General features: G+C 62.1%; 53 protein-coding genes and 2 pseudogenes (2 of these 55 running past the window's edge). 14 read left to right on the forward strand and 41 right to left on the reverse strand.

What is annotated here, in order from left to right; genetic code table 11:
- The 7 genes in view from MJ601_RS13345 to MJ601_RS13375 are tightly spaced (at most 49 nt apart) and all read right to left on the reverse strand, a layout consistent with a single transcriptional unit that may run on beyond the window.
- A protein-coding gene (locus MJ601_RS13345) for an SDR family NAD(P)-dependent oxidoreductase (protein WP_242127203.1) crosses the window boundary here: on the reverse strand, nt 1-671 show its 5' portion. Its footprint begins 127 nt before the window's first position; the window shows 671 of its 798 coding nt (coding positions 1-671); it begins with the start codon at nt 669-671; its stop codon lies off the left edge, out of view.
- Between the two features lie 19 nt (nt 672-690).
- A complete protein-coding gene (locus MJ601_RS13350) occupies nt 691-1,713 on the reverse strand; it encodes an NADP-dependent oxidoreductase (protein WP_242127205.1) in 1,023 nt (340 codons plus the stop codon).
- 49 nt (nt 1,714-1,762) lie between these two features.
- On the reverse strand, nt 1,763-3,319 hold the full coding sequence (locus MJ601_RS13355; RefSeq protein ID WP_242127207.1) for an AMP-binding protein: 1,557 nt from the start codon (nt 3,317-3,319) through the stop codon (nt 1,763-1,765).
- A 21-nt stretch (nt 3,320-3,340) separates the two neighbouring features.
- Nucleotides 3,341-4,186 carry an enoyl-CoA hydratase/isomerase family protein gene (locus tag MJ601_RS13360; RefSeq protein ID WP_242127209.1) on the reverse strand — a complete coding sequence of 282 codons (846 nt, stop codon included), beginning with the start codon at nt 4,184-4,186 and terminating at the stop codon, nt 3,341-3,343.
- A 32-nt stretch (nt 4,187-4,218) separates the two neighbouring features.
- A complete protein-coding gene (locus MJ601_RS13365) occupies nt 4,219-5,334 on the reverse strand; it encodes a saccharopine dehydrogenase family protein (protein ID WP_242127212.1) in 1,116 nt (371 codons plus the stop codon).
- A gap of 35 nt (nt 5,335-5,369) precedes the next feature.
- Complete coding sequence (locus MJ601_RS13370) at nt 5,370-6,647, reverse strand: acyl-CoA dehydrogenase family protein (RefSeq protein WP_242127215.1); 1,278 nt, start codon at nt 6,645-6,647, stop codon at nt 5,370-5,372.
- Nucleotides 6,648-6,658: 11 nt separating this feature from the next.
- Nucleotides 6,659-7,900, reverse strand: coding sequence for a thiolase family protein (locus MJ601_RS13375; protein ID WP_242127217.1), 1,242 nt, complete (start codon nt 7,898-7,900; stop codon nt 6,659-6,661).
- 210 nt (nt 7,901-8,110) lie between these two features.
- Between MJ601_RS13375 and MJ601_RS13380 the strand changes: the two genes are divergently transcribed.
- Nucleotides 8,111-10,753 (forward strand): helix-turn-helix transcriptional regulator, encoded by a 2,643-nt coding sequence (locus MJ601_RS13380; protein WP_242127219.1) that lies wholly within the window; start codon nt 8,111-8,113, stop codon nt 10,751-10,753.
- Nucleotides 10,754-10,841: 88 nt separating this feature from the next.
- Here the strand turns inward: MJ601_RS13380 and MJ601_RS13385 are convergent, their stop codons facing one another.
- From MJ601_RS13385 to MJ601_RS13395, 3 genes are all read right to left on the reverse strand, one after another.
- A complete protein-coding gene (locus tag MJ601_RS13385; protein ID WP_242127221.1) occupies nt 10,842-13,517 on the reverse strand; it encodes a TonB-dependent receptor in 2,676 nt (891 codons plus the stop codon).
- 20 nt (nt 13,518-13,537) lie between these two features.
- Entirely contained in the window at nt 13,538-14,404 is an 867-nt protein-coding gene (locus MJ601_RS13390; RefSeq protein WP_242127223.1) for an SDR family NAD(P)-dependent oxidoreductase, read from the reverse strand.
- A 147-nt stretch (nt 14,405-14,551) separates the two neighbouring features.
- Nucleotides 14,552-15,019 carry a MarR family winged helix-turn-helix transcriptional regulator gene (locus MJ601_RS13395; protein ID WP_242127225.1) on the reverse strand — a complete coding sequence of 156 codons (468 nt, stop codon included), beginning with the start codon at nt 15,017-15,019 and terminating at the stop codon, nt 14,552-14,554.
- A gap of 74 nt (nt 15,020-15,093) precedes the next feature.
- On the opposite strand from MJ601_RS13395, the gene MJ601_RS13400 reads away from it, so the two are divergent.
- The 3 genes and pseudogenes from MJ601_RS13400 to MJ601_RS22090 form a co-directional block, all read left to right on the forward strand.
- Nucleotides 15,094-16,545 carry an aldehyde dehydrogenase gene (locus MJ601_RS13400; protein WP_242127227.1) on the forward strand — a complete coding sequence of 484 codons (1,452 nt, stop codon included), beginning with the start codon at nt 15,094-15,096 and terminating at the stop codon, nt 16,543-16,545.
- 36 nt (nt 16,546-16,581) lie between these two features.
- Entirely contained in the window at nt 16,582-17,466 is an 885-nt protein-coding gene (locus tag MJ601_RS13405) for a p-hydroxycinnamoyl CoA hydratase/lyase (RefSeq protein WP_242127229.1), read from the forward strand.
- Nucleotides 17,467-18,216: 750 nt separating this feature from the next.
- Nucleotides 18,217-18,264: pseudogene (locus MJ601_RS22090) on the forward strand (hypothetical protein); the annotation flags it as partial.
- A gap of 38 nt (nt 18,265-18,302) precedes the next feature.
- Here MJ601_RS22090 and MJ601_RS13415 read toward each other — a convergent pair.
- Nucleotides 18,303-19,577, reverse strand: a complete 1,275-nt coding sequence (locus MJ601_RS13415) for a ShlB/FhaC/HecB family hemolysin secretion/activation protein (protein ID WP_242127231.1) — start codon at nt 19,575-19,577, stop codon at nt 18,303-18,305.
- A 365-nt stretch (nt 19,578-19,942) separates the two neighbouring features.
- Between MJ601_RS13415 and MJ601_RS13420 the strand changes: the two genes are divergently transcribed.
- The 3 genes from MJ601_RS13420 to MJ601_RS13430 all read left to right on the forward strand — a co-directional run bounded on the left by MJ601_RS13420 (nt 19,943) and on the right by MJ601_RS13430 (nt 23,770).
- Nucleotides 19,943-20,218, forward strand: a complete 276-nt coding sequence (locus MJ601_RS13420; RefSeq protein WP_192668656.1) for an HU family DNA-binding protein — start codon at nt 19,943-19,945, stop codon at nt 20,216-20,218.
- Nucleotides 20,219-20,688: 470 nt separating this feature from the next.
- The gene (locus MJ601_RS13425) at nt 20,689-21,657 is read left to right on the forward strand and encodes a Ros/MucR family transcriptional regulator (protein WP_242127233.1); all 969 of its coding nucleotides are present in this window, start codon (nt 20,689-20,691) and stop codon (nt 21,655-21,657) included.
- Between the two features lie 1,534 nt (nt 21,658-23,191).
- Entirely contained in the window at nt 23,192-23,770 is a 579-nt protein-coding gene (locus tag MJ601_RS13430; protein ID WP_242127235.1) for a hypothetical protein, read from the forward strand.
- A gap of 32 nt (nt 23,771-23,802) precedes the next feature.
- Here the strand turns inward: MJ601_RS13430 and MJ601_RS13435 are convergent, their stop codons facing one another.
- Nucleotides 23,803-24,354 (reverse strand): hypothetical protein, encoded by a 552-nt coding sequence (locus MJ601_RS13435; protein ID WP_242127237.1) that lies wholly within the window; start codon nt 24,352-24,354, stop codon nt 23,803-23,805.
- 171 nt (nt 24,355-24,525) lie between these two features.
- Here MJ601_RS13435 and MJ601_RS13440 point away from each other — a divergent pair, with 171 nt between their 5' ends.
- On the forward strand, nt 24,526-24,801 hold the full coding sequence (locus tag MJ601_RS13440; RefSeq protein ID WP_242127239.1) for an HU family DNA-binding protein: 276 nt from the start codon (nt 24,526-24,528) through the stop codon (nt 24,799-24,801).
- 118 nt (nt 24,802-24,919) lie between these two features.
- Here MJ601_RS13440 and mobF read toward each other — a convergent pair whose 3' ends face one another.
- The 5 genes from mobF to MJ601_RS13465 form a co-directional block, all read right to left on the reverse strand.
- Nucleotides 24,920-27,982 (reverse strand): MobF family relaxase, encoded by a 3,063-nt coding sequence (mobF, locus tag MJ601_RS13445; RefSeq protein ID WP_242127241.1) that lies wholly within the window; start codon nt 27,980-27,982, stop codon nt 24,920-24,922.
- A gap of 3 nt (nt 27,983-27,985) precedes the next feature.
- Entirely contained in the window at nt 27,986-30,301 is a 2,316-nt protein-coding gene (locus MJ601_RS13450) for a type IV secretion system DNA-binding domain-containing protein (RefSeq protein WP_242127243.1), read from the reverse strand.
- Entirely contained in the window at nt 30,291-30,581 is a 291-nt protein-coding gene (locus MJ601_RS13455; RefSeq protein ID WP_242127245.1) for a hypothetical protein, read from the reverse strand. Before MJ601_RS13455 ends, MJ601_RS13450 begins: the two co-directional genes overlap by 11 nt.
- A gap of 623 nt (nt 30,582-31,204) precedes the next feature.
- Nucleotides 31,205-31,375 carry a hypothetical protein gene (locus MJ601_RS13460; protein ID WP_242127307.1) on the reverse strand — a complete coding sequence of 57 codons (171 nt, stop codon included), beginning with the start codon at nt 31,373-31,375 and terminating at the stop codon, nt 31,205-31,207.
- A gap of 581 nt (nt 31,376-31,956) precedes the next feature.
- Nucleotides 31,957-32,481, reverse strand: coding sequence for a DUF5655 domain-containing protein (locus MJ601_RS13465; RefSeq protein WP_242127247.1), 525 nt, complete (start codon nt 32,479-32,481; stop codon nt 31,957-31,959).
- Between MJ601_RS13465 and MJ601_RS13470 the strand changes: the two are divergent.
- Nucleotides 32,426-32,842, forward strand: a pseudogene (locus MJ601_RS13470) (integrase core domain-containing protein); the annotation flags it as partial. The gene MJ601_RS13465 and the pseudogene MJ601_RS13470 overlap by 56 nt on opposite strands.
- A 67-nt stretch (nt 32,843-32,909) precedes the next feature.
- Here MJ601_RS13470 and MJ601_RS13475 read toward each other — a convergent pair.
- From MJ601_RS13475 to MJ601_RS13520, 11 genes are all read right to left on the reverse strand, one after another.
- Nucleotides 32,910-33,557 carry an HNH endonuclease gene (locus MJ601_RS13475; protein ID WP_242127249.1) on the reverse strand — a complete coding sequence of 216 codons (648 nt, stop codon included), beginning with the start codon at nt 33,555-33,557 and terminating at the stop codon, nt 32,910-32,912.
- 195 nt (nt 33,558-33,752) lie between these two features.
- Nucleotides 33,753-35,525 carry a response regulator receiver domain gene (locus tag MJ601_RS13480; protein WP_242127252.1) on the reverse strand — a complete coding sequence of 591 codons (1,773 nt, stop codon included), beginning with the start codon at nt 35,523-35,525 and terminating at the stop codon, nt 33,753-33,755.
- Nucleotides 35,515-38,502, reverse strand: coding sequence for an ATP-binding protein (locus tag MJ601_RS13485; RefSeq protein WP_242127254.1), 2,988 nt, complete (start codon nt 38,500-38,502; stop codon nt 35,515-35,517). The genes MJ601_RS13480 and MJ601_RS13485 overlap by 11 nt, the downstream gene beginning before the upstream one ends.
- The gene (locus tag MJ601_RS13490; protein WP_242127256.1) at nt 38,499-39,602 is read right to left on the reverse strand and encodes a DNA cytosine methyltransferase; all 1,104 of its coding nucleotides are present in this window, start codon (nt 39,600-39,602) and stop codon (nt 38,499-38,501) included. The genes MJ601_RS13485 and MJ601_RS13490 overlap by 4 nt, the downstream gene beginning before the upstream one ends.
- Before the next feature lie 141 nt (nt 39,603-39,743).
- Complete coding sequence (locus tag MJ601_RS13495; RefSeq protein WP_242127260.1) at nt 39,744-40,220, reverse strand: very short patch repair endonuclease; 477 nt, start codon at nt 40,218-40,220, stop codon at nt 39,744-39,746.
- 389 nt (nt 40,221-40,609) lie between these two features.
- The gene (locus tag MJ601_RS22095) at nt 40,610-40,888 is read right to left on the reverse strand and encodes a 7(1) septoil knot domain-containing protein (protein ID WP_491572919.1); all 279 of its coding nucleotides are present in this window, start codon (nt 40,886-40,888) and stop codon (nt 40,610-40,612) included.
- A 219-nt stretch (nt 40,889-41,107) separates the two neighbouring features.
- Nucleotides 41,108-42,004: a HEPN domain-containing protein gene (locus tag MJ601_RS13500; RefSeq protein WP_242127262.1), complete on the reverse strand. Its 897-nt coding sequence runs from the start codon at nt 42,002-42,004 to the stop codon at nt 41,108-41,110.
- 42 nt (nt 42,005-42,046) lie between these two features.
- Nucleotides 42,047-42,382 (reverse strand): HigA family addiction module antitoxin, encoded by a 336-nt coding sequence (locus MJ601_RS13505; protein WP_242127264.1) that lies wholly within the window; start codon nt 42,380-42,382, stop codon nt 42,047-42,049.
- Between the two features lie 9 nt (nt 42,383-42,391).
- The gene (locus MJ601_RS13510) at nt 42,392-42,682 is read right to left on the reverse strand and encodes a type II toxin-antitoxin system RelE/ParE family toxin (protein ID WP_242127267.1); all 291 of its coding nucleotides are present in this window, start codon (nt 42,680-42,682) and stop codon (nt 42,392-42,394) included.
- Between the two features lie 74 nt (nt 42,683-42,756).
- The gene (locus MJ601_RS13515) at nt 42,757-43,950 is read right to left on the reverse strand and encodes a tyrosine-type recombinase/integrase (protein ID WP_242127269.1); all 1,194 of its coding nucleotides are present in this window, start codon (nt 43,948-43,950) and stop codon (nt 42,757-42,759) included.
- The gene (locus tag MJ601_RS13520; RefSeq protein ID WP_242127272.1) at nt 43,947-45,134 is read right to left on the reverse strand and encodes a site-specific integrase; all 1,188 of its coding nucleotides are present in this window, start codon (nt 45,132-45,134) and stop codon (nt 43,947-43,949) included. Before MJ601_RS13520 ends, MJ601_RS13515 begins: the two co-directional genes overlap by 4 nt.
- A 559-nt stretch (nt 45,135-45,693) precedes the next feature.
- Between MJ601_RS13520 and MJ601_RS13525 the strand changes: the two genes are divergently transcribed.
- Nucleotides 45,694-46,362, forward strand: a complete 669-nt coding sequence (locus MJ601_RS13525; protein WP_242127274.1) for a hypothetical protein — start codon at nt 45,694-45,696, stop codon at nt 46,360-46,362.
- 75 nt (nt 46,363-46,437) lie between these two features.
- Here the strand turns inward: MJ601_RS13525 and MJ601_RS13530 are convergent, their stop codons facing one another.
- A complete protein-coding gene (locus MJ601_RS13530) occupies nt 46,438-46,758 on the reverse strand; it encodes a single-stranded DNA-binding protein (RefSeq protein WP_242127276.1) in 321 nt (106 codons plus the stop codon).
- Nucleotides 46,759-47,068: 310 nt separating this feature from the next.
- A complete protein-coding gene (locus tag MJ601_RS13535; RefSeq protein WP_242127278.1) occupies nt 47,069-48,289 on the reverse strand; it encodes an ATP-binding protein in 1,221 nt (406 codons plus the stop codon).
- A gap of 234 nt (nt 48,290-48,523) precedes the next feature.
- Here MJ601_RS13535 and MJ601_RS13540 point away from each other — a divergent pair, with 234 nt between their 5' ends.
- On the forward strand, nt 48,524-49,009 hold the full coding sequence (locus MJ601_RS13540) for a hypothetical protein (protein ID WP_242127309.1): 486 nt from the start codon (nt 48,524-48,526) through the stop codon (nt 49,007-49,009).
- A 33-nt stretch (nt 49,010-49,042) separates the two neighbouring features.
- Here MJ601_RS13540 and MJ601_RS13545 read toward each other — a convergent pair whose 3' ends face one another.
- From MJ601_RS13545 to MJ601_RS13570, 6 genes are all read right to left on the reverse strand, one after another.
- Nucleotides 49,043-49,942 carry a HEPN domain-containing protein gene (locus MJ601_RS13545; RefSeq protein ID WP_242127280.1) on the reverse strand — a complete coding sequence of 300 codons (900 nt, stop codon included), beginning with the start codon at nt 49,940-49,942 and terminating at the stop codon, nt 49,043-49,045.
- 42 nt (nt 49,943-49,984) lie between these two features.
- A complete protein-coding gene (locus MJ601_RS13550) occupies nt 49,985-50,320 on the reverse strand; it encodes a HigA family addiction module antitoxin (protein WP_242127264.1) in 336 nt (111 codons plus the stop codon).
- Nucleotides 50,321-50,329: 9 nt separating this feature from the next.
- Nucleotides 50,330-50,620: a type II toxin-antitoxin system RelE/ParE family toxin gene (locus tag MJ601_RS13555; protein WP_242127267.1), complete on the reverse strand. Its 291-nt coding sequence runs from the start codon at nt 50,618-50,620 to the stop codon at nt 50,330-50,332.
- Nucleotides 50,621-50,694: 74 nt separating this feature from the next.
- Nucleotides 50,695-50,988 (reverse strand): tyrosine-type recombinase/integrase, encoded by a 294-nt coding sequence (locus MJ601_RS13560; RefSeq protein WP_242127282.1) that lies wholly within the window; start codon nt 50,986-50,988, stop codon nt 50,695-50,697.
- 511 nt (nt 50,989-51,499) lie between these two features.
- Nucleotides 51,500-52,270 (reverse strand): Crp/Fnr family transcriptional regulator, encoded by a 771-nt coding sequence (locus tag MJ601_RS13565; protein ID WP_242127284.1) that lies wholly within the window; start codon nt 52,268-52,270, stop codon nt 51,500-51,502.
- A 113-nt stretch (nt 52,271-52,383) separates the two neighbouring features.
- Nucleotides 52,384-52,719 (reverse strand): hypothetical protein, encoded by a 336-nt coding sequence (locus MJ601_RS13570; RefSeq protein WP_242127286.1) that lies wholly within the window; start codon nt 52,717-52,719, stop codon nt 52,384-52,386.
- A gap of 155 nt (nt 52,720-52,874) precedes the next feature.
- On the opposite strand from MJ601_RS13570, the gene MJ601_RS13575 reads away from it, so the two are divergent.
- The gene (locus MJ601_RS13575; RefSeq protein ID WP_242127288.1) at nt 52,875-53,081 is read left to right on the forward strand and encodes a hypothetical protein; all 207 of its coding nucleotides are present in this window, start codon (nt 52,875-52,877) and stop codon (nt 53,079-53,081) included.
- 384 nt (nt 53,082-53,465) lie between these two features.
- Here the strand turns inward: MJ601_RS13575 and MJ601_RS13580 are convergent, their stop codons facing one another.
- The 5 genes from MJ601_RS13580 to MJ601_RS13600 all read right to left on the reverse strand — a co-directional run bounded on the left by MJ601_RS13580 (nt 53,466) and on the right by MJ601_RS13600 (nt 55,776).
- Nucleotides 53,466-53,909: a hypothetical protein gene (locus MJ601_RS13580; protein ID WP_242127290.1), complete on the reverse strand. Its 444-nt coding sequence runs from the start codon at nt 53,907-53,909 to the stop codon at nt 53,466-53,468.
- Nucleotides 53,910-54,049: 140 nt separating this feature from the next.
- Nucleotides 54,050-54,442, reverse strand: a complete 393-nt coding sequence (locus MJ601_RS13585; RefSeq protein ID WP_242127292.1) for a hypothetical protein — start codon at nt 54,440-54,442, stop codon at nt 54,050-54,052.
- Nucleotides 54,443-54,469: 27 nt separating this feature from the next.
- Nucleotides 54,470-55,108 carry a hypothetical protein gene (locus MJ601_RS13590; RefSeq protein ID WP_242127294.1) on the reverse strand — a complete coding sequence of 213 codons (639 nt, stop codon included), beginning with the start codon at nt 55,106-55,108 and terminating at the stop codon, nt 54,470-54,472.
- Nucleotides 55,109-55,213: 105 nt separating this feature from the next.
- On the reverse strand, nt 55,214-55,408 hold the full coding sequence (locus tag MJ601_RS13595) for a DUF6961 family protein (protein ID WP_348635582.1): 195 nt from the start codon (nt 55,406-55,408) through the stop codon (nt 55,214-55,216).
- On the reverse strand, nt 55,405-55,776 hold the full coding sequence (locus MJ601_RS13600; RefSeq protein ID WP_242127296.1) for a DUF2513 domain-containing protein: 372 nt from the start codon (nt 55,774-55,776) through the stop codon (nt 55,405-55,407). Before MJ601_RS13600 ends, MJ601_RS13595 begins: the two co-directional genes overlap by 4 nt.
- Before the next feature lie 414 nt (nt 55,777-56,190).
- Between MJ601_RS13600 and MJ601_RS13605 the strand changes: the two genes are divergently transcribed.
- Nucleotides 56,191-56,439 carry a ribbon-helix-helix domain-containing protein gene (locus MJ601_RS13605; RefSeq protein WP_242127298.1) on the forward strand — a complete coding sequence of 83 codons (249 nt, stop codon included), beginning with the start codon at nt 56,191-56,193 and terminating at the stop codon, nt 56,437-56,439.
- Between the two features lies 1 nt (nt 56,440).
- Nucleotides 56,441-56,706, forward strand: the 5' portion of a protein-coding gene (locus MJ601_RS13610) for a type II toxin-antitoxin system RelE/ParE family toxin (protein WP_242127300.1). Its footprint extends 49 nt past the window's final position; only the first 266 of its 315 coding nucleotides appear in the window; it begins with the start codon at nt 56,441-56,443; its stop codon lies off the right edge, out of view.

Consider the following 56,706-nt stretch of genomic DNA (forward strand, 5'->3'; position numbering starts at 1 on the left):
GGCTCCGCCATCCGGCCGAGCGGTGCCTTGCCCGCCAGTTGCGCGCCGAGCTGTTCGGGCGGAATGCCCATCATGGGACCGACATTCTCCAATATCCGTTCGGTCAGCTCGGTGCGGATCCAGCCGGGGCAGATCGCGTTGCAGCGGATATTCTCCCGCCCGAAATCGCGCGCGATGGAACGGGCCAGGCCCAGCATCCCGGCCTTTGCCGTGCTATAGGCCACATTGGCGGGCGCGCTGGCCAGCGCCGCGACCGAAGACACCAGCACGATCGCCCCGCCGCCCAGACGGCGCATGTCCGGCAGCACCGCGCGCGCCGCGAACAGGGCGCCGTCCAGATTCACCGCCAGGATCCTGTGCCAGTCTTCGGGTGCGATCCTCTCCGCCGATCCCAGCGATTCCGCCGCGGCATTGGCGACCAATATGCCGACCGGGCCGAAATGGCTGTTGGCCGCCGCGACCGCGCGGGCCAGATCGTCGGCATTGGTGGTGTCGCCCGGCACGGCCAGCCCGCCGCAGGAGTCAGCCACCGCCCTCAACGGCCCTTCGCGCCGCCCCAGCAGCACCGGATGCCCGCCCTCGGCGGCGATCCGGCGGGCGATGGCCGCGCCCAGCCCGGTTCCGGCGCCGGTGACCAAGGCAACTTTTCCGGCAAAACGTCCGTTCGTCATCGCAAGTCTCTCTTTTCGCCTAGACAGGATCGGCAATGTGCAGGACCAGCTTGCCCGGCGCCTTGCCGGAGAACAGGGTCGGGAGCAGTTCTGGCGCCTTCTCGAAGCCATGCTGTCGGTTTTCCTCGACATGGATCCTGCCTTCCGCGACCCACTGGCCAAGCTGCGCCGCGCCTTGCGGAATCTGGTCGGCATAGAAGAACAGCAATATTCCCTGCACCGTCAGCTGATGGGTGCAGATCCGCATGTAGTTGGCGGGGCCTTGCAGCTTCACGTCGGTATAGCCGGACGACATCGCGCCGCAGATCAGGATGCGGCCCCTGGGCGCCATGTGCAGGAACAGCTCGTCCAGCATGTCGCCGCCGACATTGTCGAAATAGGCGTTCACTCCCTCCGGCGCCAGTTCCTTGAGCTTTGCGCCCAGATCGTCGTTCCGGTAATCGATGGCCGCGTCATAGCCCGCCTGCTCGACGATCCACCGGCATTTTTCCGGACCGCCGGCAATGCCGATGACCTTCTTCGCGCCGCGCGCCCTGGCGATCTGTCCCGCCAGCGACCCCGTCGCCCCCGTGGCGGCGGACACCACCACCGTATCGCCCGGTCCCACCTTCAGCCCATCGGCGACGCCGAAATAGGCGGTCAGGCCGCCCACGCCGAAGACGCCCAGATTCCACGAAATCGGATAGTCCGCCTGCGGCAGGTGGCGCAGCGGCATCGGCCCGTCGGCGCGCACCAGGCAATAATCCTGCCAGCTCATGAAGCCTTCGACCAGATCGCCGGGCCGATAGTCGGGATTGCGGGATTCGACGACCTGGCCGATGCCCATGCAGCGCATCGCTTCGCCCGGCATGATCGGCGGCATGTAGCCGCCGTCATCGGTCAGCCAGATACGCTGGCTGGCATCGAAGCCGAAGAAGAGCGAGCGCACCAGCACGTCGCCATCCTGCGGCACCGGCACCGCGCCTTCGGCCAGCCGGAAATCGTCAGGCCGCACATCCCCCTGGGGACGCCGCGCCAGCAACCACTGCCTGTTGATCGTCATCTGCCTTCCTTTCTGTGTCTTCCGGATGAGCGGGAAAATGCCGGCCCGCTCAGATGCGGCGGCCCGCGTCCCGCCAATAGGTTTCGCGAATATCCTTCTTCAGCACCTTGCCGACCGGGCTGCGCGGCAGCGTGTCGATGAAATCGACGCTCTTGGGCGCCTTCACCGATCCCAGCCTTTCCTTACACAGGGCGATCAGCTCCTCGCCGCTCACGCTGGCGCCCGGCTTCAGCTCCACCACGGCCTTCACCGCCTCGCCCCAGCCCGCGTCGGGCACGCCGATCACCGCGCAGTCCAGCACCGCCGGATGCGACCAGAGCAGTTGTTCGACCTCGCTCGGATAGACGTTGAAGCCGCCGGTGATGATGACGTCCTTCTTGCGGTCGGTGATGTGCAGAAAGCCCTCGGCATCGATATGGCCAAGGTCGCCCGTGTGCAGCCAGCCATCGACGATGGTCTCCGCGGTCTTGTCCGGCTGCTTGTAATATCCCTTCATCACGATATCGCCGCGCAGGCAGATCTCGCCGGTTTCCCCCTGCGGCACCGGAACGCCCGCATCGTCCAATATGGCCGTGGTGTTGAGCACCGAGGGCAGGCCGCAGGAGGAAAGCCGCTGATCGTCGGCAATCCGTCCGTCGCGATAATGGTCGCCCGGACGCAGGAAGGCGATCGATCCGGGCGCTTCGGTCTGGCCATAGCCCTGATGCATCACCGGGCCGAACAGCCTGAGCGCGGCGCGCAGCTTTTCCACAGCCATGGGCGCCGCGCCATACATCAGATAGCGAAGCCGCGAAAAATCGCGGCTTTCGATCCCCGGCATCTCCAGCAGGCGGTAGATGACGGTGGGCGGCAGGAAGAATTCCGTCACCCCCTCCCCGCACACCAAGTCCAGCAGCGTCACCGGATCGGGCTTGGTCATCACCACCACCTTGCCGCCGCGCGCCGTGGCGGAGAGCGTCAGGAACCCCGCCGTGTGCGTCATCGGCGCGGCGGCCAGGTTCACGATCGGCTCGCCGGGAGCATAAGGCGTATTGATGACGCAATTGGCGATCGACACGGTCAGGTTGCGGTGCGTCAGCATCACGCCCTTGGGCTTGCCGGTGGTGCCGCCGGTCGGCATGATCGCCGCCAGATGGTCCTCCGCCACATGGGTGGAGAGCGGCGCGGCCGGAGCGGCGGCGCAAAAATCGTCCAGCGTCAGCGCGCCTTCGGCCTCCCCATCGATACATACCAAGGTGCGCAGATGCGGGCATGCCGACCGGATCGCCTGCACGATGGGCGCGAAGGCCTGCTGGAAGAACAGCAGCTCCACGTCGAACCCCTCGATCAGATGGAGATGATCCTCCGCCGTGCTGCGCGGATTGAGCGGCACCCAGGCGAAACCGGCGCGCCAGATGGCGAGGACGCACAGCCATGCCTTGGGATCGTTGGCCGCCAGCACCGCCGCCTTGGTCTCAGGCGCCAGACCCAGAGCGGCCAGCCCGTGCCCCACGCGCCAGGTGACGTCGCGGGCCTGGCCGAAGCTCCACTCCTCCCCGTCCTTCACATAGGCGATGCGGTCGAGGCCCAGGCTGGCTCCCCGGTCGAAAAAGGCGATGAGCGACATAGGGTCTTCCCGTGCTGGCGATCAGAGCGAAAGATCGGCGTTGATGCGCGCGATGGTCGCGGGCAGGTCCAGTTCGTTTTCGCGATTCTGGCCCAGTTGCAGGTGCCGCCCGGCGCTGGCCTGGAGCTTGCCCTGCGCCAGCGCCTCGCGGAACGCGTCGTTTTCGGCGGCAAGGGCGGCGAAGAAATGGTCGGCCATGGGCGCCGTCAGCCTGCCCTGCACGGCGCGGTGCATGGCGATCACATCGCGCGTCCGGGCATTGATCCGGCCCAGCAGATCGTCGAGATAGGCGTCGATCTCATCCTCGCCCAGCGCGCGGTTGATGATGCCGTAACGCTCCATCTCCTCGCCGCTGAAGTCGCGCGCGCTCAGCAGGATTTCCAGCGCCCGCGCATGGCCCGCCATGATCGTCGTGCGCGTGGTCCCTCCCCCCGCGGCCAGAAAATATCCGCTCGCCTCCGGGAAGCAGAGGAGCGACCGGCGGGTGGCGAAGCGCATGTCGAAGGCCAGGATGAACTCGAACCCGCCGCCGCGCACCCGGCCGTCGACCTTGGCGATCGTCACCTGCGGCAGCGCCTGCCAGTTGAGCGCCATCGCCTGCAGCGCGTTGATATCGGGATACCGTCCGGCGCTGGACGGGTCGGTCGCCGACTTTTCCAGTTCGCCGATGTCGAAATGGGCGATGAAGAAATCCGGGTCGGCGCTGTCCATCACCACCGCCTTGATGTCCGCGCGTTGCATCAGCATGCCGGAGAGCTGGAACAGCTCCTGGATCATCTTGATGGTGATGAGGTTGATCGGCGGATTGTCGAGCGTGACATGCAGCACGCCGCCATCCTCGCGCAGCTTCAGGGTTTCAAAGTTCATGACACTCTCTCCTCTCGGACCTCTCGCCGGTTTCAGACCAGCCGCTCGACCTTGATCCCCGCATAGCCGTAGCTTTGCAGCATCCCCATCAGGTCGCGGTGGCCGAACACCTCGCTGGGGCTGCGGAATCCGGTGAGCGCAGGCGTTTCCACCGACAGGCGCCGCGCGGCATAGGCCTGCAGCAGGCCCGTGGTGAAATAGCCGCCGGTCGAAACCATCGTCGTCTTCACGATCACATTGTTGCCGGTGCCGAGGCATGTGTCGTAGGCCCGATGCACCTGCCGCCGCTCGCGCGGCGGGGTGTCCGGCGTGATCGCCACCGCCATGCTGTCGAGCAGCGGATAGAGATGATCGTCGGGGATCCACTGCAACGACACCTTGTAGGCGCGCTCCAGTTCCAGCTCCTTCTTGTAGAGTTGCTGGTTCCACATCGCGACCGACATCTTGCAGTTGCGCACGCGGCCATCGCGGGCGAACCAGATGGGGTTGGACGTGCCGCCCCAATTGGACGCCTTGAGCACCCGGTTCGACGGCGTCACGATGTCGCAGGTGTCGATGCCGGGATAGCGGACCAGTTCATTGTCCTGGAGATAATAGGCCGAATAGCGCACCGCATCGAGGATGGTCTGGGCCGATGCGACGGTCGGCACCGCCTGCGCCACCTCCGTCATGTCCAGACTGTCGACGCCCGGCGTTTCCAGGCAATAGCGCGCGCCGATTTCCGACACGCCATACATGCAGGCGGTCGACGGGATCAGCGCCAGCCCGGCCTTCGCGAACGCCCGGCCATAATGGTCGCGCAGCCATATCATCCAGTGCTGCTCGCCGGTCGTGTCGACATAATGGATGCCCGCCTGCAGCGCGGCCTCCACCACCGGCGGGCCGAAGCGCATGAACGGCCCCACCGTGTTGCACACCACCTTGCGGCCCGCGAACAGCCGGGTCAGGGCCTCGACCGTGTTTTCGACCTCGCAGATTTCATAGCGGGCATTCTCGATCCCCGGCACGATCCGGCATGCCGCCTCGATCTTCTCGCGGTTGCGCCCGGCGGCCACGAACGGCACGTCCAGGTCGCGCAGATGCTCCATGACCAGGCGGCCCGTATAGCCGCTGGCGCCATAGACCACGACGGGAAATTCAGCACTCATCCGACAATCCTCTCCATAAAGCGCCGATGGTCCGGTCAGGGCTGGCCCCAGCCTTCCAGACGGTTGAGCCGGGTCATCAGGAACCCGAAATGCATCAGCAGCAGGTTGTTCTCGCCATCCTCGATCTGCATCGCGCGCGCGTCGCGCAGCAGCTTTTCGATCGGATATTCCTGGGTCAGGCCGACCCCCCCGAACAGTTGCAGGGCCTCGTTCACGACCGCGAACATCTCGCTGTTGCAGAAGGCCTTGCCCGCCGCGGTGAAATAGGGGTGGGGGCGCGGCGAGCATTTGGTATATTCGGCGACGTGGCGCGCCATGGCCTTGATCGCCTCGACCTTCGCGCCCATCGTCCCCAGCCGGTACTGGGTCAGTTGCAGGTCGGCGAGTAGCGCGCCGCCCTGTCTGCGCTCGTTCGCATAGGCCAGCGCCAGCTCGAACGCGGCACGCGCCAGCCCGGTGGCGACGTGGCTCATCGCCGTCCCCGCCTGCGCCCAGGCGCCCGCATGCTTGATCGCATAATCGTCGCGGGTCGCGACCGCCCAGCGGCGCGGCACCTTCACATTGTCGAAGAATATCTCGCCCTGCGGCAGAGCCCGCTTGCCCAGCTTGGCGAGCGGCCTGCCCTTCGAAATGCCGGGCAGGTCCAGCGGCACGACGATGTTGCAGCCATGGGCGTTGCCCCGATCGTCATGGAAGCCCTCGCCATAGTCGGCCGCGATGTCGAGCAGCGCCACCTGCGCCACATAACCGTTCGAAACCCAGGCCGACGACTGGCCGTGGATGACGATCTCGTCCGCGCCGAAACGGGCGACCAGATTGCCCACATTGCCCTTCGCGCCGGGAAAGCGCTCCTCCCCATAGAGCAGCAGTCCATCCGATCCGCGATCCGGCTGGGTGGCGGCCCAGCAGCCGATCCTGCCCTCGCACATCTGGATCAGTTCGGGATCGCCGCTGCCCAGCGCCGCGCGGATCGGCATCTCGCCCGCGCCCGCCGACACGGCCAGACCGACATCGCCCCAGCCCAGTTCGGATATGACCAGGCTTTCCATGCGGGCCAGTGCGCGCGGCTCCATGCCCGCCATGGTTTCCGGCCCGATGCCCAGCTTCGCGAACGCGCGGTGGAAATCCCATAGCGGCGATCCGGGCTCATAGGCCTGCTCGGGCGCCATGCGGTCCAGTTCCCGCGCGATCGGCCGCATCACCTCCGCCGCGAAGCGGTGCACGCCCTGCTGGATCGCCAGTTCTTCTTCGCTGAACCCGGCATCGAAGCCCGAAAGCTCCAGATGCGGCCAGGCGATATCATGTCCTGCCATTGCGCAAAATCCTATCGCGTCAGGATGTTGACGGTGACGACGCCTTCCTCGTACCCGATCGAGCCACCGCCATTTTCCTGCAGGGCGACCTTCGCCCCCTCGACCTGGCGCTGCCCGGCCTCGCCGCGAAGCTGCGTCACCAGCTCGTGCAACTGTCCAAGGCCCGTGGCGCCGATGGGATGCCCCTTGCACTCCAGCCCGCCCGAAGGGTTGATCGGAACGCGCCCGCCCACGGTGAATTCGCCGCGCTCGGCCGCAGGGCCGGCGCCGCCCATCGGCACCAGCCGCAGATATTCGGCCGCGATGATCTCGCCCATGGCGGTCGCGTCATGGACCTCGACCACCGACACATCGTCCGGGCCGATGCCCGCGCGCTCATAGGCGATGTTCGCGGCGCGGCGGCACACCGCCTTGTCGAATTCCGCCGCCTCGCGCGGGGCAGCGGTGGCGATGGCGGTCGCGGCGACGCGAACGGCGCGGCTGCGCGATCCCTTCAGCTTCGCCAGCCCCCTTTCGGTGCAGACGATCACCGCCGCCCCGCCATCGGTCAGCGGGCCGCACATGGCGATCGTCAGCGGATAGGTGATCGGCGCGGAGGCCAGCACCTCCTCGATGGTGAAGGGCTTGCGATATTGCGCCAGCGGGTTGTGCACCGAATGATTGTGGTTCTTCGCGGCGACGGCGGCGATCTGCCGCTGGGTCGTTCCGAAATTCTTCATCCAGAAACGGCACATGGCGGCGTAGATCGCCATGAACCGGCTATAGGGGCGGTCGGACTCGCTGCCCTCCGGCACTTCCACCCCCTCGCCCAGCGCGAGCAGCAGCGCCGCATTTTCCTCCGCCCGGCTGACGTCCCAGCCGCCGTCGAACATCGCCAGCGCCCTCGCCTTGTCCTCGATATTCATCTTCTCGGCGCCGACCGCGATGGCGATGTCGCACGATCCGGCGCGCAGCGCCTGCACCGCCAGCTGGAAGGCGCTGGTGCCGGTCGCGCAGGCATTTTCGACATTGTAGACCGGAATGCCGGTCAGGCCGAAACGGGTGAAGACGACCTGCCCGGGAATGGCGAACTGCCCCTGCAGGGCAGGCTGCGTGCCGGTGCCGTAAAAGGCCTGCTCGATCTGCGCCATCTCCGCGCCCGCGTCCTTGAGCGCCAGGTCGACCGCTTCGCCCGCCAGCTGCCAGACGGCCTTGTCGATATGCCGCCCGAACGGGGTCATGCCGACGCCGGCGATAAAGATGTCGCGCTCCATCATCCTCTCCATCCGCGGGCCAGATTCGCCATCCGCCGTCTTGTCCCGCCCGCCCCGCCCCGACCGGGGAGCGGCACGACCGATATTCCAAGCATGTATGGGGATGGCGCCTGCTTGCCTCCCCCCTGTGACGGGGGGGATGGGAAGGGGGCGATTGCCACTATCCTGCCCCCTCGGATATACCGCCGGAAAAGCGGGATTGGGGTGAGGATGCAGGAAGCGGACGACAGGAAGCAGGACAGCGGCATGTCCGGCGGCATCGCGCTCAAGACCGTCCCGCCGCGCGCGCCGCAGATCTTCCTGGTCCGGCCGCACCTCGCGCTCCAGCGCATCCGGCTGGCAGATATCGACCTTATAGAGATCATCGCGCCGCATGGCTTCGGCAAGACCAGCCAACTTGCGCAATGGCATCGCGAGGCGCTGGTGGCGGGGATCGTGCCGATCTGGCTGTCGCTCGATTCCCGCGACGATCCCTTCCGCCTGATCCGCGCCCTGTCGCAGGCGGTGGTGCGGGCGTCGGCCTACACCATCTTCCCCGCCAGCTTCGTCGAATGGATCGGCGGCTGCACCGATCCGCAGGAAGCGATCACCGCCTGGCTTGCCCATCTGTCGGGCAGCGGGCAGGATCTGCTGCTGCTGATCGACGATGTCGACCATGCCCCGGAAACGACACTGGCGGCGCTCGACTATCTGCTGGCAAATGCGCCCACCAACCTGCGCATCGCGCTGGGCCGCCGCCCCTCCGCGACGCTGGCATCGCCCGACATTCTGGGCAATCTGCCGCTCATGCGGATCACCGCCCGCGACCTGCGCCTGCGGGAGGAGGAGACGATCAGACTGGTGCAGCAATCGCTGCGCACCAACTTCAACGCCGAACTCGCCGCGCGGATTCACGTCCTGACCGAGGGATGGCCGCTGGGCGTGCGCCTCGCCATCGCGTCGCAGCTGCGTTCGCCCTCGCCCGCCGATCTCGATGGCATGCTCTCGTCCGATCTCGGCCAATATTTCCTCGACAGCGTCATCAGCAAGCTGCCGCCCCGGACGGCCGAAATGCTGGTCGACATCGCCCAGCTCGATCCCATCCATCCCGACCTGTGCCGCGCCATGATCGGCGAGGATGCGCCCGTGGAGGAGATGGAGCGCCTGGCCGCCGAGACCCCGGTGCTGACCCATGGCGAAACCGGTGGCTGGCTGCGCCTGCATCCCTCGGCGCGGGAGGTGCTGGTCCCCCGCCGCAAGCTGCGGCCGCCCGCATTGCTGCACGAACAGGCGCTGCGCGCTCGTGATTGGTATCAGGACCATGGATTGCTGGAGGAGGCCGCCCAGCAGGCGGCGCTGATCGGCGACGAAAGCGCCGCGATGGCGCTGGCGGAGGCCAGCTTGGCCGCCATGACGCGGCAGGGGCGCAACAATGAGGTGCTGGAATGGTATGGCCGCGTCTCCCCGGACGAGATTGGCGAGCATCCCGGCTTCTGGGCGCCCACCGGCTGGGCGCTGGCCCTGAGCAACCGGCGGGACGAGGCGCGCGGCCTTGTCGACCTGATCCGCCAGGCCCCCGCCTCCACCGAGGCGCAGCTTTATGAAGCGGACCTGATCCTCGCGGCCACGGCCGGTTATGTCGACGACCTCATGCAGATGGAGGAATTCGCCAGCCGCTGGCCGACGCCGCCCGCGTCAGCCGACGCCTCGTCCAGCCTGCTGCATGCCGTCACCCTGGCCCACCGCGCCCTGCTGATGGGGCAGCCCGAACTGGTGCGGCAATGCCTGGCCCCGCCGCTGGCGGAGCGGGCGATGATGGTGCCGGCATCCTGGGGCTATGCCGACCTGCTCATCGGCATGAGCTATTATTGGGAGGGCAAGGTCGAACTGGCGGCGGACCAGCTCAGGACCGCCTTCAACCTCACCAGCAAGCATATGGACAGGCGCAATCGCGTGGTGTCCATGATCGCGGGCATGCTGGCGATCGCCTGCCTGGAATGCGGCCGGGCGGAGGAGGCGGGCCTGCATCTGTCGCTGCGCGTCAACATGATCGAAAAGCATGGCGTGCCCGAAACGGTGATGGCCGCCTTCGCCACGCTGGCGGAACTGTCGATCGACGGGCGGCATCAGGATCAGGCAGCCGTGCAATATGGTTCGCTGGCGGCCGAGGGACGGGCGCGGCGCAACAGCCGGATGGAGGCGGCCGCCTATTTCGGCCTCGCCCGCCTGCATGCGCGCCATGGGCGGCTGTTCAGCGCCCGGCAGGAAGTGGAACGGGCCGACGCCCTGCTTGCCGCCCTGTCACCGGAAACACCGGCCCCGGTTCGCCTCTGGTGCGCGCTTCAGGCGGAACTCGCGCGCGCGACCGTCCTGTCCCATGAGGGCATGGCCAAGGCGGCGGAGGCGGAAGCATCCGCCTCGCGCGCCCTTGCCCTTGCCATGCAGCTCAACCGAGGGGCGGAGATCGCCCGCGCCCTGTTCCTGCGGGCGCAGGCGAGGGAAAGGCTGGGCGACGAACGGGCCGCGCTGGACCTGACCGAAGCGGAAAGCCTGTGCGAAGCAGGCGGCCTCAGGCGGCTGAAGGCCGAATTCACCGGCCCGGAAGCGCCCCGCGACCAGCGCGAAGCGCCTGCCGCCCCGCCGCCGCAACCCTCATCCCTGCCCAATCGGGGCGCGGCGGAAAATATGCTGACGCCCAGGGAACAGGATGTGCTGGCCCGGCTGATGAGCCATATGAGCAACAAGGAGATCGCGCTCTCCATGGGCGTGGGCGAGGAAACCATCAAATGGCACCTCAAGAACCTGTTCCACAAGCTGGGTGCGGGTGACCGCAAGTCCGCCGTCAAGCGAGCGCGCATGCTGGGCCTTGCCTGAACGGGCGGGCGGCTGACATCGGGCATGAAAAAACCGGTGCGCGGGATGATGAACCCGCGCACCGGCAGCTTGCTGCGGCCCGTTGCCGTCAGAACCGCTTGGTGATGGCAAAGCCGTAGGTCGCCCGTTCCTTGCCGTTGACGATCCGGCTCGCCCCCAGCGTATCGCCCTGGACCAGGATGTTCACGATCTTCTGCTGGCTCAGCAGGTTGCGCGCATAGAGCAGCAGGTCGATGCCCTTGTCGTCGGACGCGATGCGGTAGGACAGGTTCAGATTGTCATAGGCATCGATCCGGTCCGCGACATCATTGTAGATGCGCGCATAGCTCTTGCTCTGGCGGTAATAGTCGACGCGGAAGGTGCCCGACCAGCCGTCGCCGAAATCGGCATCATATTCGCCGCCCAGCGCCACCGTCCAGTGCGGCGCGGAGGGCAGTTGCTTGCCGTCGAGATTGGTGGGAATGCCCGCGACGGCGAGCGGACTGGAACAGAGCGAACCCATGGCCAGATCCGGGATCGCGCCCGCATTGATCGCCGACTGCACGCCCGCCAGATAGGCGGTGGGCAGCACGCAGCGGTTGCTGAAGGTCGCCGACTCTATGCTGCGCACGGCGGTCAGCGAACTGTCGCCGCCCGTCGGGTTCAGCGTGTCGATGGAGGAACCGCCCTTGATGCGGCTGTTGAGATAGCCGACCCGCGCGTCGAAGCGCAGATGGTCCACCGGCTCGACCCCGCCTTCGAACTCGACGCCCCACAGCCGCGCATCGATATTCTCGTTGGCGACGGTGTTGTTCACCAGTTTCGAGATCTGATAGCCCTTATAGTCATAATAGAAGCCGGTGAGGTTCAGCGTCACGCGCCGGTTGGCCAGCATATTCTTGGTGCCGACCTCCAGCGCATTGACGAATTCGGGCTTGAAGGAGGACGCCACGCCGGTCCCCGCGACGCCCGCCGGATTGAAGCCGCCGCCCTTGTAGCCGCGCGAGACCGACGCGTAGAGCAGCGTATCGTCGGTGAAGTCCAGCTTCGGCTTCCAGTCGACGGTGAAGCGGCCGGTCAGTTCCTTGAAGCTGACCCGCTGTTCGTCCGTGGCCGGGAAGCCCGCGCCCGGCGTCAGCAGCACGACCGGATAGGCGATCTGTTTCTTGCGGTCATCGGTGTAGCGCAGGCCCAGCGTCAGCTTGAGATCGTCGGTCGCCCGATAATAGGCCTCGCCGAACAGGGCGCCCGACTTCAGCCAGTAGGGGCTGCGGTTGTCATAATAATTATGGCCCGTTCCGTCGCCGGGCGAGGTCGGGTCGATATAAATGCCCGCCCCCTGGGTCGCGTTCAGCACGGCGGCGGCCAGCGTCGTCATGTTGCTGAGCGCCAGCAGGTCGCCGTCCTGCTTGTAGTCGATATAGATGCCGCCCAGATTGAAGTCGAACTTGCCGTCGAAACTCGACTGGATGCGCAGTTCCTGGCTATATTGCCGGGAAAAGCGGTCCTGATGATATCGGGCGCTCATATGGTCGTAGGCGCCGATCTGCGGATCGTTGAAGATGCCGCCGGGGGTGAGCGGCGTCACCGGGAAGGTCGCCGTCGCGACACCGGCCACGACCGGCATGTCGATGGTATAATGATCCTTGGTATAGGAACTGAGCGAGGTCAGCGTCAGCGCGTCGTTGAACTTCCATTGCAGGTCGAGCGAGAACAGGTCGTTCTTCGCGCGGGTCGACGGATCGAAATCGGAATTGACGCTGTTGAGATTGGTGCTGACCGTCCGTCCGGCATAGGCGTTGACCGGTGTGAAGCCGAACAGATAGCCGAACAGCCCCGGTAGCAGGCTCATGCTGCCCGCCGTCCCGTTATTGGCCGGGCTGCTCGCCGCATTGGCCAGGCAGCCGCCGGACAGCAGCGCCTGGGTGACCGGATTGGTGCTGACGCCGCCGATGCTGGTGGGCCCGCTGTCGGGCGCGCAGATGATCTTGGCATTGCCGCCCGACGTGTCGTGCTGGCGGAAGTGTTCCCACATGGCGCGCGCGCGGAAACTGTCGGACGGGTCCCATTGCGCGGTCAGCCGGGTGCTCCAGATGTCCCTGGAATCGATCTTGTTGCCCGTGTAGCTGTTGAGGATATTGCCATCGCGCTTGATCATCGATCCTGCCGCGCGCACGGCCAGAGTGCCGCCGATCGGAATATTGATGTAGCCGCGCAGTTTCCGCGTGTCGTAACGGCCATATTCGCCCGTCACCTCGCCGCTGAACTCATGCTTGGGCGTCGCGGTGATGGTGTTGACGACGCCGCCGGTCGCATTGCGGCCGTACAGCGTGCCCTGCGGCCCGCGCAGCACTTCCACCCGTTCGATGTCGTAAAATTCGGCAGCCGCCAGACGACTGTCGTTCAGCGGAATATTATTCTCATGGATACCGACGCCGCTGTCGACCGCCGCGCCCTGAATCTGCGCGCCGATGCCGCGGATCTGGAAGTTGAACTTGCCGAAACCCGTCGACCCGAAACTGACATTGGGGATGGACTGCTTCAGGTCGGCACCGCCCACCAGACCCTGTTTCTGCAACATCTCCTGTGAAAAGGCCGACACCGCGATCGGCACATTCTGCAGATTTTCCGCCCGTTTCTGGGCGGTGACGATGATTTCCCCCTCATAATGCGGCGCCTGCTCCGCCTGTTGGCGCTGCTGATCCTGCGCATGGGCAGGCAGCGCCTGGACCGCCGCCAGCACGGCGCCGCTGGCACAGGCGAACAATATGGACCTTTTCATCATTTTCTCTCCCCGCATCATCTTCATCTGCCAGTCGGAAGCGGCAAGGAAGTCTTTTCCTCTGGCGCCCCCACCTGGATTTCCTGTTTCAGTTCATGCGCTGGCGGTCCCAGCGCCTCGCCGGAATCGACCGGCATCAGGATCCCGGTGATCCTCGCCGCCGCATCGCCGGCCAGGAACAGGATCGCCGCGACCACATCCTCGCTGTCCACCGGCTCGCCCAGCGGCGCGACGGTGCGGAACCACTGCCTGAATTCCGGACTTTCCACGAAATCCCGGCTGATGGCGGTGCGCACCACCGTCGGGCAGACGCCGTTCACTCGAATCCCGAGCGGCCCCAGTTCCAGCGCCGCGCAGCGCGTCGCCTGCGCGGCCGCCGCCTTCGAAATATTATAGACGGACTGCCCGGCATGGGGCCGGATCGCCGCGGTGGACAGCATGTTCACGATGACGCCGCGCCGCTCCTGCCGCAGCATCTGGTGCGTCGCGGCGCGCATGCCGTTCCACAGGCCCCGGCAATTGACGTCGAGACAGCGGTCGAAATCCGCGTCGTCATAGGTCCAGAAAGGGGATGGCGGGGCAACGACCCCGGCATTGTTGACCCAGATATCCACCGATCCAAAGACCTGCACGGCATGATCGGCAACCGCCCTCATATCCCCGGCGACCGTCACGTCGGCCTGCACGAAGATCGCACGCCGCCCTTCCGCCTGCAGCAGATCGACGACGGAAAGATGCGCCACCTCGCCGAAATCGCCCGCCTTGGTTTCGCGCGAGCGCCCGGCGACCACGACATTGGCCCCGGCCCGCGCAAAGGCGATCGCCGCCGCCCGGCCTATGCCGCTGCTCCCTCCCGTCACCACGACGGTCTTGCCGTCAAAGGACATCATGCATCCCTCCTCATGGACGGTCGGCCTATGGTCTGGCCGCTCCGTTCCGCCCCGGCGGGCGCGGGCCTGCCGGGATGTTGCCTTTCCTCTATGGATTTGCCGGGGATGTTGCTCCCCCCTGTGATGGGGGGGGGTGGGGGCCTGACCCTAGGCTGGACCCATCTGACCGTCGGCCGTGTCCCAGCTGATGAGCGCCAGGGCCGTACGCAGGCTGGCGGCATCCCGCGACGCCAGCATCGCCTCGAAGCGCGCCTCATGCGCATCCATGACGGCTTCGGCCTCCACCTTCGCCGCCTCCCCCGACGGCGTCAGAGTCAAGGCGAGCGAGCGCCCATCGACCGGCGACTTTTCAAGCAGCCCCTTGGCGGCCAGGGCCGAGATCAGCGGCGCCATATTGGCGCGCTTGATCCCCAGCACCCGGCCGACATCGCTCTGGATGCAGCCGGGATGGGCGCCGACCAGGATCAGGATCGTCGCCTCGACCGGGCGCAGACCTACCACCGCCAGCCGTTCGCCCAGATCCGCCATCATCACGGTGGAGGCACGCCGCAGCAGATAGCCGAGCCGCGAGACAAGAGGGGCCTGCAATGCTTCCAGCGTGGGCGACTTGGTCATGCCGCCCTCTCTAATGCTATTGCCCAGAACAATCAATATTGCTATCTTACATAGCAATCAGAAGGAGTCGGGATATGCCTGAAACTGAAATTCCCCTGTCCATCGGCGGCCGGAATCGTCCCGCCGCCGCCAGCTATGACCGGATCAATCCGGTCACTGGAGAGGTGGCGACACGCGCGGCCGCCGCCACGCCCGAAGACGCCGTCGCTGCCGTCGAGGCCGCGCGGGCGGCTTTCCCGGCCTGGTCGGCGCTCGGCCCCAACGCCCGCCGCGCCGCGCTGATGAAGGCGGCCGACGCGCTCGACGCAAGGGCCACCCAATTTGTCGACGCGATGATGGCGGAGATCGGCGCAACCGAAGGCTGGGCGCGCTTCAACCTGATGCTGTCCAGCTCGATCGTGCGGGAAGCCGCCGGCCTGACCACCCAGAACGGCGGGGAGGTGATTCCTTCCGACAAGCCCGGCTGCATCGCCATGGCGGTGCGCGAACCGGCGGGCGTGGTGCTGTCCATGGCGCCGTGGAACGCGCCGATCATCCTTGCCACCCGCGCCATCGCCGTACCGCTCGCCTGCGGCAATACGGTGGTGCTCAAGGCATCCGAACAATGCCCGCGCACCCACGGCCTGATCGTCGAGGCGTTCGTGGAAGCCGGGCTGGGCGAGGGCATCGTCAACCTTATCACCAACGCGCCACAGGACGCGGCCGACGTCGTCGGCGCGATGATCGACCATCCCGCCGTGCGCCGCGTCAATTTCACCGGATCGACCGCCGTGGGCCGGATCATCGCCATGCGGTGCGCGCAGAATCTGAAACCCGCCCTCCTCGAACTGGGCGGCAAGGCGCCCCTGATCGTGCTGGAGGACGCCGACCTGGATGAGGCGGTCAAGGCCGCGGCCTTCGGCGCCTTCATGAACCAGGGCCAGATCTGCATGTCGACCGAGCGGATCATCGTCGTCGACGCCATCGCGGACGCCTTCGCCGCGAAGTTCCAGGCCAAGGTCGCCACCCTGACAGTTGGCGACCCGCGCGAAGGCGCCACCCCGCTCGGCGCGGTCGTGGACAGGAAGACGGTCGCCCATGTCCGCTCGCTTATCGAGGATGCGCTGGCGGCGGGGGCGACGCAGCTCAACGGCGGCGAGGCCAACGGCGTGCTGATGCCCGCCCATGTGATCGACGGCGTGACCCCCGAAATGAAGCTGTTTCGCGACGAAAGCTTCGGCCCGGTCGTCGGCATCATCCACGCGCGCGACGAAGCCCATGCGATCCAGCTCGCCAACGATACCGACTATGGCCTGTCCGCGTCGGTCTTCACCCGCGACGCCGCCCGCGGGCTGAAGGTCGCGCGCCGGATCCAGTCCGGCATCTGCCATGTCAACGGCCCGACCGTGCATGACGAGGCGCAGATGCCCTTCGGCGGGGTCAAGGCGTCCGGCTACGGCAAGTTCGGCGGCAAGGCGGGCATCGACAGCTTCACCGAACTGCGCTGGATCACGCTGGAGACCGAGCCGGGCCACTATCCGATCTGATCCTTTCCCCTTCCCTTTCTTTCGGAGATATTTTCCATGACCGACATCCTGCACATTGACGGCATCGATCGCCAGGAACTCGAGACCGTGGCCTATACCGTCGAGGACGGCATCGCCTGGGTCAGCTTCAACCGCCCCGACAAGCGCAACTGCATGTCCCCGCGCCTCAACCGCCAGATGATGCGGGTGCTGGACGCGCTGGAATATCGCGACGATGTCGGCGTCCTCGTCCTCACCGGCGAAGGGTCCGCCTGGTCGGCGGGCATGGACCTCAAGGAATATTTCCGCGAGACCGAGGCGCAGGGCCTGAAGGGCACGCGCGCCGCCCAGCGCGAAAGCTACGGCTGGTGGCGGCGCCTGCGCTGGTATCAGAAACCGACCATCGCCATGGTGAATGGCTGGTGCTTCGGCGGCGGCTATGGCCCGCTCTTCGCCTGCGACCTGGCCTTCGCGGCGGAAGAGGCGCAATTCGGCCTCTCCGAAATCAACTGGGGCATCCTGCCGGGCGGCGGCGCGGCCAAGGTGGCGGTGGAACTCACCGGCTTCCGCAACGCCATGTATCATTCGCTGATGGGCGAGAATATCGATGGACGGAAGGCGGCCGAATGGGGCTTCGTCAACGAGGCGCTGCCGCTGGCCCGATTGAAGGATCGCGTCGCGGAAGTCGCCAGGGTGCTGCTGACCAAGAACCCGGTCGCGCTCAAGGCCACCAAGGACGCCATCCGCCGCGTCCGCGAGATGACCTACGACAATGCCGAGGATTTCCTGGTCCGCGCCCAGGAAGCCGCCAACAGCTACGACAATGAAGGCCGCAAGGAAGGCATCAGGCAGTTCATCGACGATAAAAGCTACAAGCCCGGCCTGGGCGCTTACGACAAGTCGAGGCCGACCGACAAGTCGAGGCCGACCAGCCTTTCATAAAGGGGAGAGATTGTGCAGGCCATCGGCGGTCGCGCGGGACCCCCGCCGATGGTCGCGGCAATGGGGACGGCGACCGGACTCGCCGTCCCTGTGCCCGTTGCAATAGAGCGAAGGCTGTTGGAGGACTCGCAAAGTCCTCGCCCGGCAATATGCAGTTATCAGAGCCATCCCGGATCATTCCAACCCGCTTCGGATAGGGTTTTGCGTGCCCGGCATCGGCAAGATGCCAGATGGTTTCACGCAAAAACCCGATTCTCGGCCCGATGGACTTTGCACCGTTACGGTTCCTTCTTTCATGCCCTGACAATCGCCCCACGGCTATGAATTCCCCGGATCAGGCGCTTTGCGTTCGCGCAAGGCGTCCATGGGGGATCATCTATGCGCCTGGGTTTGAAAGCCAAGCTGACCATTGCCATCGGGCTGGCCGCCGCTTGCGCTTTTCTGGCGCTGGGCATCCGGGAATTGCGCCACGCCTCCGCTGCCATGGCACGAAGCGAGGGCGCCGCCGCGCCGGCCCGGCCGCCCGCGCCGACCGCCGTGCTGGCGCAGGCGGTTCGGCCGATCAGGACCGGCGAGACCGTCACCGCCCTCATGATCCGCAACGCAGCGGGCGATCCGGCGCGCTTTCCCACTGCGGCCACCGCCGCCGAAATCATCGGCAAGGTCGCGACGCGGGACGTTCCGGGTGCGCTGATCGCTCGCGATGCGGTGGCGATGGAAAGCAAGCTCGCCATTCGCGTGCCCATGGGGATGCGCGCGGTCAGCATCGACACGACGGCGGAAATCGCGGTGGCCGGGCTGATCCGGCCCGGCGACCGGGTCGATGTGCAGGTCGTCTATCCCGGCGCCGATGCCATCAGCGGGGCGCGCGGCAACGGGCGGTCCCCCAGGCGAAACGCCATGCCCGCCCCCCGGCCGCCCAGCGCGAAACGTTCGGTCACCGGCAGATCGTCCTTCGAATATTGACCTTTGACGATGGTCTTCAGGGCCAGTTTCCCTGTTATCGGCTCGACGAGCACGGCCTGAACATTGACTTTGGTGAAGCCAGTCTCGGAAAAGCCGGTAAAGGGCTTCGCCCCCAAAACATTCAGCCCCCGGCTGACGACCGCCGACAGGGCATAGCCGCTTGTCGCATCGGCATGCGACCAGGATGCACCCAGTCGCACCGCCCTCGACCTGTAATCGCCGAAACGGATATCAAGGAAATAGTTGGAACTGTCGATCCCATCCAGCGACGCCGTCAGCGCCACCTGGCTCTTGACGGAGCGGATCAGCGGATAGGCCAGCGTTATTCCCGCCAGCGTCGCCTCGCCCGCGATCCGGCTGTCGCGCGATCGGGTCTGCATATGCGCCGCCTGCGCGGTCAGCGTCATGCCGTTGCTGCCGACCGGCGTGCCATGGCTCAGGGAATAATATTGATAGCGTTCGGGCGTGAAGGGCAGATCGCCCGGCTGGGCCAGCTTGCGGACCTGGGCGTCCACCGTCAGTCCCGGAATATCGCGCAGCAGGGACAATGCGCGTTGCAGCGGCGCCTCGCGCATCAGCCGCCGCATATGGGCGGCGATCAGGCCGGCAGGCGCGCTGGGCGACAGTCCGCTCACCCGATAGTCGTGCCCCCGCCCCTCGACCAGCCGCACCGTCAGCACGCCACCGGCAGGAAGCTGCCGGGGAATCGAAACCGAATAGAAGGCGATGTCGCTTTTCGCATAGACCGCGCTCAGGGCCCTCGCTATCGCCTGCAATGTGTCGGCCGTCAGCGGGCGGCCGGCAAGGGCCGCCGTCGCTTCGTCCAGCCGGGCCGTGGGCAGGGAGCTTCCCTGATAATGTAGCCGGGTCAGGAGAGTGGCCGCCGCGGAGGGGACCGAGGGCGCGATCCGGATCGACGGCTGGGGCGCGGCGGCTGGCGGCGGCGCGATCTGCGGTTCCAGCCGGTCGGGCCGGTCGCGGTCGATCGTCGGAACGGGGGCGGGCAAGGGGATCTGTACGGACGCCGGGGCGATGGCCGCAGGGCGTTCCTGCGCCGCCAGCGGACCCGCCAGCGCCGGCGCCAGGAAAAAGCAGCCCGTCCTGATCCACGCCCACATCACCTGTTCCCGCCCCCCATGCTTCATTCCTCATGACATCGGAACAGGATGGAAGAATTTGCCGATGCCTTCACCTGTAACCGGGACCGGGTCGGTTGTTTCGGCAAGCATTGGGAAAGGGTTGGGAGCAGCCGGGCACAGGCTGTTCATCGCTGGCCAAGCTCTCGCGCCGGTCCTCGCCTCCACGCCGAGCGCGACCATTCGGGCAGGCGTGATTCCACGGCGATGTTATTGCAAATCGCGCCAGGCGGGGCATCATCCCGCCCTTTTCGTCGCGAAATCCGGAATCCGCTGCATTTTATCCCCGTTTTTCGGTGAAATCGGGTCGCAAAAGGACTGGTTGAGCAGGAAGAGACAGGTTAAGACCGTGCGTCCACGAAAGGGAGATGATCATGAATAACACTGAAATCGCCGAAGCACTGGCTGCCGATCATGGCCTGACCAAGGCCGATGCGCGCAAATATGTCGACGGCGTTTTCTCCGCGATCGCCGGTGCAGCCGCGAAGGGCGAGGAAGTGTCGCTCAACGGCTTCGGCAAGTTCAAGGTCAAGGACCAGCCGGCGCGCGAAGGCCGCAATCCTTCGACCGGCGCGGTGATCCAGATCGCCGCTTCGAAGAAGCTGACCTTCACCCCGGCGAAGGCGGTCAAGGATCAGCTCAACGGCTGAAGCCTTTTGCCGTCGGCCGAACCGGCCGACGGCAGCCCGGGGTCAATCATGGTGCGCGTCTGGTCCCATGGATCAGGCGCGCACCATTTTTTCCGGGCAGGGAACCAGCGGCGCAGCGCAGCGCGCGGGCGGTCGGGGGATCAGGTTGCAACCGGCGCAATCGCATCGGCGGGCTTCGCATTTGCCGTTCCGGCCGGAACGCGCCATCTGGCACCTGCCTTTCAGGCATCCTCTCCTAAAACTCAGTAGGCCGGTCTCGCGACCGGCCTTTTTTTCAGAACCGGCACTGACCGGCCCCTGCAGTTTTCGAAGCGATATTTCCCGCTGAAGTCAAATAGTGGATCGTTTCCAGCGACATGAGCTTATGCAAATCGGCCGTCGAACCTCCGACAGCCTCAGTCGAGACCGGTCGTCACGGGCCATCGGCAGGCCTCTCATGTACCAAAGCGATACAGGAGTTGGGACAGCGCATGACCCAGGTGAGTCCGGTGTCGTTCTTTTTGGTGTTTCGGATTTACTTTCCTCCCAAAACCGCGCAAAAGACCGTTACTGTCGTTCATAAAAGGGTAGCGGGGCCAATGTCTGAAAATAACCAGCCTGACATCACGACGCTCACTGTTCAGCTGTTGAGCGCCTTCGTCTCCAACAATTCGGTAACGAGCGAAAGCCTGTCCGAGCTTATTCGAACGACACGCATCGCCCTGACTGATGATCTGGCGGCTAAGCCTGCCGAAGCGGCGACGCCGACTTATAGGCCGGCGGTTTCGGTTCGCAAAAGCCTGTCTTCGCCCGAACATATCCTCAGCATGATCGACGGCCGGCCGTACAAGACCTTGAAGCGCCACCTGGCAAGTCATGGCCTGACGCCTGCGGAATATCGCGAACGCTATGGTCTGCCGAAAACCTATCCACTGGTCGCGCCCAACTATTCGGAAGCGCGCCGCGCCGTCGCCACGAAACTGGGCCTGGGCAAGAAGCCGGTCAGCGTCAAGAAGGCGGCCCCCGCGCCGGTCGCGGCCGCCACTCCGGCACCCGTTGCCAAGACCACCGAAGCGCCCAAGGCCCCGGCCGCCAAGCCTGCCGTGACCAAGGCGCCCGCCGCCAAGAAGGAGAAAGCCGATCCCGCCGCGAAGGCCCCAGCGGCCAAGGCTGCTGCGCCAAAGGCCGCGGAAGCCAAGGCAAGCCCGGCCAAAGCGGCCGAGAGCAAGCCCGCGGCCAAGCCGGCATCGGCGCGCAAGCGGCTTTCGATCGCCAATCCGGCGGCCGACAAGAAAGCGGACAAGAAGGACGCGGCTCCGGCTGCCAAGCCCGCGACCGGCGAAAAGAAGCCCGCCCCCGCCAAGACGGCCAAGAAGCCTGCTGCTCCCAAAACAGCTGCGCCCAAGGCCGCGGCTCCAAAGCCCGCCGCATCCAAGACGCCCGAGCCGCAGGCAAGCTGACGGCTACACCCCGTTTCAAGCTGCTCGGCCCCGACCGCCCACAGGGCTGGCCGGGGCTTTGCATATCGAGGTGGCCAGACTCTCTTCAGTAGAGATTGCCAAGTTGGCGCGGCTGATCCCCAGGCCGGATGACAACATCGCAGTACAGACCCACGCCTTCTGACCGAATATAGTATATTCCACATTTCCAGGCGACAACAGCAAGACCATATTCCCCTTCGAATTTTCGGAGAATGAAGCTATCCGCCCTAGACCGTCAGACTGCCAAACGGCTCGGTCGATATCGCCAGACGTAACCGGACCATAGAGTTCGACACGCCTATACGACTGTAAGCGATCCTGTCATTTGAGTGCACATGGACGGAGAAAGGCACGATCATAGCCAGTCTTCCGTCACTGATCCGGACGTCGAACCACAACGATTGTCTTTCTTTACCATCGCGCCTGTCACCCCAAATCGCCGCGCGGACGATAATTTTGCAAGCAGCGGCGGCGTCACCGCGCGCCGCCATCAAGCAGATCGTACCCAGTCTTCAACTCTTCAGAACTGCTCGTCAATCCGCCCAGTACCCTCTTCACGACCCATGAAGACCGCATGATGATTGCCCGTAACTTGAGCTAGCAATTGCGCGGTCGGGTCACAGGCCGCTGCCCGCCAATCCCTTCACCGGCATCGTCAACGTCGATGCGCCTTTCTGGCGAACATGTCCCAATGGGCGAGGCCGGCAAGCCGGACTGGAATCTCGGCACCGGTAGGGCGCCTTGGCTGGCGGCAAGGCTGCCGCCGTCCATCCAGCCAGCGGAAGCATCGGCACGGAACTGTCGGCTCCCGCGCCTCGCGCCCAATCCCCTGAAAGATCACCGATCCGAGCGACGCACGGTGGCGCCTGTCCGACATCCCCCAGCCGCTGCGAAACGTCCGACCTGTCGACGGCGCAACCGGCCCTCCGCCAATCTGCGTCGACTGACACCGATTGCCCAAAAATTAGGCACCGCTGGAGGCGCAACAGAGCGCAAAACAAGCCCTCGGCATGCTATGATATGCCGAAGCCCTTTTCGCGTCTGGCGGGCTTCTGAGAGGCAATCAGGGCATTTCCCTTTTTGTTCCATGTCTGCCTTCGCGACCTGGAGAGGCAAGCCGCCAAACACGCCCTCCCCTTTCCGCGCCTCCTCATGGCCGACGTCAGGCCGCCCGCCACAGCCTGAAAGCCAGCCCGTACATTCCATGCTGGTGGCGCCGCCATCATTGTGCCATAAGATCAGAGGCAGACAGCGTAAGCACAAAACCCATCCATCTGCCGCCATCCCACCATCCGGCTCCCTAACAGCAGATACAACCAACACCCCTCTTTGGTTGTATACGACCATGCGCTATGCCTAGCAAATGCGCGATTTTTCATCCTCCCCCGATCATGCCCTGCTACTGCTCGGGCGACTCGACGGGCGGCTGCATAACAGCCCGGCAGCGGATATCTGACTGGCCCGGACAAGGCTCAGGGGAGCCGCGACCCTGGCCAGCTTTGCGGGCGTGCCCGTGTCGGTCCGGGACCTGCAGGACTGGATTTGCGGCCGTACCCCACCGCCGCGCCACAGCGAAGGGCTGAACGATCCCCTCTCTGTCGCCGCCCTGTTCCATTTCGCCCTCTCCGCCGCAGAGGATCATCGCGTTCCGGTGGCGCGGGCGACGCTCAACGTCTCGCGCACCCTGCTCGACGACCGCAAGGAAACCGGTCTCTGGGCAGCCGACGATCTGGTCCGCATCGGCCCGGCCTGGCGCATGGCCCAGACGCTGCTGGAGGCGCCCTACCCCACCGCCACGCTTCCCGCCATCTGCCAGCGCCTGATCGACGCCAGGGCCAGTCTGGAGGCCCCGGCGACCCAGGCGCAGTTGCTGACCACGGCGGACGGACGGCAATGGCATATCGAGCCGCGCCGCTTCGACACGGCATGGCTGCTCGGCTGTCACTTGCCCGCCGCCCTGACCGCTGCCGGACTGACCGCCAGGCCCCTGCCCTCGCTGTATGCTGTCGCGAAGAAGGCCTATGTCACCCGAATGGAGGCGCTGGAAGCCCAACATGATCTGGCCCGTTCGACGGATGTCATCGAAGGCTGAGCCGCTCCGCGACAGAGTCCATTCAGCATCCCTCAATGGCGTTGGAGTGCCCGTTTGACCTCGAGCGTGATTGTATAAACAGCTTCCCGTTGGGCACCCCGATTGGGATGATCGACCCGGTATCCCTGATAATGCCGATGCAGGAGCCCGGCCCGGACAAGATCCGATACTACCCGGCTGACATTGCTCCGGCCTGATCGCAGGATACGGGACTGGACCTCCGCTTCGAGCCGTTGTTCGATGTCGCGGGGATCAGCCCCCTGCCCTGCCGCGGTCTCCAATCCCGCCCTGACCGTTTCGATCATGGCGCGGCGCCGGCAATCCCGCTGCGCCAGCGGCGCCAGAGCCTGACATAACCAGTCCCGTACCGGAACCCTTCCCTGCTCCCCTCGAACATAAGGGCCGACGCTGCCATTGCCGTCGGCCTCCTGCGCGATCAATTTCAGGACCAGCAGCGCATAGCGCGGGCGCCTGGAAACGGTCGATATCCGCTCCACCAAATCCGGAAGCGTAACCCGCACGGGCGGCCGAAGCGCTGCTGGCGCGATCCGCGATGGCTCAAAGAGATCGGCTTGATGGAACATATCAGGAATCTAGCACATGCTGAGTCCGTGTGAATCCCCCTTTTCAACCACATCGAACAAAAAGCATGGATGACACTTTACCGTGGGAGCGAGAGTTTTCGGGGCGAACCCATCTTCCAGCCGGCGATTTTCCGTCCTATGCACCACACTCTCAACAGAGGAAGCATTTAGATGAACAACACCGACCTAGCCGAAGCCCTGGCCGCCGATCATGGTCTCACCAAGGCTGACGCTCGCAAATATGTCGACGCGGTCTTTTCCTCGATCGCCGATGCCGCCGCCAAGGGTCAGGAAGTGTCGCTGAACGGGTTCGGCAAGTTCAAGGTGAAGGACAGCCCGGCCCGCGAAGGACGCAATCCCTCGACCGGCGCGACCATCCAGATCGCGGCGTCGAAGAAGCTGACCTTCACGCCCGGCAAGGCCGTGAAGGATCAGCTCAACGGCTGAACCCACAGGCGCCGCCGATTCCGGTCGGTGGCGCCCCTTCCCTTACAAACAGTCATCCATGACAGTTTACCGCGCGGCAGCGCAAAGCCGGTAAAGTGTCACAGGTGCCATTTCCTAACTACAGATCCAGACCCAGGCTGCGTTCCGGCAATGGCGGCGGGATCTCCGCGCGATCCAGCTTGTCGGGCGCGTGGCCCGCGCCGCTGGATGGAACAGCCGCGGCCGCATTGCCGCAGGGCAGCGGCGGCAGATCTGGCGGCAGGCCAGACGGATCAATTCCCCCCGGCAAAGTGTCATCATCGATCGGATCCGGATTGAACGTCTCGCGCGGCGCGCCCGGCTTTTTCCCGTCGATATCGAGCCGGCCCAGGGTTTCGAGCGAAGAGGTGTTGTTGCCCGGATTGTGATCGAGCTGGCGGGACAGCTTCTCCTTGTCGTCCACGATCATGATGAGGTCCTCGCGCACGCGGGTGACCCCAACGTTGAACAGCCGTTGGTTGGAGAGGTTGCGCTCCTGGCTGGACATGACCGTGATCGCCTTGTTCGTGGTGATCCCCTGCGCCATGTGCATGTTGAGGCTGTAGGCGAGGTCCAGCCGGGACAGCATGGGATCGCCGACCGGCAGCGTCAGGCGCTTGTCACCGCCGAGATCGACGGTCACGCCGCCGGCATCGACACCAGCCACGCGCGCGATGGCGGCGTTGAGCAAATCTCGCGACTTGTCATTGGCGGTCCAGCGAATAACGTCCCCCTCGCGCAAGGTGAGGATTTTCGTCTCGGAAAGCTGGAGCCGATCGCGCATCTCGGTGGGCGAGAGCCGCTGGGGATAGAAGCGGATCTTCGATCGACCGCGCAGTAGATCGACGCGGCCATTGGCATGGACCTTGGCCACCTGATAGCGGCCACCGTCAAGACCGACATCACGGGCGCCGCCGCGCCCAACCTCCAGCGTCTGACCGCGCCGATAATTGGCGGAATATCGCAGTTCCTCGCGCGTCATATTGACGCGCTCATAGACAAGAAGGCGGATGGCTTCGCCTTTGAGCGCCCCTTCGCCCGCCAGTCCAGCCTGGATGCGCTCGTTGATAAGCGCCCGCGCTTCGCGACCCGAAGCAAACACGGCGGTGACCGCCCGCTCCTCCGGCGACAAGCCAAGCCAACGATCGGCAGCTTCCTCGGCGGGTGCTTCGGACTCGACCACCTTGTCGCCCAGCACCCGCATCGCCTCGCTGGACTTGCCCCGGCTGGCAAGTTTGGCAACGACCAGCAATGTCTTCTCCTGGGGTGTCGGCGACTGGCCGGGTTTGCCTATGCGGACATTCTGGTCCATCCGCGCCATGGTGCCGCCGGCCGCCTGGATCATGGCGAAGGCCTTGCCGGCGTCGATGGACGATAGCTGCTGGCGATCGCCGACCAGCGCCAACTTGTCGATGCCAAGCGCGTCGACGATCTGGTGGACCTTGAGCATATCATCGGACGATACCATGGAGGACTCATCGACCAGCAGGGTCGCGCCGGCTAAGCTGGCACGCGCCGCCTCATAGGCCTGGCCTTCCCGCTGATCCACGAACCGGTGGTAGGCAAGGACGAAGGAGGCGATGGTCCGCGCCTTGATGCCGGCTCCCACCTTCATGTCAGCGACCATCTTGTTCTGGAAGGCGAGGCCCAGGATCGTGCGGCCCTCAGCTTCCGCCACCCGCGCCACGGCGGACAGCATGGTCGACTTGCCCGCGCCGGCATCGCCCTGCACGGACACCACGCGATCGGGCGAAGCGACGATCAGCGTGGCCGATGCCAACTGGCCGGGATTGAGGGGATGCTCGCTGGCGTCCTGCAATCGGGCCGGGGCGGCGGCGGGATCGAGGATCGGGTTCGCCTTGCCATTGCCCGCTTCCATGAGGGCGAGGATCTTTTCCTCGGTCCGAAGCGCCTCGCGGGTGGTCACCATATCGGCGGCGCGACCCACGCCTTGCAACAACAGACCTTTGTCGCGGAGCTCACCGATCCGCTGCTCGATATGGTCGATCGTGAGGCCCTTCAACCCCAGGTCGAGCGCGGTCTTGGCGAGCTTATGCCGTTCGAACGCCGCCTCGCGCTCCGAGTGGATGCGCACCGCCGAGGCAACCGCCAATTGAGCGCGCCCCGCGGCCGGGGTTTGCACGATCCGCGCGATCCTCTGATCGACAAGCGGGTCGTCATGCCCCAGGATCGCACCGAGCTTAATCATGGCATTTTCGACAGCGTCCTTGACCGCCCGATAGCCGCGTTCCAGCGGACCCTCCGCCTGAATATTGCCTGCCCGCGCGAGAGCAGCGTCGAGCAGGTCCTTGCCGGTGAAGCCAAGGCCCTCCGCCTTGTCCTTCCAGTCCCGCGCAAGCGCTGGGCGATTCTCCACATTGAGCTTGGGATCGCGGCTGTTGGTGGTGACATGGTCCCGCGCCTTGTGCGATGTCAGGCCCAGCTGCGCGACCTTCTCCAATATCGTGGCGCGGCGCTGGCTGAAGACCTCCAGCACCGCTCTGGGCACGCCCGCGATCTCGAAGGTGCCATGCTTGCCCTTCATGTCGAGGACATAGCCAAGCTTTTCGACCTCAGCGCGCAGGAAGGCGTGGTAGATGGCGCCAATCACGCTATTGTTGCTCCAGATCTTGTCGGCATGGAGCGCCTGCCATTTGTCGTCCGGCATCTTCGTCAGATTGGCGATGACGGCATGGATGTGACCCTGCGGATCGAGCGCACGGCTGGTATCATGTTCGAACAGCGCATAGACGAGGTTGCCGGTCGCGACCGGCACTTTCCGTCCCTCGACATCCTTGCGACCCTGGGCGAGATTCTTCTCCACCCATGCCATGGTCGCCCGCACTGCGGTCATGTTCGCGGCGAGGATACGCCGGTCGCCCGCGACATAGGCCATGACAGAGGCGGACTTGGGCATGGAGAAAGTGAGATCGAGACCGGCCCGCCGCTTCTCTACCTGCGCCACCTTCTCGCGGCTTGGCAATTCGCCTTTGAGGATGGCCTCGAAGCCCTCCTTCCCGACCTCGCCAGTGAGACCAAGGTGGCGCGCGCCCTCCCCGGCCCAGAGGCTGACCTCGGACGAGCCTTCGACGGTGTAATAATTGTCCCGCGCGAAATAGCTGGCGGCGCCCGAGGCCGAGCGGACCGGAGCGACGGAAAGCATCGATCAGATGCCCATGTCCGCACCGTCGTCGAGACCGCCTGAGAAATCCCGGCGCGGCTGAACCAGCGACCGATCCTCCACCAGCGCCGTGAGCGGGGCATGAGGATCGGCCCGATCGTTGCCGCCCTCACGAGTCGGGGCAGCAGGCTGCTCAGCACCAGCATTGGGCGCCTGTGCGCCCTCTCTTGTTTCACCTACGGCCGGATTGCCGGGCGCGGCCTCCACCGCCCCAGCCTCACGCCCCTCCCCTACCCTGTCTGGCGTGCGGCTATGTTCCTCCTCCACCCCATCGATCAGGATGCGGGCGGCCAGTTCCTTCGCGAGATTGTAGGCCGGATCGCGCGCACCTTCCGCGACCTGCGCGGCGCCATCCCGACCACCCGCCTCCTCTTCCTCATCCGCGAAATAATTCTCGGCAGCCTTCGGCCGAACGGGCTCGACATTGGCGCGACGGAGGAAGCCTTCGGCCACCTTGGGATAGGCTTTCCACCGGAGCAGGATGCGCGCGGCCGGAAAGCCCTCGGGGAATTTCACAAAGCCGTGAAGCGCGGGCAGATTGGTGATATCGTCGGGGAGAACCAGGGGCTCGACCTGCTTGCGCGCGGAGAGCGTCGAGGCGTCACGGGTCTGGTTGTAGCCATAGCTGTAGGCCTCATCCATCTGCCGCACTTCGCGGCTACCGATATAATGCGAGCATTCCTCGGCCGTCTTGATATCGCCGGTCGCGAGAATGAGCTTGGTGCGGGCGAGCGACGACAGATTGCGCGCTCCTTCCTCCCCATAGACCTCGACCAGCTTCTGGAAACTGTGCAGGCCAAGGATCATCGCGCCCCCAAAGTTGCGCGCGGTTTGCAGCCCCTTTTCGATAGCGGGCAAACGGTGCAAGGCTCCGACCTCGTCGAACAGGAACCATGTGCGCAGCGACCGCGTGCGCGGCAGGGTCATGAGGCTGTTAATGGCGATGTTCATCCAGAGCGTCAGCAGCGGCTTGTTCATCTCCAGATCGTCATAGTCGGAGGTTACGAACAGAATTGATCCCGGCGCCTTGTCCGCGGTCATCCACCGCCGGATCGAGAAGGGGTCGCCATCGTCGGGAAGGAAGCGCAGCACCTGCGCATTGGTGTTGAACACCGCGCGAATGGACTCGGCCATGCGGGCGGCTTCAGGCGCGGTCAGCGGGTCGGCGATGGTGTTCGCAAGGGTGCGGTGGACGCGCTTCAAGTCAGCGGTCATGAGGTTCTCGGCCAGCGCCAGGTTGCTGGTCTGGCCGCGTTCGATGAGGCGCATGCACATTTCGATGAACAGGGTGCGTGCGGCGAGCGCCCAGAAGGGTTCGGACGAACCGCCATCGGACGGAATCAGGGCGACGGCCGCCGAGGTGAAATGGCTATAGGTCGAGCAGTCGTTGAAGATCGACCAGGCCGGACAGCGCATGTCCATGGGATTGAGGATCATGTCGCGGTCGGGATCGTAGAAGGCCTCCACATAGGCGCCGGTCAGATCGAACACGACAGCGGTATCCTGGCGCTGGCGCATCTGCGTGATGAGGCTTCGCAGCTGGGTAGTCTTTCCCGCGCCGGTGGTGCCAAGCAGCATGGCGTGGGACTGCTCCATCCGGTGAGGAAAGGGAATGCCGGCCAGCAAATAGGGATGGTGGATTCCCCTCGCCTTCCGTTCCCGGAGCGACAGCCTTAGCACCTGCGCCGGCGTCATGCCGGGACAGAGCTCGGCGACATCCTCTTCGAACGCGGCATGGTTATGCTGGTCGACCTCCGAACGCAGCAGATCCACATCCACCAGCATGGCGCCCCGCTCGTGGCGTTCCTCCAGGATGGTCTTGCCTCGACGGCGCGAGATATCGATGAACCAGATGGCGGCCGGCACGGCGAGAAACAGGGAGATGAGGACCGAGCAGAACAGCACGCGCATCGCGACCGCCCAGGCCTGTTTGACTTCCGGTATGAGGGGTACGACCGCCATGGTCGTCCGCAGCATCTGACCGCTCGGCAAAGTCACATTGACCCGCTTGATGGGGCTGAGGTCCAGCCAGTTCCATAGCTCGGCGTAGACCTTCATGCAGATCATCTGGAAGCCATGCTCATCGAGCTTGATCGACATGATTGCGAACCAGGCGCCGACGAACAGCAGGAACCAGAGGATGATGGGCAGTTTGACCCCGGAAAACCACATCAGCATCTCATGAGTGAGGAGCTGCGATCCGCGGGTGAAATTGCCCGAGTTGCGCTGCACCTTCCCGCGCGCCGAATGATGGGTCAGCGGCACGGCCTGACCGTTGGAGCGGATATCCTTACGCGCCATGATATTGCACCAGGCGCTTGTCGGTTTCCGCGATGATGCGCTCCCTCAACTGGGGATATTGTTCGCGGACAATGACGTCCAGGGCAAGGTGCTGAAACTCGGCGATGCGGGCTAGCCGTCGCCGCGAAAGACTGCCCTGTTTATGACTGGCGAGATAGGCCTCGACCGCGCTCCGCAGGACTTCGGCGGGCGTCATATTGTTGGTGCCGGCAAGGGTGCGAATTGCTGCCCATTGCGCGTGGTTCAGCCGGATCGTTGCCGGGTGATAATTTCTGCTCAAAGCCCAAGCCTCCTTGATGGAGACTGGTGGCGAATGCGGAAAGCACGTCGGCCATAGCATGGGTGCGTCGGCACAACAAGAAAAGGACACACGCCAACTTGCGCGGTGCTGCCGGCACCGTCCGTGGTAGCGGAAATCCGACACTTTCGAAGTGGCGAATGGAAAGGTGCTGTGCGCACCGCACATTATGGCGCGATGAATTATTCTATTTCAATAGCTTAACCCCACCATATGGTGCGTGGGGTGTGCTGTCAATAGACAGCGTTTTTGGGCACTTCGAGGACGGACAGAAACTGGTCGTTCATGGCAAGAAAACCCTTTTCTAACAGGATCTTACCCGCGTGTGAGCGCGCACTCCCCCGTCTTTCCGGCGTCAGCGGGAAATCCATTCTGTTCTTGCTTTAGACCGAATTGGGGACCAAATAGCCATCACGACACACCGAACTGTCGGGCGCTCTACGCGGCGGAAAAAAGTGGGCTGCGTTGGACCGGAATCTTCACATATCCGGAGGCTGCGCTCGCTCATGACAAACCAAAAACTGCATGCCTGCACGGGGTTCGATGCCCCATGCAGGCGTATTTCCCACATAGGAAAAAGAGAGGCGTTGCCGCCTCCCCTCTAGTCAGAATTCATCGGACATGACGCCGTGAACCGTGTGGACGATGCGGTCGATGATCGGCCCCGGCAGTGATCCATAGTCGCCCTCGTCGATCGTGATATAACCCGCATCGCAGTCCTCCAGGACATGCTGATCGAAGAAGCTGTGGAGCGCGCGCCGCAATGGTTGCGCCATGACCTTCAGGGCAAGGATGCAGTGGCGCGCACCCGTGCCGAAGAAACCCTGGCAACAATGATTGCATCGGCGCTGGCCGAAACGACCGGCACAAGATCAGGCGACTTGCCACCAGCAGCTTGAGCAGCGTCCCAGGGGAATTTCAACCTTGGGTCGCACGCCACTGGTTTCTCGCGCTATCCAGCTTTCCAATTCCGAACCGAACCAACGGGTTATCGTGAGTTCATAGTGACAGGCCGGCAGACCCTGCATTCCATCCATATTGGTGCCAGTTGACATTGCGCCTTGACCGGCCCGGCCTACAATATACTCGGCTCTCTTCTCCCTTGGGCGCGGCCACTACCCGAACTCCGCCCCGTGGTTGAGCTTGCTCCGGCGGGGCAACTTTCCTTCCGGCACACACGTAATGGTGATGACCGCATGTCCATCTGCGTTCCGCTCGAATGGCACCGGCCCGGCGAGTTTGAATGGACCTGGGACATTTCCGATGGTCGGCTTTGGAGCAACTGCAACGAGAAGCTGACATTGCGACGTTCGAAGCAATTGCGCATTCACTTGAGGTGGCTGGGCAATTCAAACTATCACGATGCGTTATATGAGGATTCCAGCAAAGGCTTTGCCTTCTCGAAGTCGGCAAGGGTCGTGATCGTGATTTCCAGGTCGCCGGTTCCGAAATGCCCGATCGATTTCACGTTGCGAGTGAAGCCCTCCTCCAACTGGATCGAGGCCGGATCGACCTTGACGTAAACGAGGAGTTTGCGCGCCTGATTGCGCAGTTCGACGCTCGCAAAGTTCTTGATGCGGCGAAAGGCAATGTAATAGGCGGTCGTCTTCGCTTCGACATCATCACCCAGCGCCAGTAGAAAATCGGAAATCAGGTGATAGAGGTCCAGGAGCTCCTGTGGAGCTTCGGCCAGGTGTTCGGAAATCGTCTTGTAGTTCGGCTTGGCGCCGGAGCCGGCGGCGGGTGCCACAGGTGCATTGGGCTGTTTGGCGCTGGCAGAGGTCAACTGCTCAAGCAGGAGTAGATCACCCTCGAACCGCCGGTATCGGATAGCCCGCGAGTTGGACACGCTGGTGCGCCTGTATGGCAAACCCGCTTGCATCGTCAGCGACAACGGAACCGAGTTCACCAGCCGGGCGATCCTGAAGTGGGCCAGCGAAAACCGGGTCGAGTGGCACTACATCGACCCCGGCAAGCCGCAGCAAAATGCGTTCATTGAATCGTTCAATGGGTCGCTGCGCGACGAGCTGCTCAACGAGGAGCTGTTTGACAGCCTGGCTGACGCCAGGCGCAAGCTGGCCGTATGGCGCTACGACTACAACAATGTCCGGCCCCACTCGTCGCTGGCGAACCGAACACCGGCACAAGCGCGTCGGGCGTTCCTGCATGATGGAGGCGTCACACCCGACGCGCTTGTGCCGGTGAGGCAGCACGAATATCAAACCGGCAGACTCTCGTTATGACCGCGGGACCAGCGGGGGGCAGGTCATCGAGACAAAAATGGATGCCGTTCCCAATTCATTATTCTTTCTAATTTCTCCACCGTAATTGATATCTTTTAATGATACGTCTTCTACCATCGGGGGAAACAAAAAGTATTCCACCAGGCAGCAAAGGTTGATCACCAAAAGAGAAACCATTTTCTTTGGCGATAGCATTTCGAACCTTAAGCTCTGGCTCAGCCAATATCAGGAAAGCCTGCTCCAGCGGACAACCGGGAAATTCGGCATCTGGATAACCTTGCATTTCTTTGAATGAATGCAGGGTGCTTTCGCTCAAAAAATAGAATTCGGTGCGCTCCAAATGCCGTTCGATGGCATCATCTAACAAAATACTATAGAATCGGCGCATCATTGGAAGTTTCTCACCACCTTGAGCGTCAACTGGGAGGCCAAAATTTGGGCGCCCGTTGAAGCCGCTGTGTGCATCGCGATGACATTCGCGGCAAAGTGTAATTCCATTTCCTGTTTCGAACTGCGCATTAGTAGACAACGATTTTCGGAAGATATGGTGTGCAGCGAGGTTGTGGGGAGAGTGGCAATCGACACATCGATAGCCGTCGCGCATACGAATAAATTCGCTCCAGCGCCGGAGACATCGAGATCTTGGGAGTTCGTTTACAACTGCCTCGGTTAGCTTTGCCAAGGCAATTTCCATCGCAAGAACACTCACCGACATGTCCGTCACCTCTTGTTCGGATTAGCGCCTCGAAAGCTGATGGATTGGACACTCGCGACGGCGTCGATGGATTACGTCACCCGCGATCTACGCCGTTTCATGAGGAAAGCAGGGCCAATTTTCGACATCATCGAGCGAACGTCTATATTCCCTAACCCGCACCCGTACCTGCACCGGCCATTGCTCTTTTCCTGCTCAGGTTTTCACCGCCACCGGCACGAAATCGAGACCAATACGCGTCAGCGATGATCCGAGGCGCTGCATCAAGTTGAGCGCATATTCGTAGCGCAGCTGACAGACTATGACCGCCGAATGGCGATGAGTAATCAAGCGCGTTTTGCCCATCTCGGTGCTCAGTGCGATGAAGGTGAAGCCGGATCCCAACATACCCTTCTTTTCGGCGTAGAGCGTATGCCAAGTGGGAGCCGAGCTCTCTCCCGACGGATCATTGAAGCAAAACGCCTTCACCTCTCCGTTTAGCGGCAGAAAGAGAAAGCGGTTCGATTGGACGTCGCTCGGGACCTTGTTGTCGCTGACCGGTTGGAGCCGCACAGCCATAAACGGCAACCGATCGCCGAATGCCGCCTTGCGCGCGGCCGAGAGTTGCGATGGCACCATATCGCATGCCGGAGACAGGCAGACCCAGAAATGGCCGTTCATCGTGAACACATGACCGGTCGTCAGGTGCCATCCTTCCGGTGGTTTACTGCACACGAAAGCGTTGTGTTCACGCTCGGCCTTGATCCTGGCCGCGTCGTTGCCCAGGTCGACCGCGAAATGTCCTTTGCACAAATCGGTCGAATTGCCGGCACTGCTTTCCTGATCGACGAGGCGCGTGGCAAACGCCTCCACCCGCGGCAGAATGCCGCTCAGAAGCTGATCCGAATGTCGGGAAACCGTTTCGGCAATAAGCCATCGACGTTCCGGGCCTGCAGCTTTCAGCAGACGATCGTACCAATGAGCGAGAGCATGCTTGTTTCCGAGAGCGGATGATTGTGCAGTCACCCCATATTCGTCCATCTCCGCGCGGAGTTTTGCCAGGAACAGCCGGGAGGGCTGGGGCTTCCAAGCCTCCAAAGCGTTTTGAAGATCGCTCAGAAGATCGTCGTCGTCACCCTTATTGGAGAAGGCCACGAATACCGTATCCGTCTTGATCCACTTCACCGCCCCGCTCGACCAGGCAAGCGCCGTCTGCGGTCCATCGCTGAAATTCGCGAGGAATGGTTTTTCTATTCTCGCCAAAACGTAGCGCAGCAACAGTCGCCGCACATCGACTGCCCAGCCGGCCTCCTCGCAAATCGCTCGGAACGCCTCATAAGGGTGTTGCCCCTTGAGCATGGTTCTGAGGAATGTTGCCGCTTGAGCTCTCGAATGGAGATAGTGGTCGAGACCGACGGAAGCGAACAATCGTTCCGTCAGACCTTCCGACGCGAGTTCCGCGTCCTCCAGAAGATTGACGATCTGCTCGTTCTCTTCGTCGGTCAAAGCGTCATCGCAGGGGGACATCAACGCGATGAGAATGGACTGGAAGACGTCATCGAGCTTTTCACTCGTATGGACCACAACAAGATTGAAATGATCGTTTACCGTCAGACTGCGGATGATCTTGATCGCCCGCGTCCCGTCGCCGGGCTTGGCCTTGTCCAACTGATAATCGAGCACAAGGAGGTCGGATTGATGAAGATGGGCGGCCACCTTCACGTCGTCGCCGATCCCGACGTTGGTGCCGTCGTGGATATCCACCAACAGCGGCCTATTCGGAGTACGGAAACTTTCGATCACATTTTTGATACGCGTGGGATTCTCGTACCAAGCCTTCGTGCGCGCCGGCTCGCCGCCGCCGTCGCGGGTCAACTGAGCGTCGAGCATTTCCTCAAAAGTCGGATAGTCGTCGTCGACGATCAATACCGACCTGATCGGCTTGACGAACGCCTCCTCTATGAATTCGCTGTAGTGGTCACTCGCCATCAAACTCCGCCCCCCTGAAGGCAATCACGAAATTTGCCCCTTTCAACGGCATGTGCGTGTTCGCCGGTTCATATCTGATCCGGTGCCCACCCGCCGCCAGATTCGCCCGCGAGAGATAAAGACCGACGCCGCGTCCCCCGCGGGACTTCTTGGTAAAGAACAAGCTGAACAGGCTCGGCACGTCCTCCGGATCTACGCCTGGTCCGCTGTCCGAAATGACTGCCTCACCGTCGATGACGTCCAAAATGATATGCCGGTCATCATCGAGAGCGGTGCTTACCCAATAGATGCTGTTGTTCACCAAATTGATAAATACCGGAAAAAGGCGAGATTGCTGGTCATACACCCGCATTGCGCGAAAGGTCGCTGAGGCATCAAAGGCGATTTTGGCCTTGGCGAGGTTCAGTTTGAAAAAGTCCGCAAGGTACTCGGCAATCTCGGCGCCGGTAATCCATCTTTGAATCTTCTGCCCTGCCAGACGAAGGGGAGACAGGAAACGCAATTGGTCGGTCAACCCGTCGTAGCCGAACTGGATATCCTTCGTTGCCTTGCTTTCGCGGACGTCTTCCGGAAGCCGTCTCAAGCCGGACCCGATTATGTCGTCATAAGCCTGCAGTTCATGCCCGACGATCTCCACCGCAATCCCGAGCTGGGCCAGACTGTTGAGACGTTCCAGTTCGGCGCGCAGATCGCTGAGTTCTTCCATTCCGAAGGTCGCCAAGTGCTCTAGATCAATGCTATCCTTTAGACTCTCCAGCGCACCTATATAGGGAAGAAAGATCTCGGCATTCTCGCTGTCGATCTGCTCTCTCAATTGCTCCAACCGCTTCGATGCCTCCCCAAAAGTCATTTCACCCCGGTCGAGAAAAGCCAGAACGGGCGTTGCTTCCGCGTGGAAATACTTGTTGCGCTGGGCGATCAGCTCCCGGATCCGTTCGAACTCCTCTTTCTGCAAGGCATCGATGGCCTTTTTCCAGCCCTGAATCCGGTGGTGGATCTGCGCCGCGTGGCGAGCCAATTGGCGTTCTAGGAGAACGCGAGGCTCGGCGGGATTGATGCGCTCGATCTCCCGTTCCATATCTTCGGCGATCGTCGCGAGCAGAACGTTGATCGAGCGAAGGCCATCCCGATAGTCGGCGTATGTTTCCTCCAAGGCTCCTAGTGACTTCGGCGCACCCGGTAGACGAAGATCGGCGGCACGCTCCTTGAACGCCTCCAATCGTTGCTGCGCTTGGCTTATTTCCACCTCGCTCGCGATAGTAAGATTTTGTGCGTAATCCTCCATTTCCCGCAAAAATGCCGGAAGCACCTTCGAGTTCGCCTGCAGTTTGCTGCGGAATTCCTTGCGTTGGCGTTGGCGCAGCTTGTTTCGTGCCTCGTTCGCGCGCTCCGTCTTGTTACTCGCGCGGACCTGCGGCAGCACTTCATCTCTGATCGAGGAGTCGGAGCCGAAGTATCTGCGCGCGGACTGTCTCAGGATATGCGAGACGAGCATCTTGAGCGTCTTTGCTGCGCGATTGTCGAGCAGGCCCTCGCGACCCGCCTTGTCCTTCAGGTTTGGGTTTTCGGCTCGAGCAATTGACAGCCGCCCAAACATTTGGCGGTGGTTCCAGAACTCACGGCCCGCATTTTTGGAGCGTCGGGATTCAATCTCAAAGAAATCATTGTCCGTCCGACCGTAGGGCAGCACCCGCAATCCGTCCCGGAAGATCATGAAGCCGGAGTAGCGCTCGGCGAGATCCTGAAAGCGGAGGAACTCGGGCTGAGTGTGCGTGGAATTCTCCCGCCTAAATTCCATCGACGCTATATAGAGCGCGAACGGACCCACTTCGCTGTCGGCGCGCCTGGGAATTGCGAGATCGCGCGGCGGCTCGATCACGCATGGCTCGGCAATCCATTGGCCAAATGCCTTGACGCGTCCTAGGAAAATACCGTCGGCATCCACCTCGCCGACGATCTGGTGCTCCATGTCGTCGAGCATGCGCCGGTCGAACTGTTTCTCGGTACCGACGATGAGCCGGGGGATGCCGCCGTGCCACGCGCGGACAGCGTAGTTGAAATGCAGATCGCGCACCGCCTCATCCCGATCGGACGGGTCCACGAATGGATCGACGAAACTGCTGAGCGTCTCGAAAAAACGGTCTCGGGCCGCCCGCGCGGAGGAATCAGCATCACCCTCGTCCAGTTCGACCCGCAGATCATAGTTGATCTGCGACACAAGCAAGGCGGTACCGTGCTGGGAAGCGCCGTTCCATACGGGCCATTGCTCAACATGTCTGGGCTCGAAAGCGATTGCGTCGATGGCGGCAAGCACGTCGGCCGACGGCGCAATCAACTTGTTGCTGCGGCCCTGCTCTAATTCCTCACGATAAAGGGCATCGTAAGCGGACCAGGCTTCCCGGATACGACGACTTCGGTCAGAGTCATTCTCGTTGCCCGTCAGATTTTCCGCGAGACCGGCAATGAGGCCGGGCAACTGCTGAAACAGCTCCTCCTTGTCGTCGAACTCGGTCACCGGGATGAAGATGTCCGAGAGATTCAGAAACGGGTTTTCAAACAACCGCCAATCCACGAGTGCTGCGACAAAACGATCACGCAGCCGCTTGGAAACGAGCAGAAGGATGGGACCCAGGTTCGCACAAGACAGGCGACCGATACCCTTCTGACCCAGTCGAGGGCGGAGATAGAGTCCGTTTCGGTCTTCTATCGGCATGCGATCAGTCGTGGCTTTGGATTCAGTGCCCACGACCAGCCATTTTCCAACGAATTCGGAACGGTTCATGCCGTGGCCGTCGTCGTTGATTACCGCGACCGGCTCTTCGCCATCATAGATGTTGAGTTCTACGTTACGCGCATATGCATCGAAGGCATTTTTCCAGAGTTCGGAGATTGCCGTCGGGCAATCCGCGATCTGCTCGCGGCCCAGATGATCGACTGTCCGCGCCTTCGTTTGAAAGGCAACCGCGCTGATCGTCATGCAGCCCTGCTCAGATCGGAAGTCGCAATGGCGCCTGCCCGCGCCCGCTCGATGGTCGGCCGGAGATGCTGGATCAGCAAGCGCCCGAACTCGACGGGCACGGCGTTGCCCACCTGCTGGCCCGCGGCCATAAGGCCGCCCATAAATACATAGTCGTCGGGGAAGGTCTGAATCCGCGCGGCCTGGCGCACCGTGATGCCGTGATGGAGCTGTGGATGAACGAAGCGCCCCTTGGACGGGTTGATGCAGGCGGTCGTCATCGTCGGTGCAGGCTGTGCCGGATCGATGCGGCCATAGACGTCGTTGTGACCGTCGTGGTCCTTATGACATTCCAGAAGCCTTCCCGAAGCCTTCCTGCTCCCGCCGTTCGCCGGCGTATTCCGGAAAGCCTCGATGAGTTCCTGGCCGTGTTTCATGTGAACATCGTTGATGTCGTCCAGAGGCGCGGGGGCAAATGCATGCGCACACGACCGCCAAGGCAGAAGGTCAGGATCGGTTCTCCGGGCGACCTCGCTTCCGTAGGTCGGTCGCGGAGGCCATTCGAGTCCTTCGGCTGAGACGCCCTTTCTCAGCCCTAGAATGAACACGCGCTTGCGACGCTGTGGCACCCCATAGTCGCGGGCATCCGCAACCACGGGTTCATATACTTCGTATCCGGCTTTAGCGCCCTCCAGATAGAAGCGGTTCAATGCCTCCGCGTGACGTGGCCACAGCATGCCGGGGACATTCTCCATCAGAAAAACCGCTGGCTTGAATGACCTGACGAACTCGAAATAGGTATGAATGAGATCGTTGCGGTGATCGGCTACACCCGCATTGTTGATCCGATGGGTGGAGAAACCTTGGCAGGGCGGGCCTCCCAACAGAAGATCGCACGTCTCTCCTGCCGCGAAAATCTCATCGAAAATAACATCCGGAGACATTTTCGAGATGTCCCCGTCGAACACAGAGGGGCCATCTTCGCCGCAACACAAATTTCTCCTATAGGTCGCGATGGCGCTGCGATTGTTTTCTATGGCGAGCCGCAAGCGAAACCCCGCCAGCTTCGCTGCCAGGGAAAAACCGCCAGCTCCCGCGAACAGATCGGCGCAGTTCAGCACGTCTGACTTGCAAACATCTTGTTCAACGTTTGCCCTACTATAAATTCGCTCGCGACCAAAACCGGTTCCCCCTAAGCCTATCGTTCTTTTGCGGATATAGCGAGCGAATGTCGAGAGTTTCCGTCTCGCGGCCTCCACGCGCTAGAGAGGTCTCTCGGTCCGCCGAACAAGCGAGAGCAGGTTGGCTGTAAGTGTCGATGCGTCCTTTGTTTGGCACTCCCAGATCACGGCAACCCGCCATCCGGCGGCTTCCAGTGCGGCGATCGCCACGCGATCCCGCTCCATGTTGCGGTTAAATTTGCAGGTCCAAAATTCGACATTCGTACTTGGGAGCGATGACCGGGCGCATCCCTCATGCCGATGCCAAAAACAGCCGTGAACGAAGATCACCAGCTTGTGGCGCGGAAATACCAGATCGGGTGTTCCAGGCAGATCGCGACGATGAAGGCGGAAGCGAAGCCCTATCCGGTGGGCGACACTGCGCACGATTCGTTCGGGTTTCGTGTCGACCGCCCTTACTTTCGCCATCATCTTGCTGCGATCCAAAGACGTCAACCGATCCATCGCCAGTGCCCTAAGTTGAGTATTCACAATAACAGAAAACCACTGTGGTGACATGGCACGCGGCGCATTCCGAAACTGCGGGTGACGAGCTGATATCCCTTTCCGATCAAAAATTTTTGCGCGGCAACGTCAAAGAAAGCGGTGTATTTGTTCCGCTTCACCATCGATCTAACACCCTCTTTGGGCTTGAAATTGCACACAGCCTGCCCGAAACGGAGATCTGCTTTGACGTTGTGGCCGAACGCTCAATCAAGTCCACGATTGAGGTGCGAACCTGCAATCGCATATAGCCGTATTTTACGGCAACTATCCGCAAGTCACGCCCTAAAACCTGCCGTTCCGCATCGTCCGACAAAGCCGACATGACGGTGAACCCGCGCGCATCCAAGCTATGTCCGCTATCGGAAGGCTAAAAAAGTAGCCTGAGCGGCGAAGAAGGGTCGTTAGAGCCTACCCTTCAACCGGTGCTCTCTCTGCCACCCTGCAACGCTGCGCGATCCGACGTAACAAATTAGAAGGTCGGCTACGCTCCTCGAGCCGACAAAGTTTACGAGCGTCGATGCAACACCCCTAGACTCTACGAAACACCAGAGCCCGTCGCCTTGCGCCACCCCCCGAGACTCAACCTTGCACACCAGGAGGTCAGCTACTGCCCGCGATGTTACCACATGTACTAAAACGTCAGCGACACTTCGCGATCCCACCTCACAAATAAGGGCCATCTTGTGCTCCCGCGATCGATATGTGTTTGCGTATGTAGCTTTTGGTGCGGCGCAGGATATGCGGAATGTCCGCTCTTGGGGAGCCTAAACTTCCGCCTAAATGACCGGAATGGGTCGAGAGCCGCCAAAATAGCTGACGGCCTGAACCTGAGCAGCGAAAAATGGCGTCTGCCTAGATGCGTGGACAATTATCCGCAGGGCAAACGTCATGCTGCGCCCCTATCCCTCGAGCCGACGCTCGCAAACAAGTTTGACCAACTCCTGGAGGCGCGAGACTCGCTCACCGAGCCAGTGCAATTCTTCGTCCGTCACCTTGTAATGCGGAGAGTAGCGGGCATTCACATAGGCTTGGCGCAACAGCTCGAAACAACGGCGGCTGAACTTGTCATCGCGTGGCCACGCCTCGATCAGATCGGGAGCGATTTCTTCGGCATGACCGCGCAGGAAATTGAGCTTGTGGGACTTTGGCGAGTAGAGGGCCAGTACCAGCATCGTGCAGTGATATAGGCGCTCCACAGCTTGATGGAGGTCGAACGCTGCTTTGTTATTGTCGCCATCCGCAAACGCATATTTGAAACCTCGAAGGAAAGGCTTCGCGCTTTCAAACCACTGATCGAAATTCGCCTGCGCCTCGGCTCGTGCTTCCGCCGGCGGAAGCTTCTGAGGCGTAGCCAATCCAAAGCCTTCCGCTTCGTAAAGCGCGATACCCTGTTTGGCGATGTCGACGAAAAAGGGCCGGCCCTGCTCCAGCTTCTTGTTCACATCCTTGAAGCAATGAACGATGAAGCCGACCGGCGCGCTGAGGCTGCCCGTTATCGTGACCTCGCGCATGAGCCGGTCTTCGGCGCTTGCCCAATAATCCACCACATCCGTCAGTCGCTCATCATTCACGACGACCAGAATGTCATAGTCGGACTTGTAGCCGCCTATGGGATCGTCCACCCAATCGCCGCGCGCGTATGAGCCGTAGAGAATGACCTTGAGGATGCGCGCCTGCTTTTTCCACGGCGCGGTGCTCTCACCAATAGCGGCGGCAAATTCCTCGAACAGGATGCGCACGACCTCTTGCAGCTCCTGCTGCTTGGGTGCCGGAAGATGATGAAGGTCGGTTCGCATCACATTGTCACACTGTCGGGGGAAGCGCCGCAAAGCAAGGGGTTACGCGTCAGACCCCGTATGCGGCTCCACCGGCTTGCCCTTGAACGGCATGACCTTGATTTCGCCCTCACGCTTGCGGGCCTGCGCAATGTCATAGCTGTTCTGCATCCGCATGAGGGTGTCCATCGACACGCCGAACGCTTTCTCGATGCGCAGCGCCATTTCCGACGAAAGGCTCGCACGCTCGTTGAGCAGGGTCGAGAGCGTCGCCCGCGTCACGCCCAACACTTCGGCCGCCGCCGTGACCGTCAGCTCCAGCGGCTCGATGATTTCATGCTTGATGAAACCACCGGGATGCGCCGGGTTCTTCAAGCGCATGCCTGCAATCGCACTCATGGCCACCTCCTAATGGTAATCCTCATAATCAAGGTCGATGATCTCGATCTCGTCATGGTCGATCCGAAACGTCATCCGCCAATTCTTGGTGACGAACAGGCTCCACATTCCCTTGCGGTGGCCGGTCAGCAGGTGCGCCTTCCAGCTCGGCACGGTACGCAGTTCGTCCTCCCGCTCCATATCCTGCAGGAAGGACAGTATGCGCCGGACCTTGCCGATGACCGCCGGTTGCAACCCGCTTTCATCGTCATTCTCCATGAGCCGTCGCAATCCCTTGTGGATCACGTTTCTGATTTTCATATCGACCTCTACTCTTCAAAGCCGTTCGGTGTCAAGTTACGCTATACAACTTGGTTGGGCGGGCGGCTGCCGATTCAATCCAGCATCCGCTCAATGGCAGCGCCAATCTGCTCCGCAGCGTCGAGCAGATAGGCATCGTCAAGATGGGCATAGCGCGCGGTCGACTGAATCTCGCTATGGCCGAGCAAGCGTCCGATCATGGGCAAGGTTTCCTGGCTCATGGCCGCATGGCTCGCGAATGTATGCCGCAGATCATGAAGGCGCACGCCACGAAGACCCGCTTCGGCCTGGAATTCCTTCCAATAATAATCGACGGCCTTTAGCCGACGACCATATGTGCGATTCCAGAACAGCCATGGACTCCTCATATAGCGCGGCAAGCCGTCGATCAGCGCCCTCGCCTCATCCCCCAGCCAGACCGTGCGCGGCCCCGTCTTGCTATCCCGGAGCTTGAGCCTGTTCCCCCGAACATCGCGCCATTGCAGGTCCATGATCTCGCCGGCCCGGCAACCCGTCAGAAGCATGAGCGTGATCGCGGTCGCCGCGATGGGCCGGACCGCCTCGTCACAGGCCCGTACCCTGGCGAGAACCGCACCGACCCTCTGCAACTCCGCATGGCTGAGGAAGCGATCGCACTTCCGCTTACGGTTCAGCCGGATCGCCTTGCAAGGGTTGCTGTTCTCCAGCCGATAGCCCCATGCCTCAGCCCTACTCATCATGCTGCTGAGGATCGTCATCACCCGGTTCGCCCCACCGGGACCAAGGCGGTTGTTGAGGTCGGAAAACCAGCTGGCGACATCGGCCTCATCCAGCGCATCGATAGTCCGGTCGGGAAACGCACGATCGAGATACAGCCGGCGATATTTATTGTGGGTGTCGAGGGTGGATGGCTTCCAGCGCGGAGACCAGCGTGTCCAATATTCCTCAAGGAAATCGGCAAAGGTTGGCGCCAACCTGATCCTCTTGCGTTCCACGGCCGCATCAAGGCCAAGTTGCGCATAGGCGATAACCCGCCGCGCCACCGTGGTGGCCTGGTGGCGGGACAGGACCGTTGCCGGACCGATGGTGACGGTGCGCAGGCGGCCTGCCATTCGGCCCTGGACGATATAAACGCTGCGGCCGGAGGGATAATGGCGGATGCCAAAGCCCTGCCCGCCAAGCCAGATCGTTGTCCGAGCCTTACCCCCTGGCAGGCGGGTGAAGTCGAATGCGACGCCCACCTCCGCCAATGCCTCGCGGACCACCTGCTTGAGTGCAAGCGCGGTCATGGGCGAAGCCCTATCGCCTGGGCGAGATTGCCGGAAATCCGCTGCGCCGCATCGGCAATGACATCGTCGGAGAGATGGGCATATTTGGCGGTGGTTTCCGGCAGAAGATGACCGAGCAACGCTCCGATCGTCGCTAGCGGAACATTATCCATAATGGCCGTCGAAGCGAAGCTGTGGCGCAGGTCATGGAGGCGAACATCCGGCAAGGCGCAGGTCCGCCGGAACGTGAACCACCAACTGTTCGGGTCCAGCGGACCCGAGCCATCCCGGTTGGGAAAAACATAGGGGCAATCTTCCCGCCGAGGCTGCGAATCCAGGATCGCACGTGCATGCCTGTTCAGCCAGATCGTCTTTGGGCCGGTCTTACTGTCGGGCAGCGCCAGATGCGGCGGTCGCACCCATAGCCATTGCAGATCGCGAATCTCGCTGATCCGCGCCCCGGTATAGAGCAGCAGGCGAACGATGGCGACTTCGGCGGGATTGTCCGCCTCGGCTTCTCGCAATGCCGCCCCCATCCGACGATATTCCAGCGGCGACAAATAGCGCTCACAAGGCTGCCGCTTGTATCGCGGCAGGCCGCGCGCAGGGTTCGAGCCCTTGCGCCGCAGGTGCAGCGCTTCGGCATAGTCGAGTAGCGCTGAAAGGACCGGGACAGCGCGATTGTAGCTGGCCTCCCGGCTCCCCGCGCACTCATCCCGCCAACGCCTGACATCCGCCGACACAATGTCGGCTAGGTGCATTTTCCCGAAATGGGGTGCGAGATCCCAACGCCAGGCCGCGTGATTGCGTTTTGCGGTGGACGGCTTCCAAAGCCGGATCATGTCGCACCAATAGGTGGCAACGAAGTCCGCCATCGTCGGACTGGCCTTGATCACCGCTCGTTTGGGCAAACCGTCCAGCGCCACATCCGCCAGCAACCGCCGCGCTTTCACCCGTGCTGTTTCCGCGTCCACTTCATTGGTGCGCCCCAAAGAGACGCGCTTATGGGTTCCGCGATGCCTGACGCGGACACACCAATAATAGCGGCCTGTCGGCCTGACACGCAGGCCAAAGCCCGGTAATTCAGTATCCCAAATGCAATAGTCCGTCGTGCGGAGCGGCAGCTTCCGCCGCGCGAAATTGCCGTCGAGATAGGCCCGCTGACCGGACTTTTGCCGGTTGGGGACCACAAGGCCATCATCCATAGCCAAATCCGCGTCAAAAACCTCTGGAAGCAGGGCGTTTTGGGGGACCCAATCGCCATTGGGAGCTGCCGAACTCGCAGGCAGATCGAGGAACTCAAATGGCTGTTTTGCTGCACTTTTTTCCATATATGCACCATATGGTGCGTGGGGTGTGCATGCAAAATGCCCCTATTGCTGGAGTGCGGCGAGAGACCTGACATCGCCAAAAACCGGCCGGAAACCGCGCTTCCGGCGGGGATTCCATAGTCCATCCGGCGCCTGAGAAGCAAGGCCGTTCCGATCCAAAAACGACAATCCGTCAGCAAATAGCCATCACTTGGGGGCAAACTCCTCCTCGCTTCAATGGGCTGTGCGCGCCATGCATGAACGGCCGAAAACGGTCGCCCTTCAAGGGTTCCCGACAGGCTTCCCTCGCAGCGCATTGCGCGGTCCGGGCCACGAGCCTCGGTAGCGCCTTTGGGTTCCCGGCCAGGTGTGCATATAATGACGAATTCCGAGGGGTATTGCGGCAGGGGGAACGGGGTGAAGACGGTCAAACTGGATTGCGGAATTTGGTACAATGACGGGTCCGCCATATCCATATCGCGGCAGCTGGCGCATTCATCAGCACCGTGAGCAACGACCCCAAAAGCAAACGTTATCACGCCAATCTGTACCGCAAAATGGCCAAGGCATTGCGGGATGCGGGCGCGCCTTTGCCAGAGGATATCTGATGGTTTCACCCTCTTCATTGCTCGGCGCGGCGGGCGAGCATTTCATCATGTCCGCGCTCCTGCGGCGCGGCTTCATCGCCGCCCTGGCACCCGTTGGCGTTCCCATGTGCGATATCGTCGTCACCGACGATATCGGCGAAAGGCTGTGCGCCATTCAGGTCAAAACCCGGCGGGCAATCGGGACTGACGGCGGTTGGCATATGCGCGACAAGCATGAGACGATCGTATCGCCGACGCTGTTCTATGCGTTCGTCGATTTCGGCATCGACGCTTTCGCTACACCGCATGTTTATCTCGTGCCGAGCGCTACCGTGGCGGAGGTAGTGCGGTCGTCGCATCAAGTCTGGTTGGCACGTCCAGGAAAGGGCGGCAAGCCGCACAGGGACGGTCCCACGAGGCGATTTCTGCCCTCATACAACCACCTCGAAATGACGCAATATCCGGCTGGGTGGCTGGAGAAATATCGCGATGCATGGGAGACGCTGAGGCAGGCCAGCAATGTGGAGGACGCTTAGGCTCGCAGGGTTATGCCCGCCTTTGGGTGCCCCTCCAAAGTCAAGCGGGCGGCGCTGTTGCGCCGCCCGGATCACTCAGAAGAAATCTATCTTGTCGGCGATGATCTCGCAGCCATAACGGGTCTTGCCATCGCGGTCTTCCCAGATCGAGTAGTGGATCGAACCGGTGATCGCGACGACGGCTCCTTTTGCGCGCGTCGCGGCGGCTCGGCCGATACCATTGAAGCACGTGACCTTGTGGAATTCGGTCGTCTTCGCGGTGTAGCCGGTAGTCTCGTCGACGTAGGTCTTGCCATCCTTGAGCTTCACCCGATCGGTGGCGACGATCAGGGTGGTGACGTTGTTGCGGATTTCGGGGTCCTTGGCGACGCGGCCGGTCAGGTTGACGACGTTCATATGCTGTTTCCTTCGTTGGTTCCGGCAGCCTTCCCGCCGGTGACACCGAATGAGCGGCGTGCGGTGGCGGATCACACCGGAGCGCAGCGTAAGGGGACCCCTGGAGGGTGCTGGCGCGGGCCGCCGCGCAGCGGCAACACGGGCGCCCGCAGGGGGTGTGATCCGTCAGCGTCTCGCCGCAGGTGTCACGTCAAAGGCGGAAAGGCTGCTGGGATCAAGGGAGGCTCAAGACTGATCGCGACCGATCATGCTGACCAGCGGTTCCTAAGGTGCCCAGGTTAAATCCTTCGACCTATCACCTTTGCCCCGCTCAACCCCACAAGGAAGATAAGGGAACCGCCGCCAGTCTGTCGCCGAAGGGTACGATCTCACCGCTGTCGTACAGCACCACGCCATAGGCAAAGCGGTCGCCGCACGCTTCCGCCAGAGTGCGCAATCCACCCAAGTCGCTCGATCTCACCGTCGCCGATGCCTTGATCTCGATGCCCGCGATCATGCCGTCATCCCGCTCCAGCACGATATCCACTTCGCGCATTTGCGGGTCGCGGAAATGATAGGGGGTCAAGCGCTGGTCGCTGGCGGTCATGAGTTTCAGGACTTCGGAGAAGGCAAAGCTCTCGAGCAGCGAGCCAAAGAGCGCACGATCGGCTTTCACGCGGTCGAAGCTCAGGCCTCGCACGGCAGCAAGCAGCCCTGAGTCAAGGAAATGCATCTTGGGCGTCTTGGCAATGCGCTTGAGGGTGTTGGTGAACCAGGGCTGCAAGGTTGATACAAGGAAAACCTGCTCCAACAGCCCGACATAGCGTTGGCCCGTTTTATGGCTGACGTTGATGGCCGCACCGAACTGGGAATAGTTGACCAGTTGACCCGAATGCTCGGCCAGCAAGCGCACGAATTTCGGCAAATCCGTCAGCTTCTCGATATCGGCAATGTCCCTCAAATCGCGGGTCAGCACCGACGTCAGATAGGAATGCGCCCAGTCTTGGCGGCGGCGTTCGCTCGCGCGACTGATCGCCTCGGGGAAACCGCCAAGCAGCGCGAGGCGGAGAAGATCATCCCCGATGATCGCGTCACGATTGCCGTGCAGGTTGCCCGCGAACAGGCGGTCCAAGAATGTAGGTGATTTGCCCTCGATCTCAGCGCGCGCCAATGGCAGCATGCGGATCGTTTCCATCCGTCCGGCTAGGCTGTCGGCCACGCGCGGCAGGGTCAGCACATTAGCGGAGCCCGTTAGCAGAAAGCGGCCGGGTCGATAGTCCTCGTCTACACTCTTCTTGATCGCCAGGAGCAGGTCGGGCGCGCGCTGAATCTCGTCAATGATCGCTCGGTCCAAACCGCGGATGAAGCCGGTGGGATCAGCCTGCGCCGCTTCGAGGACAGTATGGTCGTCGAGCGTGACGTAGGTCCGGCTCGCATCCCCCATTTTGCGGACGAGCGTGGTCTTGCCCGCCCGTCGTGGACCGACAATGAGGACCACGGGGGTGTCTGCAAGGGCTTCACCTACCCGGCGCTCGGCCAATCGTTCGTACATGGCAATCCCAAACTCCGATGATTGGAACTACCGGATATGATAATTGGAAGTCAATAGGTAGAAAATTGGAAGGCATTAGCCCGCTATATGGGAGGATCGCTCATCCTCTGAGGAATGAGAATCGTGCCTGTGGGCGCGTATCTCGGACGTTGGCGCCGTGGCACGGTGTCTTCGACGGGTAACTCAAGACGTGCAATTTGACCATTCGCCATACTCGTTAGCCGGGAGAATTTCATGCCTGACCGATATGTAAATTGGCCGCCGCCCGTCGAAGCGTTGATACCTCTGGCACAGGAATTGGGTCGTGTCAGCGCCAAAGCCTGCCATGATCTCGGAATCGACTTCGACATGGATGACCCCGAAGTTGCGCGGGAGGTGATGATGGTCACCTTTGAGGCGCCGTTTTTGTCCAAGCCCAAGAGCCTAAGCCGGACTCGCAATGAACCCCCAACAAGACGGACCAACGGCAAGGCACAAACCATTCCGGCAAACTGCACTGGCAATGAGCCATTGCCTGATCCGGTGGATAACGCCATAGGCGCGACCATGGACGAGAATATAACCGCAACCATTCTCCACGTACTGGAGCGTACCCCGCAATGGTTGCGACATGATCTTGAGGGCAAGGATGCCGCCGCACGCACCCGCGCCGAAGAAACCCTGGCAGCAATGATCTCAACGGCGTTGGCTGAAGCAACCGGTAAAAGCCAAGCGACTTAACCCCCGCCGCCCAAGCGGCGCTGGCGGAATCTTTCATCCCTCAGCGAGCCGCCGTTCGCATACAGACTTGACCAGTTCCTGAAGGCGGGCAACCCGCTCGCCGAGCCAGTCCAATTCCTCGTCCGTCACCTTGTAATGACGAGAGTAGCGGGCGTTCACATAGGCCTGGCGCAACAGTTCGAAACAACGTCGGCTGAATTTGTCATCGCGCGGCCACGCCTCAATCAGTTCGGGGGCAATTTCCTCCGCATGGCCGCGCAGAAAATTGAGCTTGTGAGACTTTGGCGAATACAGCGTCAACACAAGCAATGTGCAATGATAGGCCCGCTCAGCGGCTTGATGCAGCGTGAACGCGGCGTCATTGCGCTCACCGTCCTCAAGATATCTAGCCGCACCTCTCACGGCGCTCAAAACCTTGGGAAACCACAGATCAAAATATTCTCTAGCTTCCATCCGCGCTTTGTCAGGCGGAAGCTTCTGGGGCGTAGCCAGCCCAAAGCCCTCCGCCTCGTATAGCGCGACACCCTGCTTGGCGATATCGACGAAAAAGGGCCGCCCCTGCTCCAGCTTCTTGTTCACGTCCTTGAAGCTGTGAACGATAAAGCCGACCGGCGCACTGAGGCTGCCCGTTATCGTGACCTCGCGCATGAGCCGGTCTTCGGCGCTTGCCCAATAATCCACCACATCCGTCAGTCGCTCATCATTCACGACGACCAGAATGTCATAGTCGGACTTGTAGCCGCCTATGGGATCGTCCACCCAATCGCCGCGCGCGTATGAGCCGTAGAGAATGACCTTGAGGATGCGCGCCTGCTTTTTCCACGGCGCGGTGCTCTCACCAATAGCGGCGGCAAATTCCTCGAACAGGATGCGCACGACCTCTTGCAGCTCCTGCTGCTTGGGTGCCGGAAGATGATGAAGGTCGGTTCGCATCACATTGTCACACTGTCGGGGGAAGCGCCGCAAAGCAAGGGGTTACGCGTCAGACCCCGTATGCGGCTCCACCGGCTTGCCCTTGAACGGCATGACCTTGATTTCGCCCTCACGCTTGCGGGCCTGCGCAATGTCATAGCTGTTCTGCATCCGCATGAGGGTGTCCATCGACACGCCGAACGCTTTCTCGATGCGCAGCGCCATTTCCGACGAAAGGCTCGCACGCTCGTTGAGCAGGGTCGAGAGCGTCGCCCGCGTCACGCCCAACACTTCGGCCGCCGCCGTGACCGTCAGCTCCAGCGGCTCGATGATTTCATGCTTGATGAAACCACCGGGATGCGCCGGGTTCTTCAAGCGCATGCCTGCAATCGCACTCATGGCCACCTCCTAATGGTAATCCTCATAATCAAGGTCGATGATCTCGATCTCGTCATGGTCGATCCGAAACGTCATCCGCCAATTCTTGGTGACGAACAGGCTCCACATTCCCTTGCGGTGGCCGGTCAGCAGGTGCGCCTTCCAGCTCGGCACGGTACGCAGTTCGTCCTCCCGCTCCATATCCTGCAGGAAGGACAGTATGCGCCGGACCTTGCCGATGACCGCCGGTTGCAACCCGCTTTCATCGTCATTCTCCATGAGCCGTCGCAATCCCTTGTGGATCACGTTTCTGATTTTCATATCGACCTCTACTCTTCAAAGCCGTTCGGTGTCAAGTTACGCTATACAACTTGGTTGGGCGGGCGGCTGCCGATTCAATCCAGCATCCGCTCAATGGCAGCGCCAATCTGCTCCGCAGCGTCGAGCAGATAGGCATCGTCAAGATGGGCATAGCGCGCGGTCGACTGAATCTCGCTATGGCCGAGCAAGCGTCCGATCATGGGCAAGGTTTCCTGGCTCATGGCCGCATGGCTCGCGAATGTATGCCGCAGATCATGAAGGCGCACGCCACGAAGACCCGCTTCGGCCTGGAATTCCTTCCAATAATAATCGACCGACTTTAGCCGACGCCCATAGTTGCGATTCCAGAAAAGCCATGGGCTCTTCATATAGCGCGGCAAACTGTCAATCAGCGCCCTCGCCTCGCCTGGTTGCACTCGATGGACCAAACTCCATCATCAGGCAATGCACCTGCACCCGACATGATGCGAACGATGGACAGAAGCTTCTCCGCAGCCATGGAGCCTAGGATGCGCTCGCTGCTTCGCCTCGAAGAGTTGATGAGGTTTCGCCAGCCTCAGGCGGTGTCCTGCATTTTCGACGCCAGTCCATAATGCTACCGCACATTTTGCCCCTCATGACATGCTCCCCAAGGGCGATGCCAGCGCGGCGCCAGCGCCACGTCAATCACATTGCGCCGAACATCTTCGTCCCCGGCCTCGATCATTGCTGCGTCGGATTGCCGGGTCGTGGTAGGAATAGCCCTCTGCCCGTTGGATAGAAGCGGGTCTCAGCCCGCCGCTCCCAGAAAACGAGCCAAGCGGAGCCATCAGATGAGGATGAGATCCGAGCAGGATTGGGTAACACGATGCTCCGGACCGTTGTAGCCAATCGAGCCACTCAGGCGGGCTGGACGATCCTCAATCTCTCATCTGGCCTGATATCAGCCTGTAGATAGTTCGGGTCGAACTCTCCCGCCGCAACCAAAGCTTCCCAGTCGTGAACTGTAACCTCGCGCCTGCGAACGTCCGCCAAGCCGTCCTCTCGCAGCGTCTTCAGCACCCGATTTACATGAACGCCCGTCAACCCAGTCGCGTCCGCGAGCTGAACCTGCGTGACCATGAATGGAAACGAGAAGGCGTTAGCAGCAGTCGGCGCGCCGAGCCTTGAAGCCATTTCGCAAAGCAAATGAGCGATGCGAACCTTTGCTTCTCGCCTCCCTACGTTTACCACCCACTGCGAGAGGATTGCGGCATCCACCATGCAGTCCCGCCACAGAATTTCAGCCAAGGCCGGATGCTGTGCCGTCGCCAGTCTCAGCGCCGCATGGGGGATCTGCAAAACCGTCGCGACAGAGAGCGCCTGGAGAGCGGAGGTCGCCTGCGGCTGTACCACTGAATGAAGATCAGCCACATCTCCGGGTATGTGGATCGCTGTGATTTGACGGATCCCATTCGTGTTCTGATCGAAACGACCGATTAGCCCCGCAACGACCAGACAGGAATGGGCGACCGTCTCTCCTAGGGCCACGAAGTCAACGTTCGCTTCGACCTGTTTGGCATGACCGGGCAGGCTCAATATTGCTTGCCTTTCTTCCTTCGTGAGGATCGAGCGAAGAGAAAGCCTGTCGAGGAAACGTTGCAGGTTCTGAGAGTAAGGCAATGCATGCATCCCGTCTTTGCAAGCGGGAGCACGAAACACTCTCAGTCGACGAAGCCTGCGGGCAATTGATCGGCGATACTTCGACCTTATCACGTATCAACCCGAGGCCAAGGCTTGTTTGCCTAAACTTGATCAAGACCGTCGCCACCGCCTGTGACATTGAAGGCGTCAACGCCTCTTATGGAAAAGGTGGTGCGATTGCCGTCAACCACCAGATTCGGCGCGCGATCAAGGATGTCGTAAGCAGAGATGAGGTTCTGTTCATGGATCGAGGAGCTCGGGGTGACCGCAACGCTTGCAATGGTGTCATGAAGGGATCGGCTTGTTTTCTCGCCGGTGACAATCAGATTGGGATCGGCTGATTGCGGCATGCCCGCCGGGTCAGAAGACTCCCAGGCATGAGCAACGGCTATGACAGCCGCCACCCGCATGGCGATCACTAAAGCCCAGATCCGCATGCCCCCCCCGGACACAAAGCGATCATGCCCCTATGGCGGGCTTGAAGCCAAAATGAAAGATTATATGCAATGGGTTATAGTGCTGCGCTCCGCCGCGAAATTTATTTCGCCTTTTTCTGGTGTTTCCCGATGAAGATCTCTGGCATGAGACGGCGATGAGGGAATATGGGCGCATGCGCAAAACGTCAGGACTCCGCCGCTCTTCGTACGCGATAATTACCTTATGTGCGGCTCTGATAGCGGGGGTAAACCACGATGAGAGCCATGGCTGGCCGTTCCTCATCGGGCATTTCCTGATCGCCTGGATCATCATCGCCGCCTTTGCCATGGCAGGCAAAGGCATCGCCAGAAAGTACCGATAGTTGGATCTGCATAGTCCAGCTTCAATCCCGATGCCGTCAGCGCTGCGTTTGGGAGCGGCGTCCATTTGGTGAGTCCGCGGGACGAACCGCCGCACCGTAGCCGACTAACCGGACCCATGCGGCTTCGAAAACGGATCATCAGTACCTGGATATGATCATATGGTGGCCGAACCGCGATGCGTCAGAGCGCAAGGGAGCCGGGCAGATCACAAATCCAGACAGACGAGACGCGTCAGGAAAACCTCCAGCTCGTACTGCCGCCTGCTATTCACCCATCCTGCGGCGCAACGCAGAAGCAAAGCCCACGAGCGTGGAGTTTCTGGAACTGGCCGTCCTTCAATCGACGGGACCGGGCAGAGCGACATCCTTCCGGACCTGCTCCTCTCAGTCACCAGCACGCAGTGGGCGCGCTTCGGTCGGCACGGTAAGGGGTGCGGCTGTGGGAACTTCGCCTTCAGCGATATAACCATGAATGATGTCGCCTGCCTTGAACGTGGCATTGCCTCCCTTGTTGAGCAGCCCCAGCAGACCAAAACCCAGCACCCCTAGGATTACGCCGCCGGTGTTCGCCTTGCCCTCGGCGCCTTTCGTTCCGGTCAGCGGCACCGGCCCCCAAGCGGTATCAACGTGCAGGAGGCGGAGGCTGAGCTGACCCTTCCCGCCAGCCGCGCCTGTCCCTCTGGCGGAGATGACTTCCCCCCAGGCACTGGCCCCGACCGGAATGACCGTGAAATTGTCCAACACGACCGGAGCATTGACGCGCAGCCTGAACCGGTCACCGGCCTTCGCGGACCGGCTGTTCACCTCTCGGACGACCATCAGTTCCACGTCCATCCCCTGCACCCAGTGGGGTGATGATACAGCAACCGCAGGAGCTGATTGCGGAGCTATAGTGACGGCTTCCTGAGCGGCGGTCGTCACATTCGAACCGATAAGGCAGGCGATCAGCGCCGCTCGGAACATGGTTGTCAGTTGGTTGCCGGCGCCGCGGCCGGCGCCGCTACGCTACCTGCAGGAAGAAAACGAACCGCCACGCCTGTCGCGTTTGTCTTGCCCCAGCTGAACGCGGATATGTGAGCGTCGCCATATTGTGCCTTGATGACGGCATCCGCTCCAAGCTTCTTTCCGCGTTCCCAAAGCTCCGCGTAAATCTTGTCCTGCGACGACGATTTGCTGAAGATGGTGGCCTTGCGGACGCCAGCCTTCACCTCGCCAAGCACCTCATATGGCCGATCGGTGATGTCATAGGGAAACACCGGTACACCGACTTCCTCATGGATCAGCGGCTGCTTGGGAGCGGGCTGGGCAAGCACGGGAGAAGCGATGGCGACCACCAAGGCAGCAGGCAGAATGAAACGCATGATCTCAGTCCTTTTCGAATGGGCGGATTATTTCGTAGCCGCGGTTGGCAAGGCAGCAGGCTGTTCCGTAGCGGGGGCAGAAACGGCTGCTGCGGCAGGAACGGCCATGGCGGGGGGAGTTACGGCCTCGGCGAACACCAGCGGCACATCTTCACCGATGAACCCCTTGACCTGCGAGCCTGCGGCGACCTTCGCGCTGGTCCCGGTTGTGAAGAAGCCGACCACGGGAACGAAGGCCACCGCAGCCACCACGCCCGCGGTTCCGGTCACGCCCTTGTCATCGAAGGTGCCGCTCAGTCGGATCTGGCGGCCGTTGACGCTGACATGAAGGAGAGAGGCGGTAAGGTGCCCGGATTTACCCCACATCCCCTTGTTACGGACCTCGGTCACTTCTCCCATTGCCGGCGAGCCTACCGGGATGACGATCTGTCCGCCTACGGTTACCGGCTCGATCACCGAAAGACGAAAGTGCTGGCCGACCCGAAGCTTCTTGCCTTCGGTTGTCAGCTGCTCTTCCATCTTCAGCTGGATTTCCGTGCCAGTGCGAAGGACGTTCCCCGCGGCAGGTCCGACGGCCAGGATAGCGGGCCCAGGCGCGGTCACCTCCGCGGCGGCCAGAGTCGGCGCAGAGATCGCGCACACCAGCGCAACATGGATCAATCTCATTGATATTCCCCCGTTTTTGACCTTCCCCAAGGTCATGACGCGGTGTTGCCCGCGGCCGGAAGGAAGTCAAGCCACTTATCCTGAGACGTTGAACCTGCCGTTGCTCTACTGCGCGGCTCCGGGCTGGATGATCTCATCCATCCGGGAGGCTATCCGTTTCCAGATCCGAATACCTTCGCGATCTCCAGCAAGAGCCAGTTCGCCGATGCGCTCCGCCACCCTCCGGGGCGCCAGATGGCCATGCCGCCTCAGCAGCATCATGGCTGCTCCCAGTGCGATATCGTCGTCTGTCATCTTCATGGATTTACCCCTATGCCCAGCGCATCAAGCCGCTCGATGACGATCGCGCGTGCGATGACGCCCATCGTCTCCAGCGACCAGGAGCCGGCCTTCTTCATGGCGGCTTTCATATGCCTCCAGACATGTTGGTCACGGATCATGTCGAGCTGATCATGCCCCAACCATGTCAACCGGACGGCAACCCACCGTCGACCGTCGGATGACACATAACCCGCGGAAGCGAGGCCAGCTTCCACCAGCAGTCTGAAATGATGATCGACTTGGTGCCGAGCGTAGCCGGGCAAATCAGGCACCCGCAAAAGTTCCCCCGCTTCCTCCTTCTCAAGAGCGAGCATGAGATCACGAATCAGATCCGGATTGCGCTTCATGGACCCATAAGAACAAATAGGGATCAAATAGGACAGAGAAAAAGGAACCTATACATTTTCGACCCTCTCATGAGTCAGGCGTTGCTCCCCAGCTGACCGTCCGATAGCCGTTAAGGATCAGTGCGGCGGCTTGCCTCCGACCTCTCAGACTGAAAAGCTGCCCGTTTGCTGTCGAGAGGTGAAAATCGAAGGTAAGCGACATCTGCTCCTTGGTGGCCGGCGCGTCGGTCAAGCTCACGCTCCGACTCGTCCAGTGCTCGCAATGGATCACGACGCGCTGGCGGAGGGTTTCGGCGAGAGCAGACGTCCCAGTCTTGCACGGGTGAGTGACTGATCGATAGTTCGCATCGCCCCCATGCGAAGCGGCTTGCATGTCCACATTCTTCCACTATATTGAGACACATGAATAAGCCCATGACCCTCAATGTCCGCATCGGCGGCGCGCTGGGCGATTTCGTCGCCACCAATGTCGGCGACCAGGGTGCCTATGAGAATGTCAGCGAATATGTCCGCGACCTGATCCGCCGCGACAAGGAGCGAACCGAAGCCGAGCAATTCGACCGGCTCAAAGCCGAGTTAAGCCGGGCTTTCGCCGCGCCCCAATCCAGCTATGCGCCGCTCGATGCGGACGCGGTGATCACGCGCAACCGTCGTCGCGGCTGACATGACCGACTTCACGGTCTCGGCGATCGCCGGGCAACGCCTCGACGAGATTTACGTCTATACCCGCGACACATGGGGCGAAGCGCAGGCGGAAACCTATGTGCGGGAGCTCTTCGGGTGCTTCGACCGCATCGTGCGCCGCGATCAGGTCTGGCGCGCTGTGCCGGCCGAATTCGGCGTGGACGGCTTCTACTGCCGGCACGCGCATCATTACATCTATTGGCGCCAGTTCGCCGATGGCACGGTCGGCATCGCGACGATCCTGCA

Source organism: Sphingobium trunci (assembly GCF_022664535.1).
GTDB lineage: Bacteria > Pseudomonadota > Alphaproteobacteria > Sphingomonadales > Sphingomonadaceae > Sphingobium.

Coding starts and splice junctions, on each gene's coding strand:
- MJ601_RS13350 (WP_242127205.1), bottom strand. CDS start 1,713: ATGACGATCAACAGGCAGTGGTTGCTGGCGCGGCGTCCCCAGGGGGAT.
- MJ601_RS13355 (WP_242127207.1), bottom strand. CDS start 3,319: ATGTCGCTCATCGCCTTTTTCGACCGGGGAGCCAGCCTGGGCCTCGAC.
- MJ601_RS13360 (WP_242127209.1), bottom strand. CDS start 4,186: ATGAACTTTGAAACCCTGAAGCTGCGCGAGGATGGCGGCGTGCTGCAT.
- MJ601_RS13365 (WP_242127212.1), bottom strand. CDS start 5,334: ATGAGTGCTGAATTTCCCGTCGTGGTCTATGGCGCCAGCGGCTATACG.
- MJ601_RS13370 (WP_242127215.1), bottom strand. CDS start 6,647: ATGGCAGGACATGATATCGCCTGGCCGCATCTGGAGCTTTCGGGCTTC.
- MJ601_RS13375 (WP_242127217.1), bottom strand. CDS start 7,900: ATGGAGCGCGACATCTTTATCGCCGGCGTCGGCATGACCCCGTTCGGG.
- MJ601_RS13380 (WP_242127219.1), top strand. CDS start 8,111: ATGCAGGAAGCGGACGACAGGAAGCAGGACAGCGGCATGTCCGGCGGC.
- MJ601_RS13385 (WP_242127221.1), bottom strand. CDS start 13,517: ATGATGAAAAGGTCCATATTGTTCGCCTGTGCCAGCGGCGCCGTGCTG.
- MJ601_RS13390 (WP_242127223.1), bottom strand. CDS start 14,404: ATGATGTCCTTTGACGGCAAGACCGTCGTGGTGACGGGAGGGAGCAGC.
- MJ601_RS13395 (WP_242127225.1), bottom strand. CDS start 15,019: ATGACCAAGTCGCCCACGCTGGAAGCATTGCAGGCCCCTCTTGTCTCG.
- MJ601_RS13400 (WP_242127227.1), top strand. CDS start 15,094: ATGCCTGAAACTGAAATTCCCCTGTCCATCGGCGGCCGGAATCGTCCC.
- MJ601_RS13405 (WP_242127229.1), top strand. CDS start 16,582: ATGACCGACATCCTGCACATTGACGGCATCGATCGCCAGGAACTCGAG.
- MJ601_RS13415 (WP_242127231.1), bottom strand. CDS start 19,577: ATGAAGCATGGGGGGCGGGAACAGGTGATGTGGGCGTGGATCAGGACG.
- MJ601_RS13420 (WP_192668656.1), top strand. CDS start 19,943: ATGAATAACACTGAAATCGCCGAAGCACTGGCTGCCGATCATGGCCTG.
- MJ601_RS13425 (WP_242127233.1), top strand. CDS start 20,689: ATGACCCAGGTGAGTCCGGTGTCGTTCTTTTTGGTGTTTCGGATTTAC.
- MJ601_RS13435 (WP_242127237.1), bottom strand. CDS start 24,354: ATGTTCCATCAAGCCGATCTCTTTGAGCCATCGCGGATCGCGCCAGCA.
- MJ601_RS13440 (WP_242127239.1), top strand. CDS start 24,526: ATGAACAACACCGACCTAGCCGAAGCCCTGGCCGCCGATCATGGTCTC.
- mobF (WP_242127241.1), bottom strand. CDS start 27,982: ATGCTTTCCGTCGCTCCGGTCCGCTCGGCCTCGGGCGCCGCCAGCTAT.
- MJ601_RS13450 (WP_242127243.1), bottom strand. CDS start 30,301: ATGGCGCGTAAGGATATCCGCTCCAACGGTCAGGCCGTGCCGCTGACC.
- MJ601_RS13460 (WP_242127307.1), bottom strand. CDS start 31,375: ATGGCGCAACCATTGCGGCGCGCGCTCCACAGCTTCTTCGATCAGCAT.
- MJ601_RS13465 (WP_242127247.1), bottom strand. CDS start 32,481: ATGCAAGCGGGTTTGCCATACAGGCGCACCAGCGTGTCCAACTCGCGG.
- MJ601_RS13475 (WP_242127249.1), bottom strand. CDS start 33,557: ATGTCGGTGAGTGTTCTTGCGATGGAAATTGCCTTGGCAAAGCTAACC.
- MJ601_RS13480 (WP_242127252.1), bottom strand. CDS start 35,525: ATGGCGAGTGACCACTACAGCGAATTCATAGAGGAGGCGTTCGTCAAG.
- MJ601_RS13485 (WP_242127254.1), bottom strand. CDS start 38,502: ATGACGATCAGCGCGGTTGCCTTTCAAACGAAGGCGCGGACAGTCGAT.
- MJ601_RS13495 (WP_242127260.1), bottom strand. CDS start 40,220: ATGTCACCACAGTGGTTTTCTGTTATTGTGAATACTCAACTTAGGGCA.
- MJ601_RS22095 (WP_491572919.1), bottom strand. CDS start 40,888: ATGGCCCTTATTTGTGAGGTGGGATCGCGAAGTGTCGCTGACGTTTTA.
- MJ601_RS13500 (WP_242127262.1), bottom strand. CDS start 42,004: ATGCGAACCGACCTTCATCATCTTCCGGCACCCAAGCAGCAGGAGCTG.
- MJ601_RS13505 (WP_242127264.1), bottom strand. CDS start 42,382: ATGAGTGCGATTGCAGGCATGCGCTTGAAGAACCCGGCGCATCCCGGT.
- MJ601_RS13510 (WP_242127267.1), bottom strand. CDS start 42,682: ATGAAAATCAGAAACGTGATCCACAAGGGATTGCGACGGCTCATGGAG.
- MJ601_RS13515 (WP_242127269.1), bottom strand. CDS start 43,950: ATGACCGCGCTTGCACTCAAGCAGGTGGTCCGCGAGGCATTGGCGGAG.
- MJ601_RS13520 (WP_242127272.1), bottom strand. CDS start 45,134: ATGGATGATGGCCTTGTGGTCCCCAACCGGCAAAAGTCCGGTCAGCGG.
- MJ601_RS13525 (WP_242127274.1), top strand. CDS start 45,694: ATGACGGGTCCGCCATATCCATATCGCGGCAGCTGGCGCATTCATCAG.
- MJ601_RS13530 (WP_242127276.1), bottom strand. CDS start 46,758: ATGAACGTCGTCAACCTGACCGGCCGCGTCGCCAAGGACCCCGAAATC.
- MJ601_RS13535 (WP_242127278.1), bottom strand. CDS start 48,289: ATGTACGAACGATTGGCCGAGCGCCGGGTAGGTGAAGCCCTTGCAGAC.
- MJ601_RS13540 (WP_242127309.1), top strand. CDS start 48,524: ATGCCTGACCGATATGTAAATTGGCCGCCGCCCGTCGAAGCGTTGATA.
- MJ601_RS13545 (WP_242127280.1), bottom strand. CDS start 49,942: ATGCGAACCGACCTTCATCATCTTCCGGCACCCAAGCAGCAGGAGCTG.
- MJ601_RS13550 (WP_242127264.1), bottom strand. CDS start 50,320: ATGAGTGCGATTGCAGGCATGCGCTTGAAGAACCCGGCGCATCCCGGT.
- MJ601_RS13555 (WP_242127267.1), bottom strand. CDS start 50,620: ATGAAAATCAGAAACGTGATCCACAAGGGATTGCGACGGCTCATGGAG.
- MJ601_RS13560 (WP_242127282.1), bottom strand. CDS start 50,988: ATGAAGAGCCCATGGCTTTTCTGGAATCGCAACTATGGGCGTCGGCTA.
- MJ601_RS13565 (WP_242127284.1), bottom strand. CDS start 52,270: ATGCATGCATTGCCTTACTCTCAGAACCTGCAACGTTTCCTCGACAGG.
- MJ601_RS13570 (WP_242127286.1), bottom strand. CDS start 52,719: ATGCGGATCTGGGCTTTAGTGATCGCCATGCGGGTGGCGGCTGTCATA.
- MJ601_RS13575 (WP_242127288.1), top strand. CDS start 52,875: ATGAGGGAATATGGGCGCATGCGCAAAACGTCAGGACTCCGCCGCTCT.
- MJ601_RS13585 (WP_242127292.1), bottom strand. CDS start 54,442: ATGCGTTTCATTCTGCCTGCTGCCTTGGTGGTCGCCATCGCTTCTCCC.
- MJ601_RS13590 (WP_242127294.1), bottom strand. CDS start 55,108: ATGAGATTGATCCATGTTGCGCTGGTGTGCGCGATCTCTGCGCCGACT.
- MJ601_RS13595 (WP_348635582.1), bottom strand. CDS start 55,408: ATGAAGATGACAGACGACGATATCGCACTGGGAGCAGCCATGATGCTG.
- MJ601_RS13600 (WP_242127296.1), bottom strand. CDS start 55,776: ATGAAGCGCAATCCGGATCTGATTCGTGATCTCATGCTCGCTCTTGAG.
- MJ601_RS13605 (WP_242127298.1), top strand. CDS start 56,191: ATGACCCTCAATGTCCGCATCGGCGGCGCGCTGGGCGATTTCGTCGCC.